Source organism: Nocardiopsis oceani, from assembly GCF_054777395.1.
In genome coordinates this window covers 57,672-106,360 of record NZ_BAAHAR010000032.1, presented here as the reverse complement: position 1 = coordinate 106,360, position 48,689 = coordinate 57,672, and the positions used below count along the sequence as shown (strand labels likewise).

Below are 48,689 nucleotides of genomic sequence, written 5' to 3'. Positions count from 1 at the left end.
CGATGCCACGCCACGAAGGTTACCTACGAGCAGGTTCTTAGTGACCCTTTCACCCCACCGCGAACGGCATACCGCCAGGTCAGCGCGCTACCGATACGAAAATCTCCCACCCTTGGGTGAACTCAGGTCTGACCTGTATCGAGGAGATCGACTACGGGCTCCACCCCCAAGCGCTGGAACTGCTCGTGGAACGCATACGCGAGGCGAGTGAACGCACCCAGTTCCTCATAGCGACCCATTCGCCGGCACTGGCTGACAGACTCAGGACAGACGAGCTCTTCGTCTGCGAACGGGACCATGACGGGGCTTCGCGGATCCCGGCGATAGACCGGGAACAGCTGGAGGCCATCGTTGAGCGGAGTGAGGATCTCCCCTTGGGTGAATTGTGGTTCTCCGGGGTTCTGGGCGGTGGTCTGTGAGCGGTCGGCACCGGCGTAAGGGCCGTGGCAGCCCCGTCGTGGTCATCGCCGGTGAGGACCGCAACGACCGGGAGAGCCTGAAGATCCTGCTGGAGAAGGAACAGCCGAATCTGCGCGGAAGAATCGTGCAAATCGGCGACACCGTTCGCCTTCACAAGGCAACGGGCGCGAACCTCGCCAAGCGGGTGCCTGCGATCCTGAACAAGGCAGAGGGTGTCGCCGAGAAGCAGGGGCAGGGGACCCAGATCGCCTGTCTCTACGTGCACGAGGACTTCGACACTGTCGACGCGCGAACCCTGCTCGCCGAACCCGCCGCGCTCGCAGTGCCCGCCTACTCGCCGACTTGGTGCTCATAGGCCTGCCGCACCAGGCCCATGATGTGGTTCAGGTCCGAGCCCGTGTCCAGTTCGACCTGGACGTTGCCGTTGCCCCACTTACCCCTACCGGTCACGTCCGTCGCGAGTCCGCGCGCATCGTGCAGCATCTCGAAGGGCATATTCAGGGTGAGCTTCAGACGCTCTGTCTGCGGGACCACGTCGACGAAGTTGGTTTCGGCCTTGTAGGCGACGTAGTTCTTCAGGAATGTCTCGGTGACGGCCTCGTCCAGGGCCATGACCTCGCCCCTCAACTTGTCGAAGAGCTCCCGGGGGCCGGGACGGAACAGGTTCGGGTGGTCCTCGATCGAGTACCCCGACTCGGGGGCAGGCTGCGCCGTGGCAGTGACGTCCTCGGGCGGGGTGGGGCGTGGCCAGATCTGCACGGCCTGCGCGGCCAGTCTTTCGGCGCGTTCCACGATGGCCTGCTCGTCCCAGGTCTCCAGGGAACCCAGCCCCCTGTTCAAGCGGAGCGGGCTCTCCCTGAAGCCCCCTTCCATGTCCTGCTTGAGCTGGAACGGGAGGTCGGCGTACTCGGAGTTGTAACCCGTCAGGGTCAGGTTTCCGAGAGTGTGCAGGTAGCGCGCGTGCACGGAGTCCCATTCCGCACCGAGGTCGTTGCGCCACTGCTGGGAGAGGTTCTCGTTCTGCGGCAGGATGTGCTCGATCGTGTAGTCCTCGATCGACACGTGCTCCTTGCGGCCGAAATTCTCAAGCCGCCGAAGGAGGTACGAACGCCGCTTGAAGCTGTACATGTCGCCCGTGGTCAGTTTTTCCGTGAAGTCCTTGTCGGTGGGGAAGGCCCGGTAACTCTTCATCCCCAGCAGGTGCGTCTGGACGCTCTGGACGTACCGTCCCTTGTCGATCGACCTCGTGAAGGTGCTGAACGTCCTGTTCAGGGAGTTGGTCGGGACACGGCACACGGCGCGGCGGAAGATGTAGGACGTGACCATCTCGACGATCGAGACCAGTTCGTCCCTGCTGAGAACCATGCTCTGGTAGTCGGTGTACAGCTCCAGCAGCAGCGGATAGACGACGTCCGCCTTGATCTCCCGCAGGTCCCGGAACGCTTCGGCGAGCTCCTTGTCCGCCTCATGTCCCAAGGCGACGGCGCAGTACCTCGACGAGTAGGAGCGGAGCTCCTGGACCAGGGAATCGACAGTTCCCCCGCCGGCTGTGTGGATCTTCGCGTATTCCTTGAAAGCCCCGTAGACGTCCCCGAGACGCGGGATCTCCCCGGTCACGACCGTCAGGTAGTGGCGTACGAAGCTGTCGAACTGTTCCTCGTAGGCGGCCTGGCCGAAATCCGTCTCCATCGGTCGCCAGTAGCCGTTGTACAGGCTCTCTTGGTGGCTCGGCTTCAGCCCCATCAGCACGAAATTGCGGATGAGGTCGGCCTGCGACAGCTGGAGCCCCGTGGAGTTCATTGACTCGAAAATCAGTTGCGGGTTGTCGTACGTGCGGTCCAGCCGGATGTCCACAACGACCAGTTTGCTCAGGCCCCGGCACACGGCTGCGAGATCCGTGCCCGGTTTGGTGAGGTGGTCCAGGAAACGCTCGTAGTTCTGCTGCACCCTCTCCGAGGGGGCCGAAGGCAGAGCGTTGCCGTGGACGATCGCCTTCAGAGTGTCCCGGTCCTTCTCGGAGAGCAGGAGCCTGAAGTAGTCCTCACCTTCCTCATCAACGTTTACCAAGTAACGGTTGCGCAGCTTATTCGGAGAGAACCCACTCCACGGCTCACGCTCGCCGTCCGGGAAAGCGTCCAGGGCGCGGGCCAGCGCCGCAATCAGCAGGGTCAGGGTTGTGATGCGCTGCTGTCCGTCGATGACCAGATCGGGCTCCTGCGTGGTCAGGTTCGAAAGGCCCTTCTCCACGTGAACGATCGATCCGGTGAAGTGCGACTGCAACTCGTCGTCGCTCCCCGCACGCTCGATGTCGGACATCAGCTGATCGCATTCGGCCACCGACCAGGAGTACGCGCGCTGGTAGATCGGGATCACGAACTGGTGGCTCTTGTAGAGCAGACCGAGCAGCGGTGTCTCAGAAGCCTTCACAGTGTCAGAGCACCCTTCTTGTTCGTCCGGGGAGGAGTTCTCTGCGGGGGTCCCGACCCAGATTAGTGCTGGCGTCTGACGGCGTAGCCCTTTCCCGGGTAGGGCAGATAGGCGGTGGGGCTACCCGGAGGCAGAGGAAACCGAACGGATCGGCCCCCCGGGAGGACGGGGAGAGGAGTAATGTCCTGGCGAAGTACCACTCCCGCAGCCTGCCTCTGCTCTCCGATCGGCTCGAATGCACGTGACCGCCCCGCCTCCCACCGGGCTGCTCAAGGGCGCTTCATCATTCGGGAGATCTACCGCGGTCACAGGACCACTCCCGAGCGTTTCCGGTCAGCCGTGGGGCAGCCGCCTCATCGAACGGCCTGAACCTCGGTCGACTCCGTGATCCACAGTGGTTCACCGTCCCCGCAGACGACGCGCGGGCCGTCGGCGGGCTCCAGGCTGGTACGTTTCACCACGAGCAGCTGGGAACCGACCTCGGCGACCGGGCTCCCGGCTGAGCGCACGAAGCGGTGGGTCCTGACCTGGTTGTGGATGGTGCGGGCATCGTCGGACCAGCGGATGCGGGAGAACCCCTCCTCCATGAAACCCGCGTAGGAAGCCTGGCCGTGGTCCTGCGGTTCGCCCGGGTCCCCGTCGGCGACGCGGGTGAGAGCCGTGCGGAGCAGTTCATAGGTGACCGGCATGGCGTCCGTGCAGTAGTTCGCCCAGCTGATGTCGTCGGCCAGCGGTATGCCGTCCTTCTGGGCGAGGATGTTGCCCGTGTCGAAGTCCTCGTCCATCCGGTGGACGGTGATACCCCCGGTGCGGTCTCCGTTGCGAATGGCCCAGAGCAGCGGCGCCGGGCCCCGGTACTCCGGCAGCATGGACACGTGGACGTTGATCACGCCGTGCCCGGGGATGTCCAGCACGGACCGGGGAAGCTTCCACGCGAAACCGAAGACGATCAGGAGGTCGGGGCGGTAGCTTTCCAGAGCGAGCGCCAGACCCTCGACACTTCCGGGGAGCAGCAGGTCCATCCCCGGCGGAACAGCGCCGAGGATCGCCGCGGTCATCTCACCCGCATCGCCGAGATCGGGTCCACCGGAGCGCAGAGAACGCCCATAGAAATAGGCGACCGGATGGTGTCCGGAATCCGCGCAGGCCGCGTGGATGGTAGAGAACTCGTCGGGTCCGGACGAGATGATGCAAATGCGGAGAGGGACTGACATCTCGCTGTTTCTTTTTGAACGGGGGTGCTGGCTGTGGGATGCCGGGTTACTTCAGGTTGTATTCGTGGTGCGGAAAAGCAATATTCCATGCTGACTCGAACGCTTCTACGCACACCTTCACCACGTCCGAGTCGGTGCTGATCTCATTTCCGACCCAGCCGCCGTCCCCGGTGAAATGGTTGAAAAGTACCTTTGTGCTGTCGATGATCCAGCAGTCATTGCCAGGCAGGGCCAGGCCGGAGGCGCGCGTGCGTGGCAGCCAGCGAATGTCCTCCCCGGCCGCGATGTTCTGGGGTGTGCCTTCGTGCTCGAAACGGATGTACTCGGTCACCGGCTCGGAGACGATCCGCACTCGGCGCAGGCGCACGTTCCGCTCCGCGGTGGCCCGCATCAGATCGAGCCAGCCAGCCTTGCTCCGCGCGTCATCCTCAGGCCCCCAGTCGCCGACGCGCCACCTCTCGACGTCCTCCTGTTCCTCCGCTACCGCGTAGTGGTCGCGCATCTCCAGGTGGTAGGCGGATTCCCGACACCCGTGGAACAACCGTGCCCAACCCGCCGCGTCAAGTGACTCCACTCGAGCCCTCCTTCGGCAGGTAGTCGAACAGGCTGGCCGGAACGCGGACGACCGTTTCTCCGCCGGGGATTTTCATCTGTTCCACATCGCTCGGGTCGCTGACGACGTATCCCTGGACGATGAAATCTCCGCTTTCCTCATCCTGGTACAGCCTGGGCGAACCACCCTGGCCGGTGGATCCGCCGACGAACTTGATTCTCATGCGTACCTCGCGTCTCGCAGCGTCGTGAACCGTGGTTAAGCGCCGATCGGGTACAGGGAGAATAACAGGCGGAGTGGTTGCGGAGAAGGAGTCTCATGGCCCTTGTCCGGGATGGGAATAATGGGTCTTATGGTGACCGCATCCGAAGGGTTGCCCGATTCGGGCTTCGAGTTCGGGGTAGGTCTGCCAGGCGGCTGCGGCGGAGACGGACGGGAGCTGATGTGAACCAAGGGCCGAGACCGCACAACCATGGTGCGGATTCTGATTCGAAAGTCCGAAACACGCTTTCAGGATCGACCGGTAGTGGGGTGATCCAAGCGCGTGACATCGGGGGTGACGTGCATTTTCACACCCCCGCATTGGTTTCCGCGCTTCGTCCGGCTCAACTCCCCGGCGATCTGCGAGGGTTCGTCAACCGCACCGATGAAGTACGGAGCCTGGATTCCCTGCTGGATGATGTCTCCGCACCAGCCCAGAGCAGTGGAGCCCTACGGGTGGCTCTGGTCGTGGGCACTGCCGGAGTAGGGAAGACGAGTCTGGCCGTTCGCTGGGCGCATCGGATCAAGAACCACTTTCCCGACGGACAGTTATACGTCAACCTGCGCGGATACGATCCGGGGCCGCAGACGGAGACCACGGACGTACTCGGCCGTTTCCTGCGGGCCCTGGACGTACCGTTGGACCATATCCCCACCGGGGAGGAAGCACGTGCGGAACTGTTCCGCACTGTGACGGCAGACCGGCACGTGCTCATCGTCCTGGACAACGCCGCCGGGGCCGGGGACGTCAGGCCGCTCCTCCCCGGCTCTCCGAATTGCCTGGTCGCGATCACAAGCCGTACACGCATGTCTGGTCTGGTCATACGGGAAGGGGCACACCGGGTGAGTGTGGAGACGCTGTCACAAGCAGAATCGGTGCGGCTGCTGCGCACCGTCATCGCCGGACACCGCACAGGAGATGCCGACAGCGACCTCGCCGAACTGGCCCTCCTCTGCGCCCGGCTGCCACTGGCGCTACGCATCGTGGCCGAGCGGGCCGCCGCACGACCGCACATGCCGCTAGGCGACCTGATCGCCGAGCTGCGCGACGAGTCCGGTATCTGGGACGCGCTGTCGGCGTCCGGAGAGGCCGGGCCAGAGGAAGCCGACGCGGTCCGCACGGTCTTCGCGTGGTCCTACCGGGCACTCACGCCACCCGTAGCCCGCATGTTCCACCTGCTGGGGTTGCATCCGGGCTCCGAATTCTCCGTCGAAGCCGCAGCAGCCCTGGCCGCCGTCACCCCGGACCGTGCCCGGCGGTACCTGGACGTCCTGACCGGTGCGCACCTGCTGGAAGAGTGCGGTCACGACCGCTACCAGTTCCACGACCTGCTGCGGGCCTACGCCACTGACCAAGCCCGGGAAGCGGAATCGGAGGACGAACAACAGGGAGCGCTGAGGCGCGTCCTGGGGTGGTACCTGCACTCGGCCGACGCGGCCGCCCGGGCCGGATCAGCCGCGTACACCATGCCCCTGGCCCTCGAACCACTGGACGAAAGCGCGGCGGAGTTCGACGAGGCCAAGGCGGCGATCCGCTGGTACGAGGCCGAACGAGACAACCTCATCACCTCCGTACGGATCGCCGGTGGCCACGGCATGAACCGGATCGCCTGGCAGATCCCCGCGACACTGACCATGCTCATCGCCGACCGGGAACCGGCCGACACGTGGCTGCCCGCCCAACAACTGGCCCTGTCCTGCGCCCGTGCCGCGGGCGACCGGTACGGAGAGGCGGTCACCCTCGACAACCTCGGGATCGCCTACCGGCACCTGTTCCGTCTGGACGAGGCCGACGCGTGCTTCGGCGCCGCGTCGGCGGCCTTCCGGGAACTCGGCAACACCTTCGGGCAAGCGCGGGCCGCCAACGGACGGGGAGTCGTCCGCATGTTCGCGCACCGGTTCGAGGACGCCGAGTCCTGCTTCGAGCAGGCGCTGGAACAGGCGGTCGAACTCGATGATCCGCTCTACGCGGGGGCCTTCACCCGCAACCTCGGCTGGGCACTCCTGGAGCACGGAGCGTCTGAACGGCGCGACCGGGCCGAGGAACTGCTGAACCGGGCGGCCGCCACCCTGGCGCAAACGAACGAGCCCCTGGAACAGGCCGAAGCGCTGACCCTCCTGGCGGCGGTACACCGACAGGCGGGACGTCACGCGTCGGCTCAGGAAACGGCGGAGCGCGCCCTGTCCATCGCGGAGACGGCAGACGGAAAACTGTTCGAAGGACTCGCCCTGCTGGAACTGGGGCGGATTCTCCTGGCGCGTGAACAGGAGACCGAAGCGCTCGGCTACCTCCACCAGGCCGCCGCCCTCTTCCCGCGAGTGGGCCGTCTCGACCTTCAGGCCGCCGCCTGGGACGCCACCGGTGAAACCCACCTGGCACGCGGGCGGGCAGAGGACGCCATAGCGTTCCACCGGCAGGCGATCGCGGCCTTCCGCGGCAAGGGAGACCGGTGGTCCGAAGCCGGCGCGCTGGCCCGCCTCGCTACAGCACTCACGGTGCAGGGAACCCTCGGCGAAGCACGCGACCGTCGCCGCGAGGCGTTGCGTCTGCTCGAGTCCTTCCCCGGGGCGGCGGCGCAGGCACGGCGGGCCGAAATCGAGGCCCAGGCAGAAGCCTCCGACGCGTGAGCGGACGGTCAGGCAAGCAAGGTGACCCCGGCTCGCAGGGATTTGTGGGTCTACCCCGGCGCCCGCCCCTCGGCACAGACCACCGGCACCCGGAGCCCGGCCATGGCCTGACCGAATCCAGAAACCCGTACGCGATGCGGGCCGCTCCCTGAGACCCCTGCTTGCGGGGACAGCCGTTGCTCCGACCTGTCTGGAATCCTCAGTCCTGTCCGGAAACTTCGGGGATCCATCGTGACCGGTCCCAGGAATCCGCACACGGCCTGAGTGCTGCTCCCTGGAGCTAGCGCCGTAGGGAACGGGTTTTCCGCGGAATCGGCCCCTCCTGAGAAGCCGGGAGCGGAATAATGTCCGCGTGCCCCACGTCCTGACCCCGCGTCACACCGTCCCCCGGACGACGCTGAGTCCTGCACACCGACCCGACGAGAGGACCGCCCCGCAGTGAGCGTCTACCAGCACTACGACTTCCGCGCACTGGACCGGCCGCTGGACGAGAAACAGTGCGCGCAACTGCGGGCCCTGTCCAGCCGGGCGCGCATCACCGCGACCTCGTTCACCAACGAGTACCACTGGGGTAACTTCCGAGGCGACCCGGTCAAGCTCATGCGCACCCACTTCGACGTGTTCGCCCACTTCGCCGAGCCGGGCACCAGGCAGTTCATGATCGCCGCGCCGAGCACGCTCCTGCGCCCCCGCGACATCGAGCCCTATCTGCTCACCTACGACGCCCACTACACCACCGGCGCGGGCCGGACCGTCATCTCCCTGTTCTCCGATCACGAGGAGACCGAATTCCTCGACTTTCCGGCGGGCCTGGCGGGCATCGCCCCGGTACGGGCCGAACTGCTCGCGGGCGACCGGCGGCTGCTGTACCTGGCCTGGCTGCTGTCGGTGCAGGCCGACGACGAGCTCGACGACGAAGAGATCGAACCCCCGGTCCCCGCGGGACTCGGCGACCTGAGCGCCCCTCTGCACGCGGTGGCGGATTTCCTGCGCATCGACCACGATCTCCTCGAGGTAGCCGCTCAGGAGTCACCGCACCTGCCGACCGGGACCGGGCAGGGCAAGGAAATGGCGCGGTGGATCGAGGAACTGCCGGACAAGGAGAAGAACCACCTGCTGCGGCTGGTGGCCGAGGACAAGCCCGCCCGGGCGCGGGCCCGGATGCTCCAGGCCTTCCAGGAAAGCGGCCGCGGCACCTTGGTGGTTGCCGAGGGATCCAGGACCGTGCGGGACTTGTGGACGGCCGCCGGGGAGCGCCGCGCCCGGAGGGAACAGGAGGCAGCTGCGCGGGAAGCCGAGCGGGAACGCCAGTGCAGAGAGGAGGCCGCCGCCGCCCGTGAAGCCCGCTTGGACGACCTGGCCGGGCGGCGCGAGCAGGCGTGGCAGGAGGCCGAGGACCGCATCGCCACCAAGCTCCCCGAGGGCTACGACCGAGCCGTGGCCCTTCTGGCCGACCTGTCCGCCCTGGCCGAACGCGAGGGGGAGCAGCCCGCCTTCGCGCGGCCGCTGCGGGAGTTGCGTGAACGGCACCGGCGCAAGAGCACGCTCCAGCGCCGGATGGACGAGGCCGGTTTGGAACGCTGACCCGCGCCTGCTGGCGTCATCTGCCCACCGGATCGGCCGGTGCCGGGCTGAGTGCCCGGGTCGGCCTGAGTGGATGCCGCGTTCGGGTCGGATGCGCGGAAAAGCGTGAACGGACTTCCTTCCTGTCAAAGTTTAGGGGGTCATCCTTTGATAGATCGTGGTTCGATCAGCGAGTACCGCTCTGGACGAACTCTGCCGGGCGGACATCCTCCAGACCAAGTCCATCGAACGCGGCGCGACCGCTTACCTGGCCCGTGAAGTACTGGACCTCATCACGGTAGCGGAGCGCACGCTCGCGAGTACGAAGTTCGACACCCGGGTCGCCGCACCGAACCGTGCGGCCCCGGCGCGCCCACAAGGATGACCGTCGCAACGCTGACCGTGTGACCCGCCCGGTGTCGGGACCGGAGCCGTCCTGGGCCGAATCCGCACGGGCGCGTGGACGAGGCCGGTTTGGAACACTGACGTGTGACGGCGGCCCGGTGTGTCCTCCGCACCCGTTGCCGACGCGGGAAGCGGTAGTTTGCCGTGATGAGCGATCATCGTGATGTCGGCCCCGGCCCAGTCCCCGGGGCCGGGTTCGGGCCGTTCGGTGTGGCCCTCCAGTCCTCCCGGCGCCGACCGCGCCGACAGGAGACCGCCACCTACCGGGTGCGGGTGGAGATCTCCGGAACCAAGCCACCGGTGTGGCGCAGGCTGGACCTGGACTCGGACCTGTTCCTCGACGAAGTGCACGAAATCCTCCAGGCGGCATTCGGCTGGGAGGACTACCACCTGCACGGGTTCGCCAGCGGCCCGTCGTACTACAACCCTGAGTCCGAGCACTACCCGTCGCGGTTCGAGGTGGAGCAGGGTAAGCGCGGTGTCCCCGAGAAACAGGTGCGGCTGGACGAGGTGCTGGCCCAGAAGGGGGACCGGCTCGTCTACCTGTACGACTTCGGCGACGACTGGGAGCACCTGCTCACCCTCAAAGCCGTCCTCCCCAGGGACGGGGACGGGCCGCGGGCGCTGTGCACCGCCGGGCGCAGGCCCGCGCCGCCCGAGGGCTGCGGCGGCGTACCCGGGTACGAGCTCCTCTGCGCCGCCACCGACCCGGAGCACCCGCAGCAGGCCGAGGCGCTGGCCGAGCACCGGTATTTCTTCGGGCAGGCCCCGGACGGGGCTCCACTGCCGTTCGATATCGACGAGGTCAACGCGGCCCTGGCAGCGGTGGCCGGGACGCCCCAGGACGACCTGCCCCCACCGGTAGCGGAGCTGTTGGGGACGGTGCGCGACCCCCGGCTGCGGGGCCGGTTGCTGACCTTGGCATCCGAGGCGACCGCCCCCGGGAGCGGGGAACCGGACACGGTCACGGTCCGCGCGGCGGTGGGTTCCTACCTGTGGCTGCTGGACCACGTCGGCGACGACGGGGTGAAGCTGACCGGGGCCGGATACCTGCCCCCGGCCAGTGTGGAGGAGGCAGCCGGGGTGATGGACCCGGCAGGGAGGTGGATCGGCAAGTCCAACCGGGAGATCCAGACCTACCCGGTGCTGAGCCTGCGCGAGTCAGCGCAGCGTACGGGACTGCTGCGCAAGCACAAGGGGAATCTCCTGCTCACCAAGGCGGGCAAGGAGGTGCGCGGCGACCCCCGGGCGTTGTGGGACCACTTGGCCGCGCGCATGCCGCTTGAGCCGAAGCAGAACGGCGAGAAACTGGGGTGTCTGCTGGCGTTGCTTGCGGTGGCGGCCGGGAGCCGGGACGTACCCGCTGAGGTCGCCGCGCTGATGACCGGCCTGGGGTGGCGGGTCGGGGACGGTGAACCGATGGACGAGTGGGCGGCCCGGGACGCCATGCAGGAGGTGTGGGTCGTGCTGGACGCCCTGGGCGGCTGGCCGAACGCCCGGTTCGGACGGAAGCCCACGCCGACCGCTCAGGGTACGGCCTTCGCCCGCGCGGCCCTGTGGGGCCCGGCCTGACCGCTGATCCGCGCCGTGGAAGACGTCCGCGGTAGACGTCCCCGCCGTCAACAACACGGCACTCCCGTCAGCGGTGCTCATCACCGGAGCCTGATCCGCCCGCGCCGCCGACCTAGCGGTGGTCGCGGCACCCTGCCCTTGGGGAGGTTGCGGCCACCGCGTCGTTTTCCAAGCAGGAACAGGCAGGCGCGGGGCGAAGAACGAGCATTGACAAACATTCTTGTCAAGGTGATTATTTCAACATGAGAGATGTCGGTGTGATTGACGATGCGGCGGTAGCGCAGGTGGCGGTCGACCCGGTTCGCGGTCGGTTGTTGGCGGCGCTGCGCGAACCGATGTCGGCCGCCTCCTTGGCCCAGCTGTCGGGGATGTCGCGGCAGAAGGTGAACTACCACCTGCGGACCTTGGAGTCGCATGGGCTTGTGCGACTGGCGGGCACGAGGAAGTGGGGCGGCCTGACCGAACGTGAGTTGGTAGCGACGGCGTCCTCGTTCGTCATCTCCCCGAACGCGCTGGGGCCGGTGGCCGCCGATCCCGAACGCAGCAGGGACCACCGGTCGGCGAGTTATCTGGTCGCCCTGGCGGCCAGGGCAGTGCGCGAGGTCGGTGATCTTCTGCGCAAAGCCGGTCAGGCCGGTCAGCATCTGGCCACGTTGTCGGTCGACACCGTCATCCGTTTCAGGTCCGCCCAGGAGCGTGCAGCGTTCACCAGTGAGCTGACCGAGGAGATCAACCGCCTGGTGGCGAAGTACCACGACGCATCAGCACCAGAAGGGCGCGCACACCGTCTGGTGCTGATGGCTCATCCACTCCCCGTCCCCGAGAGCGAAGCCACGGGAGCGGCCGGAGAGCAGGAAGGCACACGGGAAAGGACCTCGTGATGGTCGAGAGGGACGAGAACGGTCGGCGGCACATCGGCACGGAGATCGAGGTGCAGGGGACACCAGAGGAAGTATGGCGGGCGATCGCCACCAGTGACGGCATTTCCTCCTGGTTCTACCGCAGCCGGGTCGACGGGCAGGTCGGCGGCGCCGCAGAGTGCGATTTCGGTCCGGGAATGGAAGCCCGCGAAAGGATCACCGAGTGGAATCCGCCGAGGAGATACACGTCCGAGCCCGAAGCCGAAGCCAGCGCTGACGAGGAGGCGGTGGCCGGTGCCTCCGGCAGTACCGCCCCGCCGAGGGACATGGCGACAGAGTGGATAGTCGAATCGCGCGGAGGCGGGGCCTGCGTCGTGCGGGTCGTGCACAGCTGGTTCGCCGACTCCGATGACTGGGATGGGCAATTCGAGGGCCACGTCTACGGATGGGCCGCATCCTTCTTCCCCATGCTGCGCCTGTACCTCAACTCCTTCAACGGCCAGCCGTGTGCTCCGTTCCAGTTCACCCTGATCAGCCCGCACTCCGGTCCTCGAAGCATGGGAACGATCAAGGACGCTCTGGGCATCGACACGACCTCCGGTCGATTCGCATCCCGGGGTTCTGCCCCGACCCTGTCCGGACAGGTGGAGAACCTGGAGGTCACCGACCCGGAAGTGCTGGCCCAGCGTGAGCGCTCCCCGCACGTGGCAGCGGCCCTGGAAGCGATGGGGGCAGAGGACGCCGACCTACTGCTGCGGGTGGAGCATCCCGCGCCGGGGCTCGCCTACATCTCCAGCACGCCGATGGGTGAACAAGCCATGGTGTCCATCCGCATCCACCTCTTCGGCGACGGAAACACCCGTATCGCTGCCCGAGCTGAGCGGGAATGGGACGACTGGCTCACCGAGCAGTTCCCCTCACCCGCCTCTTCATCCGAGCCGTCAGCGGTCGGTTCGTGAATCCATCGGAAAAGAGGAATACAACCATGAAGAGCACGGACATTTCAACAATGGAGTTCGGGCCCGTCTATCCGCTCTACATCGCCAAGGCAGAACGTAAAGGGCGAACCAGGGCTGAGGTCGATCAGATCATCCGCTGGCTGACCGGTTACAGTGACGAGGACATCGCGGCCCAGGTCGAAAAGCAGGTCGACTTCGCCACGTTCTTTGCCGAAGCACCAGAACTGAATCCGGCACGATCGCTGATCACGGGTGTCGTGTGCGGCGTCCGCGTCCAGGACATCGAGGATGCGACGACGCGAGAGGTTCGCTACCTGGACAAACTGATCGATGAGTTGGCCAAGGGCAAGAAGATGGAGAAAATCCTACGGGCAGGGAGCGGATGACATCCGCGCACCCCGCCATGTTGCGTCAGCGTCACGCAGAAACAAAGCCCATCCCGCGCCCCCAGGGTGACAGGCAGGGGCCTGGGGCGCGCTCGGACACCGGAGCAGAGCATGGCACGCGTTATCGGAATCGGTGGATTCTTCTTTCGAGCACGGGACCCGGACCGGCTGACCGCTTGGTATGCCCACTACCTCGACGTGGTCCCGCCGCCGGCCTCCTATGAAGCACCGGCTTGGACCCAGGCCGCTGGACCGACCGTGTTCGCTCCGTTCGGAGATGACGGCCCGAACGACCACCTCGGACCGTCCGGCTGGGGACTGAACCTGCGTGTGGACGACCTCGACGGTGTAGTCCGGCGACTCCGCGACGCCGGGATCGACGTCACCGTCGCCCCCGAAACCTATCCCAACGGACGATTCGCCTCGCTGCACGACCCGGAGCAGAACCCCGTCCAACTCTGGCAGGTTGCCGAACCACGGTGACCAGCCGTGGCCGGACGATCGTCAGGTCTCTTGACGGGCGCATCGGTGCTCGTAGCACCCGGCAACGCAAAAGCCCCTGACCTTGCGATGTTCTCGCCGGTCAGGGGCTTTCGCCTCTGGGGTGAGTGACGGGACTTGAACCCGCGACATCTTGGATCACAACCAAGTGCTCTGCCAACTGAGCTACACCCACCACGTTCGCCTGGCCTCTCGGCCCTGCGTACGTATGTCATCCTAGCGGACTTCGAGGAGTGCTTCGATCAGTTTCCAGGGGCGGACTTCTTGAGGGCCGCGTCCCTCACGGCCATGCCGTTGCCGTCGGCCACGATGTCAGCGGCGATGGCGCGGGCCGTGCCGGAGCTGTAGCCGGGCTCGGGGGCGAAGGCGGCTGCGCGGAAATACCGCAGCTCACGGATGCTTTCCGTGATGTCGGCGAGGGCGCGGTGGCCGCCCTCCTTCTCCGGGCTCGCGTAGTAGACGCGCGGCTGCCAGCGGCGCAGGAGCTCCTTGATGGAGGAAACGTCCACCATCCGGTAGTGCAGGAACTCGTCGATGCGACTCATGTCACGTGCCAGGAAGGTGCGGTCCGTGGCGATGGAGTTGCCGCAGAGGGGCGCCTTGCGCGGTTCCTTCACGTACTGCTGGATGTGCTCGAGAACGCGGTCCTCGGCCTCCTCCAGGGTCACACCCTTGTCCAGCTCGTCCAGGAGCCCCGACGTGGTGTGCATGTCCCGGACGAAGTCGCCCATGCGGTCCAGAGCGTCCTGCGGAGGCTTGATCACGACATCCACACCCTCGTCGAGGATGTTCAGGTCTCCGTCGGTGATCAGACAGGCAACTTCGACCAGTGCGTCGTTCTCGAAGTCGAGGCCCGTCATCTCGCAGTCGATCCACACCAAAGAGTCATTCATACCGGTCAGCTTAGGCGTTGTGGGACTTGTCGGAGACGACGAGAGGGGCGGCGGGTCACGAAGACCCACCGCCCCTCGTCCACGTCGGGGACCGTCGCGGCTGAGGCCTGTGCCCCTAGTCCCAGACGAACGGGTCGGACACGCCCGGGGGCTCACCGACGTCGAAGATCACGTACAGCCAGTCCCACACGTCCCAGAACTGGAGGTAGAGCAGAACCCCGAGGATGACCAGCAGGATCAGGAAGAACACGAGGCAGCCACAACCGCCGCGCTTCTTCTTCTGCGGCTGCTGGGGCGGCTGCTGACCGTACGGGCTGCCCTGGCCACCCGGGGGAGGACCGCCGGGAGGGCCTCCGTGCGGGCCACCCTGGGGGCCCCAACCGGGACCGCCGGGAGGGCCGCCGTGCGGACCACCGGGAGGCGGGGCTCCCGGGGGACCTCCGTGCGGGCCACCCGGGGGAGGACCTCCAGGGGGGCCTCCGTGCGGGCCGCCAGGGGGCGGACCACCGGGAGGACCTCCGTGGGGGGCGCCGGGGGGACCGCCGGGAGGTCCTCCCATCGGCGGTTGTCCGGGGCGCGGGCCGGGGCCGCCGGGCGGCGGACCGTACTGCTGTTGCGGGGCACCGTGGGGCGGCCCCTGGGGAGGCATCGGGGGACGCCCGCCCATCTGCGGCGGCGGGAAGCCGCCGGGCGGCGGGCCGTACTGGTGCTGGGGCGGCTGACCGGGCTGACCGGGCTGTTGGCCGGGCGGCGGGTACCCCTGCTGCTGGTAGCCGGCCGGGGGCTGGTTCGGCCCCGACGGCGGCCGCTGCGGACCGGACGGAGGATGCTGGCCGGCCGGAGGCTGCTGGCCGGGGAAGCCGCCCTGCTGCGGGCCGCCGGGAGGGCCAGCCGGGGGAGCACCCTGCGGGCCCTCGTGACCGTAGCCCTGCTGCGGCCCCGACGGGGGCTGGTTCTGGCCGGGCTGCGGTTGGCCCGGGTTCTGCGGGGTCCAACCGGCGGGCGGGGCGCCGGCCGACTGCGGGTTGTCGGCGTGCGGGCGCTCCCCGGGAGCTCCGGGGGTTCCGGGCGCGGCGGCCGGCGGAGCGGGGGCGTTCTTCTGCGCCTCCTCGACGCGTTTGCGCTCTTCCTCGGCCCGCTGCTCGGCCTCGGCCTCCCTGCGGGACTGCTCCTCCTCGCGCTTCTTCGCGGCCTCTTCCTCGGCCTGGCGGCGCTGTTCCTTGCGCTCCTCGGAGAGGTCGGCCCAGCCTTCCTTCAGGCTGCCGAGGAACTTGTTGAACTTGCCGCCCTTCTTGCTCTCGTCGTCATCCGCGCCACCCGAGAACACAGGGTCGTTGGGGTCGAAGATCGCGGTACCGCCGGGGGCTTGGTCGGCGCCGGAAGCCTGGTCGTCACCGGGGTTGAACACCGCGGTGCGGGGAGCGTCGCCGATCGCGTCGGGCTCGAAGACGGCGGTACCGGGGGTGTCACCGATGGCGTTGGGATCGAAGACGGCCGTGCGGGGGGCGTCGCCGATGTTGTCGCCGCTGAGGTCGGCAGTGGGCAGCTCGTCGTCGCCCTGGTCGGCTCCGGGGGCGGAGTCGCCCGAACCGGGCAGGTCGGCGTCGCCCACCCGCATGGTCGCGCCGACGTCGGCGAGGTCCGCGGTCGGTTCCTCGTCCTCGGAGTCCGGACCCTGACCAGCGCCCGGTCCCTGAGCCTGCTGGCCCTGTCCCGGGCCCTGCTGGCCCTGTCCCTGGCCCCAGGAGGGGCTGATGCGCATGGTGCTGGGCTCGTCGTCGACGGGCGCGGCCGGTGCCTCCGGGGCGGCAGGGGGCGCAGCGGGTGCCTGCTGGCCCGCGGACGGGCTGATGCGCATGGTGCTGGGCTCGTCGTCGCCCGCGGCAGGGGTGGGGGAGGGGGGCGAAACTTGCTGCGGGGAGTCGTCCTGGCCCCAGGAGGGGCTGATGCGCACGGTGCTGGGCTCGTCGTCGGCGGGGGCCGCCGGGGGTTCGGGCGCGGGGTCGGGGCTCGACGCCTGCTGTGCCCAGGACGGGTCGATGCGCATGGTGCTGGGCTCGTCGTCCACCGGCGCCGGGGCGGGCCCCGAGCCGCCCAGTCGGACCGTGCCCTCCTCATCGTCGTCGGAGGGGGTTCCGCCCCTGTCCTGGCCGCCCAGATAGGTGGTGGCGGGCTCCTCTTCGGAGCCCTCGGCGGCGCCCTGGAGTTCGCTCAGTGAACGGGTATGCCGCGTCCACTCGTCACCGTTCCACCATCTGAGCGTCTGCGCGTCGCCCTGCGGGTCCGCGTACCAACCCGGCTCGATAGATCCACCCATGGCGGACAGACTAAGGGGTTTGGGAGCTGTACTTAACCAGTGGTATCCGATTCTCCACGATGGTGCGGAATTGGTAGGTTCATCCCTCCCAATACGTGCTCAAGTAATGACGGACGGTTGCGGCTTGGGCTGCTCCGAGACGGCCCGAGGCAGGGCGTCCATCGGTACCGTCGCCCGCCTCCCTGCGGACAGGACGTGCTCGGGATCCACCCGGCCAGGAGCGGTCGAGAGCGACCCCGGAACCTGGTCGTGCCCGAAGTGCCCGCCGCGGGACCACGCCCGGGCGGCCTCCTCCGCTCCCAGCGGCCGGTCGCCCCGCAGGCCGGGCCGCCCGCCGGGCCACCTCCTCGGCACACCCCAGGACTCCAGCCACTCCAGGACCGGTTTCAGCCCGGTCAGCGGACCGTCGGTGAACGGTTCCGCCTCCGTCGCGACCACGGCCACCACGAGGCACACCCGACCCTCGTCGCCGTGGTCCAGGTACTGCCCGCCCATCGACGTGTTGCCCAGAGCGATCCCGCTCCTGCGCGTGGCGGCCAGGATCTGCGCCACCTCACCGGTCAGCGGGTTCCACACCAGGTGCGCGGTCCTGCCCTCGTGGACCAGCCGACGCGCCTCCTTGTCGGCCGACCACTTGTGCGGATCCGCTCCGGTCACCGTCCAGACAGCGCGCGGGGCGCCCACCCCGGCGGCGGTTCTGGTGCCTCCTCCGTCGACCCTCTCGGCTCCGGGCATCCACGCCTTCGCCATGGCACTCCCCAATCCGGTCGCACCGGTTAGCAAGCCTGCGGATCCGGGGCGGAAAGCACGGCATGGGCCCGGATCCCGGTCCTTCCCGTGGTACGCCACCCCGGGAGAGAAGTCCATAGCCCGTGGGCCGGTGGATAGGTTCATGTCACCTTCTGTTCCACTCGAACCAGCGGGGCCGGCCGTGCGGCCGTTCCCGGGCAAGGGTGCCCGGCCCGGGTCGCCGTTCCCACGGGCCCCGCCGATCCCCCGCCCCTGGTGCCGACACGACCGGGCCGCGGCGTACGGCCACGGCCCGGTCGGCCCGCGTGGGCCCGGGGCAGTCCCCCGGGCCCGCGCTACCTCTGCATCTCTGCGCTGGTTCCCTTCTCCCTCAGCTACTCGTCGTCGTCCTCCGCGATGCGCAGGGAGAAGGCCTGCAGGAAGATGTCACCGATCTCGCTCGGGTCCTCGGTCATGTACGCGGCGCCGCCGGTGGCCGCCGCGATCTCCTGGAGCGGCTCCAGGTGCTGAACCTCCGGGCCGAAGGCGATCGTGATGATGGGGATGGGCCGGGACGGGTTGGCGAGCGAGTCGAGCTCGTCCATCAGCTCGTCCAGCTCCATGCCGCCCGGGTTGTCGTTGTCCCCGTCGGTGAGCATCAGGACCACGTTGGTCCGGTCCGGCTGGTAGTTGCGGGACATCTCCTCATAGGCGGCCAGGTACGTCTCGTACAGCGCCGTGTCGCCCGTCGGCAGCGGTTCCATGTCCGAGAGCGCCGCACCGATGGCGTCGCGGTGCTCGTTGCCCGCCTCGTCGGTGGCCTGCAACTCCCGCATCGGGACGACCTCTTGGTGGTGCATGTCGTCGTTGACGTTGGTCGAGAACTCCCACAGGCCCAGCTCGGAGGTGTCGGAGAACATCTCCAGACCCTCAGCGGAGGCTGCCCCGGCCACCTCCATGCGGGTCAGCCCGGTGCCGGGCACCTCGGCCAGCATCGACCCGGAGATGTCCATGATCGTCAGCACCCGGGAGTCCATCTTCAGTTGGTTCCAGGAACGGGTCAGGTCGGCGATCGAGCTCTCCGAGGGCGCGGGGAGCTCTGCCGGCTCACCGCCCTGGAAACCGGCCTCCTCGGCCAGCACGTTGTCGTTGAGCTCGCCCTCGGGGCCGCGGAAGCCCTCGTCGAGAAAGCGGTCGGCGGCCTCGGCGGAACGCACCTCGCTGCGGAACACCTCGGCCGCGCGGGTGACCTCGGTGTCCTCGCTGCGCACGATGTACGGGTAGTCGAGGAAGTAGGTGCCGTCGTCCAGGTAGCTGGGCTGGGCGGCCGCCTCGGAGTGTTCCGTGTTGTAGCGCCACACGGCCTGTTCGGACATCACCATCACGGGAGGCGACTCGGCGCTGCCGCCGCTCAGCGCCAGGAACGCCGCGTCCTCGTCGGCGGAGGCTCCCTGGTGCAGGGTCTGTAGCGCGGCGGTCATGTGCGCGTTGAAGGTGTCGGCGTCGGACGTCGACTCCTCCAAGGCACCGTGGAGCAGGTAGAGGGTTCCGAGGCCGCTCGAACTGCGGGCCGGGTCCACCACGCGGACCGTGCGGTCCGACTCCTCACCGGGCGCGCCCGTGGGGACCACGTCCATCCAGGTGGTCTCACCGTCGTCAGCCTCTGCGTGTTCGGCGAGCTCGGCGAGCACCAGGGGGCTGCGGGCCAGCGACGTACCGGTCTCGGTGATGACGGCCTCACCGGCCTGGTTCTGGACCAGGCGCGGCCACACGGAGGAGTCCGGGATCCACACGTCGGACTCGGTGTCGCCCATGGTGGCGCCCGAACCGGTGATGCCGTAGGCGACGTTGGCGGAGTCGACCTGGCGCACGTCGGCGCGCACGCAGCTGCCGTCGACCTCGTGCTCCTCGGCGTTGAAATCGCTGGCGACGTCGGTCAGCACGGGACCCATTTCGGGGCTGACCGCGATGTCCAGTTCGATGTCGGAGCCACCGCAGCCGTCGGTCTGACCGAACATGTACACGCCCGCAACGGCGAGTCCGACCACGATCACCATCGCGGCGGCCAGGGCAGCTATAGCTCCGCCGCGACCGCGGCGGCGTCTGCTCCGGCCGGAGGGTTCTTCTGCGTATTTTCCGCGGTGACGTCCCACAGCATTCCTCACGGGGTGGCGTACGGACGAAGTGTCGTACAGGGGGATGAGTTGGTACAGGGGTGTGCGGTACGGGCCGTGCCGTACGTACCGGTTCGACTCCGATGTGAGCCGACCGCGCGCGTGTTACTGGTGGGAACGGTACTCAACACCCCAAGCTTCGTGAATGGGACCCGGGCCGGAGGGGTGCGGGCAGTACTCGGGAGGGTGCGGCCGGCTCCGTCGCGGAGTACCGGTCACCTTGGGATATTCGGCCAGTCCCGGGTGGGGGAGGGCCGCGGAACCGGTCGGTCCGAAATGCCATTCCGATACCGAATCGAGACCGTTCGGATCCAAACAGTGTTCGATTTTTACTTGAGAAGGGCTGCCGGTCCAGCCCGGCGGCGGCGCCCCCACACAGACATCAGTGACCCGGCACGCACATCAGCGGTTCCGCAGAAGCACCAGCACCCCCCCGCAGACATCAGTTGTCGCAGTTGGGCACGCACAGGCGGCGCGAGATCGAACTGAGGAAGAAGTCCCCGATCTCCTCCGGGTCCTCCGCCACGAAGGACGAACCGCTGGTGGCCGCCGCGATCTGGTTCAGCTCGGTCTCGTCCGCCTCGTTGCCGAACCCGATGATGAACATGGTGACCGGGCGTTCGGGATCGAACCGGTCCTGCAGGGCCGCGACCAGCTCCTCGTGGGAGATGTCGCTGGACCCCTCGTCCTGGCCCGCGGTCAGCAGGATGACGCTGTTGATCTTGTCCTCGTCGAACTCGTCCTGGACCTCGTCGTAGGCGGCCAGGATGTTGTCGTACAGCCGGGACTCGCCGCCCGCGACCTCCAGTTCCTCGGCCACCTCGACCAGCGACTGGCGGCGGGTGACCTCGCTGTCGTCCGCGGCGCCCAGCGGGTGCATGGCCGCTGCGGGGTCGCGGCCGTCCTCCCCGTGCTCCTCCGACATCAGCCACAGGCCCATGTCGGTCTCGTCCGGGAACATCGACAGGCCCAGCAGGGCGGCCTCCCGGGCGACCTCGATCCGCTCCGGGCCGCCGTTGAGGTCCAGCGACATGTTGGCCGAGGTGTCGGCCAGCACCAGGGTGCGGCTGGCCATCGACAGCCGGTTCCAGTCAGTGACCGAGGCCAGCAGGGCGTCGCCGGTGAGGTCGTCGTGGGTCTCGGGGGGATCGGCGATGATCCCGGCCTGGGCGGCCAGCGCCGACGACGCCTCCCCGTCGGGGTCGCGGAAGCCCAGTTCGCGCAGGCGTTCCCGGTAGGCGTCTGCGTTGACCACCTCGTACAGGTCGGCCGCGGCCGACTGGAGCGCGGAATCCTCGGCGGTGGTCACGTACGGGTAGTCGAGGTCGACCGTGCCCTCCTCGACGTAGTGCGCCTGGAGTTCGGGCGCCGCCTCGGCCCGGTTGCCGTTGTAGTCCACCACGGCCTGCTCCGGGACGGCGATGACCGGGTCCGCCTGGCCCTCCGCGGCGGCCGAACCGGTGAAGACGTTGGTCAGGTCGATCTCGCCGAACGCGCTGTCCATCTGCACGTCGCGGACGAAGTCGGTCATGGCGGTGTCCGCGTCGTCGCCGGTACCCAGGTGGTCCCGGATCGCGTGCATCACCGTCATGCCGTCGGCCCCGCGGTTGGGGTCGACCATCACCACGGGGCGGTCGGGGTCGCGTTCGTCGGGAAGGAGCATGGGCCACTCGGCCCCGTCCTGGTCGGGCATCCCCTCCGTGTCCGGCGGCGCGGCGAGCACGACCGGGGAGCTCGCGAGGGAGGGCGGGTCGGTCTCGATTTCGTGCGCGCCGCCGTCGGAGACCCGGGCCAGCTCCACCCAGGCGGAGGACTCGGGCACCCACACGTGCGGGGCGATGGTGGAGTCGCCGGGCTGGCCGCCGGTCAGAGCGGTCATGATCCGGTGCGGCGCGATCTCGTCGACCTGGGCGTACACGCACTCCCCGCCGTAACTGGGGCGGTCCTCGTTGAACTCGGTCGCGGCCTCGCGCATCACGGGCGCGACGCTCTGCGTGGTCGACACGCGCAGATAGCGGGTGTCGCCGCAACCGAGGGCGTTCAGACCGACCGGGACGGCGATCGCGGTCACGGCGATGAGAGCCACGACGATCGCGGTGATCCCCAGCGGCGACCGCACCACCTTGCGGGTGCTGGTGACGGCTGGGGAGGGAAGACGGTGGCGTCCAGTGGACACGGATACTCCGGGGGTGTGACTGTCTCCGGCGCCCGGGTGCGGGGCCTCCCGGGACCGGTGTTCAAGGGCGGCCGCGGGGTGCGGCGCCCTGCCCCCGCGGCGGGAAGTCGGTGAACCATCACGCGACGGAGGGCATCACACAAGGAGAATGTGATCGACCAGCCGTGCGACGCGAACGATTCCTCAACAGGACCTTACTCGTTGGTAATGGGCGAGTGGAAGGGGAGGGGTGCTCTGGCTCACAGGGTGATACACGGGGTGGCCCACGGGTGATATGCCGGGGGTCCGGTGATCGCTTTGTTACGGTGCACGTCGAGTACCACCATTCGCCCCCCGCTACCATTGGCCCCCGGTATTCGCTTGACCGTTACTTGGCGTCCGCTTGACGGAAGCCCCCCGACTCACGGGCCCCGCGCCGTGGCCGCGCCCGTGACCAACCGAGCCCCGAGGGTTTTTGGTATGTCCCATTCGCACAGTGACCGACGGAGCCGAAGCAGTCTCGGCACCGTGCTGCTCGCCGGCGCCTGCTGCGCCGGCGCGGTGGCCTATGCCTCCTTGGTCGGTCCGTCGATGCTGCCGGCGCCGGACGTGGAGACCACCACCGCCGTTACCCCCGAGGTGATCGGAAGCGCCGCCGAAGAGACCGAGGAGGTCGACGAGCGCGGCCCGATCGGTTTTCTGCGCATCCATGTGAGCGACCGGGACCGTGCCTGGGTGCAGACCCTGAACTGCAGCGGCGACCTGTCCGAAGACCCCGACGCCTGCGCCCTGATGGCCGAGGCGGCGGAGGAGTTCGCCGGGGACCCGACCAACACCGACCCCGAAGAGGCGGATCAGGACGCTGAGCAGGGGGAGGCCGAAGCGGCCGACGAGACCGCCGGAACCGACGGGGCCGGAGAGACCGACGGGGCAAACGGATCCGACAGCGCGGACGGGACCGACGAGTCCGAGCACCTGTTCACCGAGGTGCGCGAGGGCACGGTCTGCACGGACAAGGTGTACGGCCCCCAGGAGGCCGCGATCGAGGGCAGCTGGGAAGGCGAGGAAGTCGACACCACGCTCTCCCGCCAGGGCTCCTGCGAAGAGGCCCGCTGGCAGCGCCTGAGCGCCCTCACCGAACAGCTCAGCTGACCGTTCCCTCTCCGCGACGCTCTTGCCCCTGTCTCCACTCTCGACCGTCGAGGGTGGAGCTGGGGGCAAGGTCATCGGTGGTAGGGCGGGATAATCGGGCGCATGGATGCCATCAGGGTCAGTGACCCCGCAGACCCGCGCCTCGCCGACTACACCCGGCTCCGCGACGTCAACCTGCGCCGCCACTTGGAAGCCGAGCACGGCCTGTTCATGGCCGAAGGCGACAAGGTGATCCGCAGGGCCGCCACCGCCGGGTTCGTCCCGCGCAGCTTCCTGCTCACCGAACGGCGAGCAGAGGCCCTGGACGACGTGGTCGCCGCCACCGAAGCACCCCTGTACGTGGTCAGCGAAGAGACCGCGCAGCAGCTCGTCGGGTTCGACCTGCACCGGGGCGCGCTCGCCGCCTACCACCGCAAACCGCTGCCAGCACCCGACGAGATCCTGGCCAAAGCCCGCAGCATCGTCGTGCTGGAGGACCTGGTCGACCACACCAACGTCGGCGCGATCTTCCGCAGCGCAGCCGGGCTGGGCGTGGACGCCGTCGTCCTGGCGCCGCGCTGCGCCGACCCGCTCTACCGCAGGTCGGTGAAGGTGTCGATGGGGGCGGTCTTCACCCTCCCCTACACCCGCCTAGACGACTGGTACGGCGGCCTGGACAGCCTGCGCGACGCGGGGTTCGACCTCATGGCACTCACCCCCGGCGAGGGTTCGCTGCCGCTGCGCGAGGCCATGGACCGCCTCGCCCCCGACGCCAAGGTGGGTCTGCTGCTCGGCACAGAGGGCGACGGCCTGTCCGCCCGCTGGCTGGAGCGGGCCACCTCCCGCGTGCACATCCCGATGGCCGACCGCGACGTCGACTCCCTCAACGTGACCGCCGCCGCAGCCGTCGCCTGCTACGAGCTCTCCAGGTTCGGTGCCGGTCCGGGTGCCGACCCCCGGAGGGGCACGGACTGAACCCGCACGTCACCCCGTGTGCACGGGTGTGCCGACCGGCCTGAACCGGCACGCCGCCCGGGCCGACCTGCGGGTCACCCGGGCCGCGCCGAGACCGTAGTGTGGCGCATGACACGGACAGAGTAGAAGGAGGACGCACGACATGGGCGGCCGAACACTGGTGCAGTGGGAGCAGAACAGGGACAACGCGCCCGATTCACTCCACGTCGAGCTCTACGCCGGGGGGCGGGCGCCGAGCGAGGGACTGGAGGACGTCACCTTCTACCAAGTGCCCTACGCGCCCTCCACCCAGAGCGTGGACGAGCGGTTGGACATCATCGGTCAGATGCCCGCGCTCCAAGTGCTCCAGCTGGTCTCGGCCGGGTACGAACAGGTCCTCGGCCTCCTCCCGGACCACGTCACCCTGTGCAACGGCCGCGGGCTGCACGACGCCAGCACCGCCGAACACGCACTCGCGCTCATGCTCGCCGCGCAGCGCGACCTGCCCCGGTGGGCGATCGACCAGCGCGACCACCGCTGGGGTTCGGTACCGCAGCGCTCACTGGCCGACTCCCGGGTGATGATCATCGGGTACGGGAGCATCGGCGCGGCCATCGAGCGGCGCCTTCTGCCCTTCGAGACCGAGGTGGTCCGCGTGGCCAGCCGCGCCCGCCCGGAGGAGGACGTGCACGGCGTCAACGAACTGCACGTCCTGCTGCCCGACGTGGACATCGTCGTCCTGGTCACCCCGCTCACCGAGGACACCCGGGGCCTGTTCGGCGCGCACGAGCTCGCGCTGCTGCGTGACGACGCCCTCGTGGTGAACATCGGCCGCGGCGCGGTCCTGGACACCCGGGCACTGCTCGCCCAGAACGGCCGCGTCCGCGCCGCCCTGGACGTCACCGACCCCGAACCGCTGCCCGTCGACCACCCGCTGTGGGAGGCGCCCGGCGTCTACCTCACCCCGCACGTGGCGGGCGGTTCGGCGGCCTTCTACCCGCGCGCCCGAGCCTTCATGGACACCCAGCTCTCCCGCTGGGCCGCCGGGGAGCCGCTGGCCAACGTGGTCCGTCCCGGGAACGCCGGAACCTAGCCCCCTGGGCACCGAAACGGCTCTGACCCCCGGTGATCTTGCTACCAGTAGCAATTTCGGCGCCGATTTCGCCTCTGGTAGCAAGATCACGGTTGTTCAGGGGCTGGTGGGACGTCCGTTTGTCACCTCCGCGGGACACACTGGTGGTATGCGGATCGCGGTGGTCGCCGACGGTGACGGCGGGGGGTGGCTCAGGGAACTCGACGGAGGTTCCCCCGCCGCCCCTGCCCGCGGCGCGGATGGCCCCGTCCGCGGCGTGGACGACCTCGCCGCGTCGGTACGCGAGGTCGAGCGCTCCCGGGGGGAACCCGTCCGCTGGGTCTGGGCGGCCACCGAAGACATCTACCCCGACCTCGTCCGGGCCGGGGTCCGGGTGGCGCGGTGCCACGACACCGCACTGACCGAGGCGCTCCTGCTCGGGTACGGGGCCCGGCACTCCGAACCCCACTCCCTCGGCGCCGCCTGGGCCAGGCTCCACCACCTACCGGTCCCCGCCGACCCCGTGCGGCCCCTCGGCGAGGGCACCGCGGCGCAGCCCGCCCTGTTCGAGGCCGACCGCTCCACCCTGCCGCCCGGCACGGACCGGCTCGCCGCCCTGGTGGAGGTCCACGCCGACCAGCGCAAACGCATCGCCGAGCTGCCCGAGCCGGGCCGGATGGCGCTCCTCGCGGCGGTGGAGTCGGCCGGGGCCCTGGCCGCGGTGGAGATGAGCCACGACGGGTTGCCCTGGCGACCGGACATCCACGACCGGGTCCTCACCGACATCCTCGGTGCGCGGCCGCGCGCGGGGGAACGGCCCCCGGTCCTGGCCGACCTGGCGGCGAGGATCGGAGAGGTGGTCGGCCACGAGGTCAACCCGGATTCGCCCGCCCAGGTCCTCAAGGCGATGGCGTGGGTCGGCCACCCGGTGGAGTCCACGCGCTCCTGGGTGCTGGAGGCCGTTGACCATCCGCTGGTGCCGCTCCTGTTGCGCTACAAGGAACTCGCCCGGCTCCACTCCGCCAACGGCTGGTCCTGGCTGGAGACCTGGGTGCGGGAACTGCCCGGGGAGAGCGGCCAGGGGCCGAGGCTGGGCCGGTTCCAGCCCGATTATGTGGTGGGCGGCGTGGTCTCGGGCCGGTGGGCGACCCGTGGCGGCGGCGCCCTCCAGATCCCCAAGTCAGTCCGCAGCGCAGTACGGGCCGACCCCGGCTGGATCCTGGTGCGCGCCGACGCCGGACAGCTCGAACCCCGCGTGCTCGCCGCCGTGTCGGGAGACAACGCCCTCGCCGCGGCCGCCGCGGAAGAGGACCTGTACGCCCGGCTGGCCGTGCACGTGGGTGACGATCGCGAGCGCGCCAAGATCGGCCTGCTCGCCGCTATGTACGGCCAGACCTCCGGCGACGCCGCACCCCTGCTCGCCACCATGCGCCGCCTCTACCCCCGCGCGCTGGAACATGTGGACGCCGCGGCCCGAGCGGGCGAGGGCGGCGGCATCGTCCGTTCCTGGCTGGGGCGCACCTCGCCCGCCCCGGGAAGCTGGGCGGACACCGCCGACACTCCGGACGGTGACCGAAGGCGCCGCGCGCACGGCCGGTTCACCCGCAACTTCGTCGTGCAGGGCACCGCGGCGGAATGGGCGCTCGTCCTCCTCGCGGCCCTCCGCCAGGAACTGCCCGCGGTGCCCGAGGGCGGCGGCATCGTCTTCTTCGTGCACGACGAAGTGGTCCTTCACGTCCCCGAAGAGCTCGCCGACGAGGTCGTCCGCGCGATCGCGCGCGCCGAAAGACGGACCCGGGAGATCCTTTTCGGAGACACCCCGGTGCGCTTTCCCCTTTCGGTTTCCGTCACTGACTGTTACGCCGAACTCTGAAGCCGGGCGCGGCCGCCACAACACCGCGATAGACGGGCAAGTGGCCGAAAGGTGGACGTCCGGTATCGGACGGCGTGGGCTTCTTGCAAACTCGCCCAGGTGCGCCCATTCTTGGACCGGAACATGTTCTAACGAAGGTCGTGTCGCCGCCGTGGTTACCCCGACCGCCGCGGTCACAGAAAGGGTGATTGTCCCCCGTGCGGAACCGTCTCACCACTTGTGCGGGTACAACGGCCGCCTTCGCGGTCGCCTTCACGGCCTTCGGGGCAGCCCCCGCCCTGGCTGACCCGGTCGTCGAGGACCGCCCACCCCTGTCCGAACAGCACTCCCCGGAGGGGGCCGCCCCGAGCGGATCCGAGCCCCGGGCCCAGGCGAACGGCATCGCACCCGGTGCGCCGGCCGAGAACGGCGCCGACGGTGACGACGTCGCCACCCCCGCCGTCGCCGACGCGGACCAACTCAACGAGGACACCTACGTCGCCCCCTTCAAGGAGGCGCGGTCGGTCGAGTACTTCGCCGTGGCGGACGAGGAGCTGCCGCGCGAGATCGTCGACGCGGTGCGCGAGATCGCCGGGGTCGAGAACGTCCTGACCGTGGACGCCGCCCGGGTCGAGGTCGACGGAGAGTCCACGTCCCTGCTCGGCGTCAACCCGTCGAGCTTCCGCAACCACGCCCCCGAGCCCTCCGCCGAGTCCGACGACATCTGGCAGGGTGTGGCCGAGGGCCAGATCGCCCTGTCCCAGGACGTCGGCACCGAACGCGAACTGGACGTCGGCGAGGAAGTCACCGTCGCGGGCGGCGACGGCGAAGTGCCCCTGGAGGTGTGGACCCACGCCACCTCCGGCATCGCCGGGATCGACGCCCTCGTGTCCCGCGACCTCGCCCGCGACCTCGGCATGCCCGAGGGCAACGGGCTCGTCGTCTCCGCACCCGACGCCGACCTGTGGGACCTGCACGACGAGCTCGAGGAGATTCTGGGCGAGGACACCTCGCTCCAGCTCGTCACCGACGCCCCCGAACCGCAGACCAGCGGCGACGCCGTGGACTCCACGGTGATCGAGCAGGTCATCGCCAACGCCGAGACCCAGCTGGGCGTGCCCTACGTCTGGGGCGGCACCACCCCCAACGTCGGCTTCGACTGCTCGGGGCTGCTCCAGTGGGCCTTCAGCGAGGCCGGGGTGTCCATTCCGCGCGTCACACACGACCAGTGGAACGCGGGCGAGCGCATCGACTACGACGACCTCCAGCGCGGCGACCTGCTGTTCTGGCGCTCGGATCCGACCGCCCCCGACTACATCTCGCACGTGGCCATCTACCTGGGCGAGGGAGAGATGCTGGAGGCGCCGCGGACCGGACTGGACGTGCGCGTCACCTCGGTGCGGACCGACAACTACGCGGGTGCGGTGCGCGTCAGCACCTGACCGAGCGGCAGCGCTTGAGCAGGCCTCAGCGCCTGACCGAGCGGCTGCGCTTGGTCCCTCAGCAACGAGGATGGGCCGTGGCGTCACCGGGGAGGTGACGACACGGCCCATCTTTCTCCTTGTCCGAAAAACCGCCGGGAGGGGAAGGCAGGCCTCGGTTAGGAGGGGGAACAGGGTCACCGCTGAGGGAGGGGGAGACAGCGGTGGCTGACCCTGTATCAGTGGTATGGAGTTGTGACAGGGTGTATCCGACCCCAAGCGGGGGTGCCCCGTCGCACAGGTCTACATAAGCAGCGACCGGACGATTTGGCAAGAGGCCCGGTCAAGTCATGCGGGACACCCCAAGGCGCCCTGGCCACGGTGCCCGAACCTCCGGGGCCTATGTGCGCTTGTGCGCTGCTCTCCCCGCTCGCGTCGCCTCGTTCGCGTCGCCCCGTGCGGGTCAGCGTCCTGCGGCGTACCCCTGGGCTCCGCGCGCGTCCGCGGCGGCACGCAGCTCGCCGCTCTCCGGATCGCGGGCCACCGCGGCCAGGCGGCCGAGCGACCACTCCGGGGAGATCCTGACGCGGTGGCCGCGCCGCTCCAGCTCCCGGATGACCTCCTCGCCCACGCTCGCCTCCACGACCAGGTCGCCGGGGATGGTCTCCCGAGGGTGGAAGGAGCTGGGGAAGGCGTTGGTGTGGAACATCGGGGAGTCCAGGGCCGCCTGCAGGTCGTCGACCCCGTTGAGGATCCGCAGCAGCGCCGTCGTCGTCCACTGGTCCTGCTGGTCGCCGCCGGGGGTGCCGATCGCCAGGACCGCCTGGCCGTCCTCCCGGGTCACGAGGGTGGGGGAGAGGGTGGTCCGGGGGCGCCGGCGCGGGGCGAGGGCGTTCGGGGAAGCGGGGTCGAGCCAGAACATCTGGGCGCGGGTGCCCAGCGGGAAGCCGAGTTCGGGGATGACGGGCGAGCTGCTGAGCCAGCCGCCGCTGGGGGTGGCCGACACCATGTTGCCGTCGGCGTCCACCACGTCCACGTGGCAGGTGTCGCCGCGCCGGTCCGCGGGATTGCCGCCGGAGGCGCCTGAGGCACCTGAGGGGTTCTGGACGGTGGGTTCTCCGGTGGTCCGGTCGCCGGGGACGTCGCCGGGCACGTACAGCGGCGGCGTGAAGGGGGCGAGACCGCTGGGGGAGCCGGGGCGCTGGTCGAGGGAGGCCCGGGCGTCGTCGACCAGTCGGGCCCGGTCGGCGGCGTAGCCGGAGCTGAGGAGCTCCTTGAGCGGGACGGCGGTGAAGTCGGGGTCGCCGTACCAGGCCTCGCGGTCGGCGAAGGCGAGTTTGCCGGCTTCGGTGAGCCGGTGCACGAAGTCAGCGCTCACCCGGTCGTTGGCTCCGGAGCGCAGATCGCCGCCGAGGCCGAGCGCCTCGGCCATCCGCAGCTTCTGGAGCATGACGGGGCCCTGCCCCCAGGGGCCGGTCTTGTGGACGGTGTGGGCGCCGTAGGTGACGCTGGCGGGGGTCTCGTAGGTGGCGCTCCAGTCAGCCATGTCCTGGGCGGTGAGGAGGGCCTGCTGCGGTTCGCCCTGGCCGCTGGGGACGGGGGAGGCGAGGAAGGCCCCGACCGCCTCGGCGACGAAGCCCTGGGACCAGGATCGGCGGGCCGCCTCGATCTGGGCCTCGCGGTCGCCGCCCGCGGCCTCGGCCTCGGAGACGATGCGGCGGTAGGTGGCGGCGAGGGCGGGGTTGCGCAGCCGCGATCCGGCGGCGGGCGCGGTGCCGTGCGGAAGGTAGAGGGCGGCCGAACCGGTCCAATGCTGTGAGAAGACCGGGCTGAGTGAGTCGATGGCGGCGGCGATCCGGTCCAGGACGGGGTAGCCGCGCTCGGCGAGGCCGATGGCGTGGTCGAGGACCTCGCGGACGGTCATGGTGCCGTGGTCGCGCAGCAGCAGCATCCAGGCGTCGAAAGAGCCGGGGACGGTCGCGGCGAGGACCCCGCTGCCGGGGATGCGGTCCATGCCGTCGAAGGCGCCGATGGTGGCGGAGGCGGGGGAGACCCCCTGACCGCAGAGCACCCGCGGGTCCTGGGCGCCGTCCCGTCCCTTGGCCTGGAAGACGATGGGGACCTCACCGCCGGGGCCGTTGAGGTGGGGTTCGACGACCTGGAGGGTGAAGCCCGCGGCGACGGCCGCGTCGAAGGCGTTGCCGCCGCGCTCCAGCAGGGACATGCCGGTCGCGCTGGCCAGCCAGTGGGTGGAGGCGACCATTCCGAAGTCGCCGCGGAGCTGGGGTCGTGTGGTGAAGCCGGGGAAGCCGGGGTAACCGGGCATGGGCTCTGGTCCTCCTGCGGGTGGGGGCTGGCGGGGTCGCCACCGGTCCGGGGTGTATCGCCGAGGTGTGGGGGTCGTGTACCGAGTGTCCTGACGAGGCATGGGAGGGTGCCACGCCAGGGTCTGCACGGGTGACATGCCAAGGCGCGGACAGGTGTCGGAGGCCGCTGCCGGTAGGCACCGGCCGGACGAGGGTGACGGTACAGCATGGGTTGGACCGGGGAGGTAGGCGATAGGGGTTTCAGGACCTTGGTCGCCGATTCGGTACCCGAGACGGTACGGGTCCGGCCGGGCCTGAGTACCCGGGGCGGTGCGCGGCGGCGGAGTTGTCCACAGAAGAGAACCCGGGGCTGGTGCGTGTGCACCAACCCCGGGTTGACTGGTTGTACCGGGGGCCCTCAGGACTCGCCCGCCCCGTGCTGCCCGGAACCCGCTTCCCCGGATCCGGCCCCAGTTCCGGCACCGGACCCTGTTTCACCAGCCCCGGCGCCGGCACCTCCGGCCCCAACACGGGTCTTGGCCTCGGTCACAGCCGAAGCCAAGACCCGTGCGGGGCGCGTGCCTCAGGGCCTGACCCCGGCAACCAACCGCAAGGAGTAACCGGAAGACCGTCTACTGGGTCTCGGCCGGGAGGCTCCACGGCAGGGATTCCCACAGCTCTTCCCACTCTTCGGCGTCCACCGGGTCCTCGATCTCGACGGTGCCGTCCTCGGGCAGGTCGGCCGCGTCGATCGCCTGCTGGGCCTCGTCCATCGAGTTGGAGACGGTCTCGTTGGCTTCCTGGACCAGATCACCGATCAGGTGGGAGACCTCGGCGAGTACGTCCTCGACCTCGCTGCGCTCCAGCCCGAAACTCCGGGCGCAGTCGTTGGTGGCGGCGACCTTGTCGTTCTCGTTGCCGTAGTACCAGACGGTGGCCAGAAGGCGGTCGCGGTCGGCGTCGCCCAGGCCGTCCTGGGCCAGCGCCCTCTCGACGAACTTCGTGCTGGTCGGCGTCATCTGCTCGTGGTTCAGGTCGGTCTGACCGGAGCCGAAGTCGACGAAGTGCTCGGTCAGGCAGGTCTTGACCTCGCGGGAGGAGAGACCGTCGGGCAGGTCGGCCTCGACCGGCGGCTCGACCTCCTCGGGGGCGTCCTCAGCCGGGGTCTCCTCCTCCGGGGCGTCCTCAACGGGAGCCTCGTCGGTCGGGGTCTCCTCCTCCGGAGCGTCCTCGGCCGGAGCGTCGTCACCGGGGGCCTCTTCGTCGACGCCCTCGCTGTCGACGACGTCCTCGTCCACCACGTCCTCGTCCGGAGCCTCGTCGGTGGCCTCCTCATCGACGGGAGCCTCGTCCACGGGCGTTTCCTCGACCAGGTCGGCGGGGTCCTCTACGGTGCCCTCGTCAGCCCCCTCATCAACGCCTTCGTCCTCGGTGCCGTCCTCGACCGCGTCGGCGTCATCCTCTTCGGTGGCCGGGTCGTCCGTCTCTTCGGCGTCCTCGGAGCCCTCGGTGTCTTCGGAGCCCTCAGCCTCGTCGCCCTCGGCTTCCTCCTCGCCCTCTGGGCCGTCAGCCTCCGCGTCCTCTGAGTCCTCCGCGCCTTCGGAGTCCGCTTCGGCCTCGTCGGCCCCGTCGGTGCCCTCGGCGTCCCCGGCCCCGTCTGTCTCCTCGGCTTCGGCTTCTTCGGCTTCAGGGGCCTCGTCAGCCGCGACCTCCGCGGAGACGGACTCGGCCATCTTCAGCAGCTCGCCGTCCTCCCACCGATCTGGTTGGAGGTGGGTGGCTATCGCTACGCCCGGTCTCTCCAGCCAGAAGAGATCGCCGGTCTCCGCGGACAGGTAGGCCCCGTCCTCGAAGGCCTCGTTCCCGTCCAGCTCCTCCAGCGATCCGTCCGCCAGGTGGCTGTAGCGCCCCGCGCGCAGATCGTCGAGGTCCTGGAGGCTGTCCGAGCGCAGCACTGCGATGCGCCCGTAGAGCTGGTCGGGACCCTGCACCCACGAAATCTGGGACTGGCTGTTGCCCTGACGATCCGTCGTGGACGAGGCGTTGACGCCGTAGTGCTCCAGGCCGGGCGGCAGGTAGGTCAGCTCGTAGCCGTCGAGGCTGTAAGTGCTCACACCCTGCCTGACCACCGGCCAGTCGAACGCCTCTGTGTCCTTGTCGTCCGCGGCCGCGGGCCCGGCGAGACCGGTCAGTCCCGACGTGGAGATCGCGGCCGCGCTGAAGAGCGCGACCCACCTCGTGTGGTGCTTGCGCATGAGAGTTCCTTCCCATCGACTACTCATAGTGATTATTCCAGGGCACTCCGTAATTATCGAGAGGACTAGCAGTCAAATATCGGACATGAAGTAATCAAATACTTACATAGGGTGAGATTTGACTGGGTTGACTTACGCGGCCGCGGGTCGCGAGCGGGTGGAGTCCCTGCGCAGGGTCACAGGTGTGTCACCAGTCGTATTCACCCTGAGGTGGCAGTCGACCAGACCACGCGTACTTGGGAGGCACTGTGTATTACCGCATCGGATTCGTCGTCGGAGTCGTAACACTCTCGTTCACCGTCGTCCCGAGCCCCGCGCTCGCGTCGCCGGGCTCGCCGGCAGCGGCGCCCGGGCAGGCAGCAGCCCCGGCCCAACAGCCGTTGTCCCAGCAGTCGTCGCAGCAGCCGTCATCCCAGCAGCAACCATCCGAGCGGCCTCTGATCGCCGTCGCCCACCGAGGGGCCTCCGGCTACGCCCCGGAGAACACCCTCGCCGCCATCGATGAGGCCCACCGGCTCGGCGCGGAGACCGTGGAAGTGGATGTCCAGCTCACCGGGGACGAAGAGCTCGTCCTGATGCACGACACCACCCTCGACCGCACCACCGACGTCGCCGAGGTCTTCCCCGACCGGGAGTCCTACGACGTCGGCGACTTCACCCTGGCGGAGATCCGCCAGCTCGACGCCGGTTCCTTCTTCGGTGACGAGTACGCCGATGAGCCCGTCCCGCTCCTCGGGGAGGCCCTGGACCGCCTCGAGGCACACGACCAGAACCTGCTCCTGGAGGTCAAGGAGCCGGAGCTCTACCCGGGCATCGAACACCAGATCGCCGTCGAGGTCGCCCGCCGCCCGCACTGGCTGGTTCCCAACCCGCCAGACGAACCCCGCAGACTCGTCGTCCAGAGCTTCGACTGGGAATCCACGGAGGTCTCCAAGGGTCTGCTGCCCTCAGTGCCGCACGCACTGCTCGGCCGTGTCCCCGAGGAGCAGATCGCCGATTTCGACTGGGCACACATGATCAACCCGAACCACACCACCATCGACGCCGACTACGTCAGCGAGGTCCACGGCGCGGGGCTGGAGATCATGCCGTACACGATCAACGACCCCGCGGTGATGCGGGACGTCCTCGACATGGGGGTGGACGGCTTCATCACCGACTTCCCCGACGTCGGCCAGGAGGCCATTGAGGAGTTCCTCGGCGACGCGGATCCGGCGCTCGCCCGGGACCAGTCCGCTCAGGAGCAAGCGGCCCAGGATTAAGCAGCCGGGCCCCGACGGGGTGAATTCGCGTAGGCCCAATGGGATGATCAGTCCCGAATCGACCCGAATCCCGCCCGCTGGCGGGCGGGCCACCCACACGGGGTCCGCCCGCCACCGGGTCCGGCCAGGAAGCGGAGACACACGTGAGTGACCGGCTGCCCATTCCCAGGGAACACGTCGACTGGCGCACGAAGGGCCTGTGGTGGCCTGGGGAGCCCGTCACCCTCGACGAGTTCGCCGCCCGCAAGGACCACCTGTTCACCGGCCCGTTCACCTGGCCCCTGATGGTCCTGCGGGCCTCGGCCCTGGACCGCAACATCGCCGCCCTGGCCGGCTTCACCGAACGGCACCGGTTGCTGTTCGCCCCGCACGGCAAGACAGCCATGTCGCCGGTGCTCACACAGCGCCAGCTCGACGCGGGCGCCTGGGGGATCACGGCGGCCACCGCCAACCAGGTTCTGGACTTCCGCCGGTTCGGGGTGGGTCGGATCCTGCTCGCCAACGAGCTCCTCGACCCGAAGGTCCTGCGCTGGGTGGCGGCCGAGCAGAACGCCGACCCCGACTTCGAGTTCCTGTTCTACGTGGACTCCCCGGAGGGCGTGGCCGTCGCCGCCGAGGCCGCACAGGAAGCCCGAGCCCAGTCCGTCAGGGCGGCCGAAGCGGGGGAGAGCGGTCCGGGGCGCCCGCTGCGGGTGATGGTGGAACGCGGCACCCCTGGTGGCCGTACCGGCTGCCGGACGCGGGAGCGGCTCCTCGCGGTGGCGCGCGAAGTCGTGCGGGCGCCCGGACTGGAACTGGCGGGGGTCGCCGGGTACGAGGGCTCGCTGAGCGACGGGGAAGGGGTCCGGGGCTTCCTGGACGACCTCCTCGGCGACGCCGCCGCGCTCAAGGCCGAATTCACCGCTGAGCAGGGCTTGGCGCGCCCCGTGCTGTCCGTGGGCGGCAGCGCCTGGTTCGACCTCGTCGCGGAAGTGCTGGGCGGCCGTGAGGACGTACTGCCGATCCTGCGCAGTGGGGCCTACGTCGCCCACGACGACGGCCTGTACAAGCGGACGACGCCGTTCAACCGGATGCCGACCGACCGGATGGCGGCGGGCGAGGAACGGCAGGACAGCGGTGCGCCCGGGAACCAGGACGGGCTGGTCGGCGCACTGGAGCTGTGGGCGCAGGTGACCTCCACCCCGGAGGAGGGGCTGGCGATCGCCGGGATGGGCCGCCGCGAGGCCAACTACGACCAGGGGTTCCCGATCCCCCGGACGGTGCGCCGGGGCGACGGGGACACGGTCCCGGCGACGGGGGTCGAGGTCACCAACCTCAACGACCACCACGCCTACCTGCGTGTCCCGGAGGGGTTGGGTGTACGCCCCGGCGACCTGCTCTCCTTCGGGATCTCGCACCCGTGCACGGCCTTCGACCGCTGGCAGGTCATCCCGGTCGTGGACGACGGGGACCGCGTGGTCGAGGCGATCGCGACCTACTTCTAGCGGTCAGTACCCCCAACCCCCTACGCCCGGGCGGGTGTGCCAGGGGCGGGGGCCGTCCAGGGGCCGGTACTCCACGCCCGCGGCGCCGAGGCGGTCGAGGTGCGTGCGCAGTCGGGGTTCGAACTCCCCGAAGTCGCGGTCCCCTGCCGTCCACGCCTTCTCGGCGAAGGCGGACAGCCGGGGGAAGGCCATGTAGTCCAGCTTCCGCTGGGTGTCGATGTGCTCGCTCCACAGGTTGACCTGGGCGCCCAGGACGTGTTGCCGCTCCTCCTCGGTGAGGTCGGCGGGGACCGGCTCGCCCTCGTAGACGTCCTCCACGCGGAGCAGGGAGCCCACCGGGACGGGTTCGTCCGGGCTCTCGGACTGCTTGTAGTCCAGGTAGGAGGTGGCGGTGGGGCTCATGACCACGTCGTGGCCGGCCCGGGCGGCGGCGATACCGCCCTCCTCCCCGCGCCAGGACATGACGGTGGCCCCAGCGGCCAGACCCCCCTCGAGGATTTCATCCCAGCCGACGAGGCGGCGGCCGCGCTTGGTGAGGTGGTCGTCCAGTTGGCGGATGAACCAGCTCTGGAGCCCGTCCTCGTCGGCCAGCCCTTCGTCCTTGATGCGCTGCTGGGCGGAGGCACTGTTCTTCCACTGGGTCTTGGGGCACTCGTCGCCGCCGACGTGGATGTAGGTGCTGGGGAACAGCTCCATGAGCTCGTCGAGGACGTTCTTGTAGAACTCCAGGACGTTGTCGGTGACCGCGAGGACCTCGTCGAAGATGCCCCACTGGGTACCGACCGGGATCCGGCCGCACTCGCCGAGTTCGGGGTAGGCGTGGATGGCCGCCTGGGAGTGGCCGGGTACGTCGATCTCGGGGACGACGGCGACATGGCGCGCGTCGGCGTAGGCGACGATCTCGCGGATGTCGTCCTGCGTGAGGAACCCGCCGTGCGGGCGGTTGTCGAACACCGGCGGCTTGGTGACGCCGAGCTGGCTCTCGGTGCGCCAGGAGGCATCCTCGGTGAGTTTGGGGTAGCGCCGGATCTCGACCCGCCAGCCCTGGTCGTCGGTCAGGTGCAGGTGCAGCACGTTGAGCTTGTGCAGCGCCAGCAGGTCGATGAACCGCAGGATCTCGCGCTTGGGCTGGAAGTGCCGGGCGATGTCGAGCATGGCGCCGCGCCAGCGGAACCGCGGGGCGTCGGTGACGCGGACGGTGGGAAGCCGCCATGCGGCGCCGCCCAGGGGTGCGTCGCGGTAGGCGTCGGGGGGTAGCAGCTGGCGCAGGGTCTGGGCGCCGTAGAACACGCCGGCCGGGTCATTGCCGACGATGATGGCGCCCTCGCCGTCGACGATCAGGCGGTAGCCCTCGCGCCCCAGGCCTGCGCTGGGGTCGACGCTCAGCCGGATCTGGGCGTCCTCCTCGTCGCCGGTGGCGAGCGGGAAACCGGTGGCCGTGCCGAGTTCGCGCTGAAGCCAGACGCGTGTGCCCTGAGCGGCGCGGTCGGAGGAGACACGGGTGGCGGGGGTGAGGGTGAGGCCGTCCGATCCGTCGGCTTCCACCTCTTGGGGGCGGGGGACCAACGAGGGCTGGGAGGTGTCAGGCACGGGTCACTGCTCCTATCCGGTCTAGACCAATGTTGGACATACTGTCACGCTCGGACGAAGAGGGACAGGCCGGTCGTCTATCGGTCTTTTCGGGCCTCCGGTTCGGGGATGCCCGATATCCGGTGGTGATCCGTGGGGTGCTTGGGCCTCCATGGAAAGTGGGAGGTCCCGCGTGAGAGGGCGGGGTCGAAATGGGGCCGGGTTGCAGTCACCGGTTGCCTAAAAAGTCCGTTTTAGCCACTTTCCGTATTCTTTGCGTGGCGATCAGTGATCTTGGGCGTCTTCGGGAAATACCAGGGGTTGTGTGGTTCGAAGGGATCAGCGGACAAGCCGGCCTCAGCCGGATCACCCGGGGCGGAAACGCCACTGAGGGCCTCACGGATCGGTTGGTCAGCGCCGAACGTGAGGCGGGGTTCCATGAGCGTGACATGTCGTCGTTCGAACGCGAACGCATCGACTTGGAGCACCGGGTGAACCGGATGGAAGCCGAGCTCGAGTCCCTGCGCAGAAGAAGACTGGAAGCCTACTCACGCTGGTGGAACGCCCGTGATGACCGGGATCGGGCCCGCCACGTCTGTCGCAAGCTCCGCCGCAAGATCGACCGAGTACGCCGACGACGGAACGACATATGACCGGAGCTGCTCTCAAGCACCGGACCCGGAGGAACGTGGTCCGCCCCGCAGGGGCGGGCCACGTTCTTGTTCCGGGCCAGGGCTGTGCCCTCCATGGGGCCTGGATCGCCCTTCCGGGGGCTTGGGTTGCTACCTGGGCCCCTGGATGCGGGAGGTGACAGGGCTCAGCTCCTCCTCCACGCTGCGGGCGGCGTCGCGCAGCGCCGCCAGGGTCACCTGGACTGCGGGGCGCCGCAGGGTGGCTGGGCGCAGGACCGCGTAGACGTGCCGTTCCGGCGAGGCGGGCAGCTGCCGGTACACCAGGCCCGCGGGGGCGCCCACCATGGCCAGCGCGGGAACCGCCGCGATCCCGATCCCCCTGGACACCAGGCTCAGGATCGTCCCCAGCCCCTCGAACTCCCACGCCGCCGCGGGCAGCCCGCCCACCTCCGCGAAGAGTCTCTCGATGCCGTAGCGCGAACGCTCGCCCTCCGGTGCCACGATCCAGGACTCGCCCAGGAGCTGTTCCAAGGCCAGCGGGGCCTCCGGGTCTGCCAGCCGGTGGTCCTCGGGAACGGCCAGGACCATCGGGTCCCGCAGCAGGTGCACGTGGCGAAGGGTGCTCTCCGGCCCCCGTCCCGGGTGCTGGCCGCTCCAGTCGTCGACCAGCGCGATGTCGACCTCACGTGAGCGCACCTTCTGCGTTCCGGTCGCCAGCAGCGTCTGTCGCAGCACCAGTTGCATGCCCTCGTGGCGCCGCAGGGGAGGGGCCAGCAGCGGCGCGAACGCCACGGCGGCAGTTGGGAAGGCTGTGACGGTCACCACACCGAGCGCGATGTCGGACTGCTCCGCGAGCACCGACTCCGTTGCCTCGACCAGGGCCAGGATCTCCTCGGCCTGATTGACCAGGAGTTGGCCGGCGTCGGTCAGTTCGGCGCCTCTCGGGGACCGGTCGAGGAGCGCGACCCCCGTCTCCTGTTCGAGTCTGGCGAGTTGTTGGGACACCGCGGAAGGCGTGTAACCCAGGGCGTTCGCGGTGGCGGCGATGGTGCCGCGGGCGCTGAACTCGCGGAGGAGTTGGAGGCGGTGTAGATCGAGCATAAGGACATCTTATGCTCACCATCGAAAAGACTCGCTTGTACTGATGATGCATCGCGGGCAGTGTTGTAGGTGAAAGGCCGCCATCTGGACAGAGGACCAGATCAGAAGGCGTCCAAGCGCCGTACGACAAGCCGGAGATGAGTCATCCATGACCGTCACTGTGTCCGCCACTCTCGCCGTCAACGAAGCCCTCAACGACAAGCGCCGCCAGGGGGTGCGCGTGCTGCCGCTCGGTTTCGGTGAGGCAGGTCTGCCGGTGCACCCGGTCATGCGGGACCAGCTCTCCGCCGGCAACGGCGCCAACGCCTACGGCCCCGTCGCCGGTTCCAAGCCTCTCCGCGAGGAGGTCGCCGGCTACTGGGGACGCCGCGGTCTACCCACCGACCCCGAGATGGTCATCGCCGGCCCCGGCAGCAAGCCCCTCCTTTACAGCCTTCTTCTCGAGATCGGCGGCGACACCGCCATCGCGGCACCCAGCTGGGTCAGCTACGCCGCACAGAGCCGTCTGGTGGGCCAGCGGCCCATCATGGTGCCCACCGCCACCGGCCAGGGCGGCGTACCCCAGCCGGACCTGCTGCACGCCGCCGTCAGCGATGCCCGGGAACAGGGCCGCACCGTCAACGCCGTGGTCGTCACCGTCCCGGACAACCCGACCGGTACCGTCGCGGACGCCGAGACCGTCCGCCGGCTGGCCGAGGTCGCCCGCGAACTCGACCTGGTCATCATCTCCGACGAGATCTACCGCGACCTCGTCCACGTCGACGCCGCGGGGCAGGACCGAGCCGTAGTCCACAGCCCCGCCGAGTACGCGCCCGAGCGCACCGTCATCTCCACCGGCCTGAGCAAGAACCTGGCCCTGGGCGGCTGGCGGCTCGGGGTCCTGCGCCTCCCGGATTCCGAGATCGGCCACCGTCTGCGCGGCGGTCTGCTCGGCGTGGCCAGCGAGATCTGGTCCAGCCCGGCAGCCCCCGTCCAGGAGGCCGCGGCGCACGCCTTCGCCGAGCCGCTCGAGCTGGTCGACCACATCGACCGCAGCCGTCGCCTGCACGGCACCGTGGCCCGTGCCGTAGCAGACGTCTTCACCCGGGCCGGAGCCACGGTCGCCGACCCGCGTGCGGCCTTCTACCTCTACCCGGACTTCGAGCCGGTGCGCGAGCGGTTGGCCGCGCGGCACGGAGTGACCACCGGACCCGAGCTGACCGGCCTCCTCCTGGAGCGCTTCGGTATGGGCGTCCTGCCCGCGGTCGAGTTCGGCGAGAGCTCCCACGCCCTGCGCATGCGCGTGGCCACCAGCCTCCTCTACGGGGAGGGCGAGGACCGCCGCTACGCGGCGCTGTCCGCCCGGGACCCCTTGGCCCTTCCTTGGATCCGCGCCCACCTGGACCGGCTCACCGAGGTACTCGGAGCCCTGTTGGCCGAGGCGCCCAGCAAGGTCGTCTCCGGCCCCAAGGCGGTCGTGCAGCCGGTGCGCTGACACCGGTGGCCGGACCGGCCCCACAATCGTGCCCGCCCCGCAAAGGGGGCGAGGCGGGCACAGTCAACGGGACCCTCCCTATCTCTCCCAGGGAGGGTCCCGTTATGCGTGTGCCGTGCCCGCTCCAGGGCCCGCGCCGGCCCCAGCGCCCGTGCCCGCTCCAGGGCCCGCGCCGGCCCCGGAGCTCGCTCCGGTGCGCGTGTCCGCCCCGGAGTTCGCGTTCGAGGCCAGCTCGCGGCTGGGCGTGATGACCGCCCGGTAGTGATCCACCAGCTCGGCGTTGACCGACGCCCACGTCCGGTGTGCCACCGAAGGCCGGGCCCCGGCCGTCATCCGTGCCCGCACCTCGCGGTTGTGCGCCAACCGCCCCACAGCCACCCGCAGCTCCCGGACCGAGTCCGGCGCGTACAGGAGCCCGTTGCGCTCCGGAGCCACCAGGTCCACGGGCCCGCCCGCGGCGGGCGCCACCACCGGCACCCCTGAGGCCAGAGCCTCCTGGACCGTCTGGCAGAAGGTCTCGTCCGCACCCGTGTGCACGAACACGTCCAGGGCCGCGTACAGCCGCGACAGGTCCGCGCCGGTGCGCTGTCCGGTGAAGACGGCGCCCGGCAGGAGCCGCCGCAGCCGGGCGCGTTCGGGTCCGTCCCCGACCACCACCAGCCGCAGACCCGGGATCCTGGCCAGGTGCGCCAGCAGATCCACCCGCTTCTCCCGGGACAACCGGCCCACGTATCCCACGAGGGCTTCCCCGTTCGGGGCCAGCCGACGGCGCAGCTCTTCGGAGCGGTGCTCGGGGGAGAAGCGTGCCGTGTCCACCCCGCGCCGCCAGAGGTCGATCCGGGGGAAGCCCCGGTCCGACAGGGCGGCCAAGGTGGCGGAGGAGGGGGCCAGGGTGCGGTCCACCGCGGCGTGGGTCCGGCGCAGCAGAGTCCAGAGGGCCTCGGAGCCGGGCATGCGGTAGCGCTCGGCGAACCCGGGGAGGTCGGTCTGGAACACCGCCAGGGTCGGCAGGGCCCACCTGCGGGCGACGTCCACCGCCGCCGCGCCGAACAGTGCCGGGGAGGCCAGGTGGAGGACGTCGGGGGCGAAGGCGCGCAGGGCCGCCGTCATCGCCCGGCGGTAGGGCAGGCCGACCGGGAAGTCCCGGTAGACGGGCAGGGGGAGGGCGGGCATCCGCAGGACGGGGAAGCCCGCGTACGAGGTGGGACCGCGGCCGGGGGCCAGCAGCACGGCTTCGTGGCCCTCGGCCGCGAGGTGCTCGGCGACCCGGCACACGGAGTTGGTGACCCCGTTGACCTGTGGAAGGAAGGACTCGGTCACGATCGCCACGCGCAGGGGCGTTCGCCGGTCGTGGGACGGGGATGCGGGGGACATACGGGGAGCTCCCAACGCCGTGGTCTTGCCTTCTACGACGCTAGGCGTGCCGGGTGAACACGGACCGTGGCGTACGGGAACCGCGGCCGAAGCCGGAACGTGGGAGTGTCGAGTAGGTGGTGACGGTGTCTGTACGGTCAACTGACCACCGTGTGACCCACTGGTGGCTACCATCGCCAAAAATAGTTCTATGATTACGCTAAGGAGTCATGCGGTGACGCTCGTGGAATGGGCAGAGCTGGTGCGAACCGAGCTCGACCTCGCTGAAACCGACCCCCTCCAGAAGGGGGACGTCGACCGCATACTCGATTTGGCCCGTGATGCCGCTCACTCCGTGGCGCGTCCGGCCGCGCCGCTCACGACCTACCTGCTCGGGGTGGCTGTGGGGCAGGGTGCGGACCCGGAAACAGCGGCTGCGGTGCTCAGCAGGCTCTCGTTGGCACAGGTCGATAACCCGGAGGAGTAGCCCGAAATTGGGTACTCCGAATGGCGCGCGGACACGAAGAAATGCTCATGTGGAGGACACGTGATTCGTTCGTTACGCGTCAGTGCCATTCTTTGCCGATATCGCGCACCGACTACCAGTGCCAACGTGATCTCGATGGCGCTGGTTACCGCGTCACCGCCTAGGTTTCCTCGGCCCCACACACCCACCGAAAGGGAGATCCCCCGTGGACCAACTCCTTGAGATGGCTGAGATCGTCAGCGACATCATCTGGGGACCCTTCGTCCTCATTCCGTTGCTGCTCGGTGTCGGTGTCTACCTCACCGTCCGTCTCCGCGTCCTCCAACTGCTCCGGCTGCCGCACGCCCTGTGGCTGGCCCTGATCCGGCGCAAGGAGGACCCGTCCGTCGAGGGCGATATCTCGCACTACCAGGCGCTGAGTACCGCTCTCGCGGCCACCGTCGGTGTCGGCAACATCGCGGGCGCCGCCCTTGCCATCGGTATCGGTGGTCCGGGCGCGCTGTTCTGGATGTGGGTCATCGGCATCTTCGGAATGGCCACCAAGTACAGCGAAGCCCTCCTGGGGGTGAAGTACCGCCGCACCGACGCCAAGGGCGAACAGAGCGGCGGACCGATGTACTACCTCAAGCACGGGATCAAGGGCGGCCTCGGCACGGTCCTCGGAGTCTCGTTCGCGGTCTTCGGGGCCATCGCCGCCTTCGGTATCGGTAACGGTACCCAGGCCAATACCGTGGCCCAGCAGGTCAACAGTGTCACCGGCATCGAGCCGTGGATCGTCGGCATCGTCCTGATGGTTCTCGCCGGAGCCGTCATCCTCGGCGGAATCAAGAGCATCGGCCGTGTCGCCTCCGGCCTGGTGCCGATCATGATCATCGGCTACGTCGGCATCTGCCTGGTCGTGCTCGCAGCCAACTGGGATGCCCTGCTCCCCGCGTTCCAGCTGGTCTTCGTCAGCGCCTTCACCGGCACTTCCGCGACCGGCGGGTTCGTCGGTGCGGGCGTCATGCTCGCCATCCAGATGGGTTTCGCGCGCGGCATCTTCTCCAACGAGTCGGGACTGGGCACCGGCGGTATCGCCGCCGCCGCCGCGAAGACCAGGCAGCCGGTGCGGCAGGCCATGGTGTCCATGACCCAGACCTTCATCGACACCATCATCGTGGTCAGCATGACGTGTCTGGTCATCATCGTCACCGGTGCTTGGCAGGTGGCAGAACCCGAGGACGGCTCGCTGCTCACCTCCCAGGCTATGACCGAGGGCCTGGGTGCCATCGGCCCCGGCGCCGCTGCCGCCGGCGCCTACATCGTCGCCCTGTCCGTCGCGGTGTTCGCCTTCAGCACCCTGCTCGGCTGGGCGTACTACGGCGAGCGCTGTGTGGAGTTCCTGGGCGGCCGCACGCTCGTGCTGCCTTACCGCCTGGTGTTCATCGCGATCATCTTCGTCGGTTCGGTCGCCAGCCTGGACTCGGTGTGGCTGTTCAGTGACATCGCCAACGGTCTGATGGCCCTGCCCAACCTGATCGGTCTGGTCATCCTGGCCCCGGTCATCGTGGCCGAGACCAAGAAGTTCTTCGGCCATCCGGACTGGCGCAACCCGGACGCCGTCATGGAAGACGTCCGGGGGTAGCCCCTTCTCCGGACGGACGACCAGGGGGACCGGCCATGTCCGGTCCCCCTTTCGATGCTCAGGTGTCGGCTACCACCAGGCTGGCTGTGCCGGCTACCACCAGAGGTGGAAATGGTGCACGGGGCCCTGGCCGCTTCCGGCGTCGACCTCCTCGGCCCGCCGCAGGGCCTCGGTCAGGTAGGCCTTGGCGTCGGCGACCGCGGCCCGGGTGTCCGGGGACTGCGGGATCAGGGCGGCGATCGAGGAGGACAGGGTGCAGCCGGTGCCGTGGGTGTTGTGGGTGTCCACCCGGGGGGCGCGGAACTCCACCGGCTCCGACACCCCGTCGACCAGCAGGTCCACGCTCTCCGCACCCGGCAGGTGACCGCCCTTGAGCAGGACCCGGCGCGGACCCAGTTCGAGCAGGCGCTCGGCCTGGTCGCGCATCTGCTTCAGACTGGAGGCCTCGGACTCGCCAAGCAGGTCGGCGGCCTCGGGCAGGTTCGGGGTGATCAGATCGGCGCGCGGCAGCAGCTCGGTGCGCAGCGCTTCGGTCGCGGAGCTCTCCAGCAGCCGGTCGCCGCTCTTGGCCACCATCACCGGGTCCACGACCACGTTGGGCAGCCGGTAGCGGTCCACTGCGGCCGCGACCGCCTCGGTGACCTCCGAGGTACCCAGCATGCCCACCTTGACCGCGTGCACGGTCGCGTCAGTGAACAGGGTGTCCATCTGGTCGGTGACGAAGGACGCGGGGACACCGTGCACCCCGGTGACCCCGCGTGTGGACTGGGCGGTCAACGCCGTCACCACGCTCATCCCGAAGACCCCGTGGGCGGAGAAGGACTTCAGGTCCGCCTGGATGCCCGCGCCCCCGCTGGGGTCGCTTCCGGCGATCGACACGACATTGAATGCGCTCATGATCTGGCGTTCCTTCGCTAGTGCGAACTAGGGCAGGTTCGACGGGTGTGCTCTCAGCCGGGAGAACTCTCTCCGGCACCCCGCGCCGCCGGGGCCTCGCGACCCCGGCACCGTATGCGTCTGTGGTGGTTCCGACTCTAGTGGACCGTCAAGTTCCCGCGCTCAGCGAGGGCCTCCTGCTGGGCGTGCTTGCGCCGCTCCCAGATGATCATGCCGACGACGACAACGAAGCCGGCCGCCGCGAAGGCGGCCGTGGCCGGGACGTCGGTCATCGGCTGGATGTCGCGCTGGTCGTCCTGCCAGGGCCACAGGGCGCGCAGGGAACCCGCCATGAGCCCGGTCAGCACCACGAGGGTGATGTGGTGGTGGTTCTCCAGTAGGAACTGGAGGAGCTTCACGAACAGGGCCAGTCCCGTGATCATGCCGAGGACGAACACGGTGATGTACGGGATGTCGGCGCTGCGCAGGGCGGCCATGGTGGGCTCGTACAGGCCCAGGGTCAGGAGGATGAAAGAGCCAGACAGGCCCGGCAGGACCAGGGCGCAGATGGCCACGGCGGCGGCGAAGAACACGATCACCGGGTGAGTGGGCAGGTTGGCGCCCGGCAGGCCGGTGAGGAAGAAGGCGAGTGCGGCGAAGGTGAGGGCGACGAGGTAGTGCCAGGGCTGCCAGCGCTTGCCCGCCCCCGTGTAGGGGATGTAGAGGCAGGCCAGGACCAGTCCGAAGAACAGGGCGTAGGCGTACTGGTCGTAGACCTCGACCAGCGGGGCGAGGAAGATCGCGGCCAGGATGAGGGCCACACCCATGCCGATCAGCGCTGGCAGGAGAACCGTCCAGTCGACCAGCCGGAACTGCTCCATGGCGCGTTCCTTGCCGCGGCCGCGCGGCACATCGGTCACGTACCGCTTGATGCCGCTGACCACGTGTCCGGCACCGCCGATCAGCTTGTCGTAGAGGCCGACCATCAGCGCGACCGTGCCTCCGCTGATGCCGGGCAGCGCCTCGGATGTGCCCACGGCCCCGCCGCGCACGAAGTTGAAGATGTAGGAGCCTGCTGACTTGGCCATGTTGTCGGGCGCGGGCCCGGGGAGTCCCGGGAGGGGGCGCCGTCCTCCGTCCTGATGGTGCCACCGGTTCCGTACTGGAGACCGGAGAGTCAAAGGGGTGCTGGTCCGCGCGGACCGTGCGGGCGGCCGCCGAAGGCTGCCGAGCCCGACGTCCGCGCGTAGGTTTGCCACCCGGCCGCGCCACGGGGGAGAAGGGGCGACGAGGCCCAGGGCCGGGCAGCGCCAAGTCTATCGTCGCCGGAGGGGAGGGAAGGCGGAAGAACGCACTGAGACCGCAGGTTTCGGTTGGACGCGTCGCGGAATCACCTGAGACCGAAAGGTCGGGTCGAGAGTGAGCCGGTCAGGTCGGGAGACGGGCCGGATTCAGTTCGGGAGTGAGTCGGACAAGGGATGGGCCGCGCTCCCGGAACCGTCCTTGGCCACCGACGAGGCCCACCGGTAGTCCTGCTTGCCCACCGCGGTGCGCCGCACCCGGTCCACGAAGTGCACGGTCCGGGGCACCTTGAAGCCGGCCAGCCGGACACGGCAGTGCGCCTGCAGCGCGTCCTCATCCGGGTGCGCGTCCTGGGCCAGCGACACCAGGGCCGTCACCCGCTGCCCGAGCCTCTCGTCCGGCGCGGGGACCACGATCACGTCCTCCACCCCGGGGTAGGCCTTGAGCACGGCCTCCACCTCTTCGGGGTAGACCTTCTCCCCGGCGGTGTTGATGACCACGCTGCCCCGGCCCAGCAGAACGATCGATCCGTCCTCCGCCCGGGTGCCGTAGTCCCCCGACAGCGCCCAGCGCCGACCCTCCTCGTCCGTGGGGAAGGTGCGCGCCGTCGTGATCGGGTCGTTGTAGTAGCCCAGGGGGATCCGCCCGGTCCGGGCGATGCGCCCGACCTCGACCGAGCCCGGGGGCAGCGGGCGCAGCGCGTCGTCGAGCACGGAGATGCTGCCGCCCATGGTGAAGCTCTGCCGGTCGGCGGAGACCGCGACGGTCACCTCTTCGTCGGGAACGGTCGCCGAACCGCACACACCGGTCTCCGAACCCCCGTAGGAGTCGGCGAGCGTGATGTCCTCGCGCCACGCACGCCACAGCCCGCGCACCGCGGGGGTCAGGGGGGTGCCTCCCGACCGCACCGAGGTGAGGTCCGGGCACAGCGACGGTTCGGTGAGCAGGTGCCGGGCCAGCGGGCGTGCCATCGCGTCGCCCACCAGCTGGAGGGCGTGCACGCCTTCGCGGTGCGCCAGCTCCAGCACCCGGCCCGGTTGGAAGCTGCGGTCGGTGGACAGCACCACGCGCTTGCCGCACAGCAGCATGCTCAGCGCGTTCCACTGCCCGGCGGCGTGCATCAGCGGTCCGAGCACCAGCATCCGCTGCGGGAAGCAGGCGGTCGCGCGCTCCGCCACCTCGCGGAGGCTGCCGGCGCGGGGAACGCCCGGGGCGCGCCGCTCCACGGCGGCGCGGAAGATGTCGGCCTGGCGCCACAGCACACCCTTGGGATAGCCGGTGGTGCCGCCGGTGTAGAGGAGGTAGTGGTCCTCGCCGCTGGTCTCGGGCAGTGCGACGTCGGAGCCGTCGGCGTCGTGTGCCGCCAGCGCCGCCTCGTAGTCCGTACCCGCCAGGGACGCGTCGCGCTCCGATCCGTCTTCGAGCAGCAGCACGTGCCGCAGCCGGGGCAGGTCCGTGCGGACCCCGGACACCGTCGCGGCCAGGGAGTCCTCGGCGATGAGTGCCACCGAGTGCGAGTCCGAGAGCACGTGTCCCAGCTCGCCCGCGACGTACCGGTAGTTGACGTTGACCGGTACCGCGCCGGCCCGCAGCACACCGACGAAGGACTCGACCCACTCGACGCGGTTGAAGGACAGGATCGCCACGTTCTCACCGGGGCGGATACCGACTCCGACCAGGTGCCGGGCCAGGCGCGTCGCCCGCTCGTCCAAGGCGCGGTAGGTGAGCCGACGGGGCCCGGCGACCAAGGCGGTCCGGTCGGGCACGGCTTCGGCCACCGCCGCCATGAGGCCGGCGAGGGAGAAGGGGGTGTCCGGTGACGCGTGACGGGGCACGTCTGGCCTCCCTGACGATCGAAAGACTGCCGTCCTCGGCGAGAACGCTCGCGGCGGCTGTGGCTGGTTAGGAGCGACCGTACCCGTCAGGAGCGGCCCCGATCGCGACTGGGGCTGTGGACCGCGTCACCTGCGTAATCACCCCGCGTCACCCTCGTGTGGGCGGGGTTGAACAGTGCCCGCTCAGGGCATGTGCGGGCCCTGATGACGCGCGGATTTCGGGCCCCGACATGTGGTGGTGACATCCGCCACCCCTTGTGTGCTCACCGGATCATCTGCTCAACTCCTTGGGGATCTCCGCCGTCGGGGCGCTACCGCGCCTCACGGTGGGTATCTACCGTCTGACATCGGTCAATGGTGATCGGAGCTGCTAGATGACCACCCAGAACCTGGGACAGCAGGACTCCGCCGGAAACCCCGGCGGCCAGGCACTCACCAGCGCGGACCACATCGCACTCGCGGAGTCGAGATCCGCACACAACTACTCACCCCTGCCCGTGGTGATCGCCGAAGGCCGTGGCGCCTGGGTGACCGACGTGGAGGGAAAGCGGTACCTCGACTGCCTCGCCGGGTACTCGGCGATGAACTTCGGCCACCACAACCCCGACCTCCTGGCGACCGCGCACGCCCAGCTCGACCGGGTGACGCTGACCAGCCGGGCCTTCTACAACGACCAGTTCGG

Annotated in this window: 39 protein-coding genes, 1 tRNA gene and 1 riboswitch (1 of these 41 only partly in view); of the genes, 22 read left to right on the top strand and 18 right to left on the bottom strand. The window is 69.4% G+C overall.

Annotated elements, in window-relative coordinates; translation table 11 throughout:
- The first annotated feature begins 116 nt into the window (after window positions 1-116).
- Together ACYVDG_RS20095 and ACYVDG_RS20090 are read left to right on the top strand one after the other, a co-directional pair.
- Complete coding sequence (locus tag ACYVDG_RS20095; protein ID WP_460755312.1) at window positions 117-419, top strand: AAA family ATPase; 303 nt, start codon at window positions 117-119, stop codon at window positions 417-419.
- Window positions 416-775, top strand: a complete 360-nt coding sequence (locus ACYVDG_RS20090; protein WP_460755306.1) for a hypothetical protein — start codon at window positions 416-418, stop codon at window positions 773-775. Before ACYVDG_RS20095 ends, ACYVDG_RS20090 begins: the two co-directional genes overlap by 4 nt.
- On the opposite strand, the gene ACYVDG_RS20085 is transcribed toward ACYVDG_RS20090, so the two are convergent.
- From ACYVDG_RS20085 to ACYVDG_RS20070, 4 genes are all read right to left on the bottom strand, one after another.
- Window positions 751-2,847 (bottom strand): GmrSD restriction endonuclease domain-containing protein, encoded by a 2,097-nt coding sequence (locus ACYVDG_RS20085; RefSeq protein ID WP_460755301.1) that lies wholly within the window; start codon window positions 2,845-2,847, stop codon window positions 751-753. The genes ACYVDG_RS20090 and ACYVDG_RS20085 overlap by 25 nt on opposite strands.
- 353 nt (window positions 2,848-3,200) lie before the next feature.
- Window positions 3,201-4,061 (bottom strand): methionyl-tRNA formyltransferase, encoded by an 861-nt coding sequence (locus ACYVDG_RS20080; RefSeq protein WP_460755297.1) that lies wholly within the window; start codon window positions 4,059-4,061, stop codon window positions 3,201-3,203.
- A 46-nt stretch (window positions 4,062-4,107) separates the two neighbouring features.
- Complete coding sequence (locus ACYVDG_RS20075; protein ID WP_460755293.1) at window positions 4,108-4,635, bottom strand: DUF6879 family protein; 528 nt, start codon at window positions 4,633-4,635, stop codon at window positions 4,108-4,110.
- Window positions 4,622-4,837 (bottom strand): hypothetical protein, encoded by a 216-nt coding sequence (locus ACYVDG_RS20070; protein ID WP_460755289.1) that lies wholly within the window; start codon window positions 4,835-4,837, stop codon window positions 4,622-4,624. Before ACYVDG_RS20070 ends, ACYVDG_RS20075 begins: the two co-directional genes overlap by 14 nt.
- A 494-nt stretch (window positions 4,838-5,331) precedes the next feature.
- Between ACYVDG_RS20070 and ACYVDG_RS20065 the strand changes: the two genes are divergently transcribed.
- The 8 genes from ACYVDG_RS20065 to ACYVDG_RS20030 all read left to right on the top strand — a co-directional run bounded on the left by ACYVDG_RS20065 (window position 5,332) and on the right by ACYVDG_RS20030 (window position 13,731).
- Window positions 5,332-7,503 carry an ATP-binding protein gene (locus tag ACYVDG_RS20065; RefSeq protein ID WP_460755284.1) on the top strand — a complete coding sequence of 724 codons (2,172 nt, stop codon included), beginning with the start codon at window positions 5,332-5,334 and terminating at the stop codon, window positions 7,501-7,503.
- Between the two features lie 438 nt (window positions 7,504-7,941).
- On the top strand, window positions 7,942-9,087 hold the full coding sequence (locus ACYVDG_RS20060; RefSeq protein ID WP_460755279.1) for a hypothetical protein: 1,146 nt from the start codon (window positions 7,942-7,944) through the stop codon (window positions 9,085-9,087).
- A 157-nt stretch (window positions 9,088-9,244) separates the two neighbouring features.
- A complete protein-coding gene (locus tag ACYVDG_RS20055) occupies window positions 9,245-9,451 on the top strand; it encodes a hypothetical protein (RefSeq protein ID WP_460755276.1) in 207 nt (68 codons plus the stop codon).
- Between the two features lie 167 nt (window positions 9,452-9,618).
- A complete protein-coding gene (locus ACYVDG_RS20050; protein ID WP_460755273.1) occupies window positions 9,619-11,043 on the top strand; it encodes a plasmid pRiA4b ORF-3 family protein in 1,425 nt (474 codons plus the stop codon).
- Window positions 11,044-11,285: 242 nt separating this feature from the next.
- Window positions 11,286-11,924, top strand: a complete 639-nt coding sequence (locus tag ACYVDG_RS20045; protein ID WP_460755269.1) for a helix-turn-helix domain-containing protein — start codon at window positions 11,286-11,288, stop codon at window positions 11,922-11,924.
- Window positions 11,924-12,862 (top strand): SRPBCC family protein, encoded by a 939-nt coding sequence (locus tag ACYVDG_RS20040; protein WP_460755266.1) that lies wholly within the window; start codon window positions 11,924-11,926, stop codon window positions 12,860-12,862. Before ACYVDG_RS20045 ends, ACYVDG_RS20040 begins: the two co-directional genes overlap by 1 nt.
- A 26-nt stretch (window positions 12,863-12,888) precedes the next feature.
- On the top strand, window positions 12,889-13,248 hold the full coding sequence (locus ACYVDG_RS20035; protein ID WP_460755263.1) for a DUF2200 domain-containing protein: 360 nt from the start codon (window positions 12,889-12,891) through the stop codon (window positions 13,246-13,248).
- 111 nt (window positions 13,249-13,359) lie between these two features.
- A complete protein-coding gene (locus tag ACYVDG_RS20030; RefSeq protein WP_460755260.1) occupies window positions 13,360-13,731 on the top strand; it encodes a VOC family protein in 372 nt (123 codons plus the stop codon).
- A 117-nt stretch (window positions 13,732-13,848) separates the two neighbouring features.
- Here the strand turns inward: ACYVDG_RS20030 and ACYVDG_RS20025 are convergent.
- The 6 genes from ACYVDG_RS20025 to ACYVDG_RS20000 all read right to left on the bottom strand — a co-directional run bounded on the left by ACYVDG_RS20025 (window position 13,849) and on the right by ACYVDG_RS20000 (window position 22,038).
- A tRNA-His gene (locus ACYVDG_RS20025) sits at window positions 13,849-13,924 on the bottom strand.
- 67 nt (window positions 13,925-13,991) lie between these two features.
- The gene (orn, locus tag ACYVDG_RS20020; RefSeq protein ID WP_460755257.1) at window positions 13,992-14,642 is read right to left on the bottom strand and encodes an oligoribonuclease; all 651 of its coding nucleotides are present in this window, start codon (window positions 14,640-14,642) and stop codon (window positions 13,992-13,994) included.
- A gap of 115 nt (window positions 14,643-14,757) precedes the next feature.
- The gene (locus ACYVDG_RS20015; RefSeq protein ID WP_460755254.1) at window positions 14,758-16,959 is read right to left on the bottom strand and encodes a DUF2510 domain-containing protein; all 2,202 of its coding nucleotides are present in this window, start codon (window positions 16,957-16,959) and stop codon (window positions 14,758-14,760) included.
- 99 nt (window positions 16,960-17,058) lie between these two features.
- Complete coding sequence (locus ACYVDG_RS20010; protein WP_460755251.1) at window positions 17,059-17,709, bottom strand: hypothetical protein; 651 nt, start codon at window positions 17,707-17,709, stop codon at window positions 17,059-17,061.
- Window positions 17,710-18,083: 374 nt separating this feature from the next.
- Window positions 18,084-19,841 (bottom strand): substrate-binding domain-containing protein, encoded by a 1,758-nt coding sequence (locus ACYVDG_RS20005; protein ID WP_460755249.1) that lies wholly within the window; start codon window positions 19,839-19,841, stop codon window positions 18,084-18,086.
- Between the two features lie 463 nt (window positions 19,842-20,304).
- Window positions 20,305-22,038, bottom strand: a complete 1,734-nt coding sequence (locus ACYVDG_RS20000; RefSeq protein WP_460755244.1) for a substrate-binding domain-containing protein — start codon at window positions 22,036-22,038, stop codon at window positions 20,305-20,307.
- A 459-nt stretch (window positions 22,039-22,497) separates the two neighbouring features.
- Between ACYVDG_RS20000 and ACYVDG_RS19995 the strand changes: the two genes are divergently transcribed.
- The 5 genes from ACYVDG_RS19995 (at window position 22,498) to ACYVDG_RS19975 (ending at window position 28,468) form a co-directional block, all read left to right on the top strand.
- Complete coding sequence (locus ACYVDG_RS19995) at window positions 22,498-23,169, top strand: hypothetical protein (protein WP_460755241.1); 672 nt, start codon at window positions 22,498-22,500, stop codon at window positions 23,167-23,169.
- Window positions 23,170-23,271: 102 nt separating this feature from the next.
- Window positions 23,272-24,123, top strand: a complete 852-nt coding sequence (locus ACYVDG_RS19990) for a TrmH family RNA methyltransferase (protein ID WP_460755237.1) — start codon at window positions 23,272-23,274, stop codon at window positions 24,121-24,123.
- A gap of 142 nt (window positions 24,124-24,265) precedes the next feature.
- A complete protein-coding gene (locus ACYVDG_RS19985) occupies window positions 24,266-25,195 on the top strand; it encodes a 2-hydroxyacid dehydrogenase (RefSeq protein WP_460755233.1) in 930 nt (309 codons plus the stop codon).
- Window positions 25,196-25,343: 148 nt separating this feature from the next.
- Window positions 25,344-27,047 (top strand): bifunctional 3'-5' exonuclease/DNA polymerase, encoded by a 1,704-nt coding sequence (locus ACYVDG_RS19980; protein WP_460755227.1) that lies wholly within the window; start codon window positions 25,344-25,346, stop codon window positions 27,045-27,047.
- A gap of 197 nt (window positions 27,048-27,244) precedes the next feature.
- Window positions 27,245-28,468 carry a C40 family peptidase gene (locus tag ACYVDG_RS19975; protein ID WP_460755225.1) on the top strand — a complete coding sequence of 408 codons (1,224 nt, stop codon included), beginning with the start codon at window positions 27,245-27,247 and terminating at the stop codon, window positions 28,466-28,468.
- A 442-nt stretch (window positions 28,469-28,910) separates the two neighbouring features.
- Here the strand turns inward: ACYVDG_RS19975 and ACYVDG_RS19970 are convergent, their stop codons facing one another.
- Both ACYVDG_RS19970 and ACYVDG_RS19965 read right to left on the bottom strand, forming a co-directional pair.
- Window positions 28,911-30,773 carry a gamma-glutamyltransferase family protein gene (locus ACYVDG_RS19970; RefSeq protein WP_460755220.1) on the bottom strand — a complete coding sequence of 621 codons (1,863 nt, stop codon included), beginning with the start codon at window positions 30,771-30,773 and terminating at the stop codon, window positions 28,911-28,913.
- Between the two features lie 612 nt (window positions 30,774-31,385).
- Window positions 31,386-33,008 (bottom strand): hypothetical protein, encoded by a 1,623-nt coding sequence (locus ACYVDG_RS19965; protein WP_460755216.1) that lies wholly within the window; start codon window positions 33,006-33,008, stop codon window positions 31,386-31,388.
- A gap of 236 nt (window positions 33,009-33,244) precedes the next feature.
- Here ACYVDG_RS19965 and ACYVDG_RS19960 point away from each other — a divergent pair, with 236 nt between their 5' ends.
- A complete protein-coding gene (locus ACYVDG_RS19960; RefSeq protein WP_460755213.1) occupies window positions 33,245-34,270 on the top strand; it encodes a glycerophosphodiester phosphodiesterase in 1,026 nt (341 codons plus the stop codon).
- A 143-nt stretch (window positions 34,271-34,413) separates the two neighbouring features.
- Complete coding sequence (locus ACYVDG_RS19955) at window positions 34,414-35,754, top strand: alanine racemase (protein ID WP_460755209.1); 1,341 nt, start codon at window positions 34,414-34,416, stop codon at window positions 35,752-35,754.
- Window positions 35,755-35,757: 3 nt separating this feature from the next.
- On the opposite strand, the gene ACYVDG_RS19950 is transcribed toward ACYVDG_RS19955, so the two are convergent.
- On the bottom strand, window positions 35,758-37,344 hold the full coding sequence (locus ACYVDG_RS19950; RefSeq protein WP_460755206.1) for a beta-N-acetylhexosaminidase: 1,587 nt from the start codon (window positions 37,342-37,344) through the stop codon (window positions 35,758-35,760).
- Window positions 37,345-37,646: 302 nt separating this feature from the next.
- Here ACYVDG_RS19950 and ACYVDG_RS19945 point away from each other — a divergent pair, with 302 nt between their 5' ends.
- Complete coding sequence (locus tag ACYVDG_RS19945) at window positions 37,647-37,976, top strand: hypothetical protein (protein WP_460755203.1); 330 nt, start codon at window positions 37,647-37,649, stop codon at window positions 37,974-37,976.
- Between the two features lie 129 nt (window positions 37,977-38,105).
- Here the strand turns inward: ACYVDG_RS19945 and ACYVDG_RS19940 are convergent, their stop codons facing one another.
- Entirely contained in the window at window positions 38,106-39,056 is a 951-nt protein-coding gene (locus ACYVDG_RS19940) for a LysR family transcriptional regulator (protein WP_460755200.1), read from the bottom strand.
- A gap of 148 nt (window positions 39,057-39,204) precedes the next feature.
- On the opposite strand from ACYVDG_RS19940, the gene ACYVDG_RS19935 reads away from it, so the two are divergent.
- Window positions 39,205-40,530, top strand: a complete 1,326-nt coding sequence (locus ACYVDG_RS19935) for a pyridoxal phosphate-dependent aminotransferase (protein ID WP_460755196.1) — start codon at window positions 39,205-39,207, stop codon at window positions 40,528-40,530.
- Between the two features lie 102 nt (window positions 40,531-40,632).
- Here ACYVDG_RS19935 and ACYVDG_RS19930 read toward each other — a convergent pair whose 3' ends face one another.
- Window positions 40,633-41,904, bottom strand: a complete 1,272-nt coding sequence (locus ACYVDG_RS19930; RefSeq protein WP_460755192.1) for a glycosyltransferase family 4 protein — start codon at window positions 41,902-41,904, stop codon at window positions 40,633-40,635.
- 214 nt (window positions 41,905-42,118) lie between these two features.
- On the opposite strand from ACYVDG_RS19930, the gene ACYVDG_RS19925 reads away from it, so the two are divergent.
- Window positions 42,119-42,370, top strand: coding sequence for a DUF6457 domain-containing protein (locus tag ACYVDG_RS19925; RefSeq protein WP_460755189.1), 252 nt, complete (start codon window positions 42,119-42,121; stop codon window positions 42,368-42,370).
- 205 nt (window positions 42,371-42,575) lie between these two features.
- Window positions 42,576-43,994: an alanine/glycine:cation symporter family protein gene (locus ACYVDG_RS19920; RefSeq protein WP_460755186.1), complete on the top strand. Its 1,419-nt coding sequence runs from the start codon at window positions 42,576-42,578 to the stop codon at window positions 43,992-43,994.
- Window positions 43,995-44,087: 93 nt separating this feature from the next.
- Here ACYVDG_RS19920 and thiD read toward each other — a convergent pair whose 3' ends face one another.
- The 3 genes from thiD to ACYVDG_RS19905 form a co-directional block, all read right to left on the bottom strand.
- Window positions 44,088-44,891, bottom strand: a complete 804-nt coding sequence (gene thiD / locus ACYVDG_RS19915; RefSeq protein ID WP_460755183.1) for a bifunctional hydroxymethylpyrimidine kinase/phosphomethylpyrimidine kinase — start codon at window positions 44,889-44,891, stop codon at window positions 44,088-44,090.
- A riboswitch (TPP riboswitch) is annotated at window positions 44,884-44,984 on the bottom strand. It overlaps the preceding gene by 8 nt.
- Before the next feature lie 44 nt (window positions 44,985-45,028).
- A complete protein-coding gene (locus ACYVDG_RS19910) occupies window positions 45,029-45,958 on the bottom strand; it encodes a DUF368 domain-containing protein (RefSeq protein ID WP_460755180.1) in 930 nt (309 codons plus the stop codon).
- 363 nt (window positions 45,959-46,321) lie between these two features.
- The gene (locus tag ACYVDG_RS19905; RefSeq protein ID WP_460755176.1) at window positions 46,322-48,007 is read right to left on the bottom strand and encodes an acyl-CoA synthetase; all 1,686 of its coding nucleotides are present in this window, start codon (window positions 48,005-48,007) and stop codon (window positions 46,322-46,324) included.
- 374 nt (window positions 48,008-48,381) lie between these two features.
- Here ACYVDG_RS19905 and rocD point away from each other — a divergent pair, with 374 nt between their 5' ends.
- Window positions 48,382-48,689: the 5' portion of an ornithine--oxo-acid transaminase gene (rocD, locus tag ACYVDG_RS19900; RefSeq protein ID WP_460755170.1), read on the top strand. Its footprint extends 967 nt past the window's final position; 308 of the gene's 1,275 nt are visible here — the first part of the coding sequence; its start codon is at window positions 48,382-48,384; its stop codon lies beyond the right edge, outside the window.

What these genes read in the sequence shown, in the direction of transcription:
- orn (WP_460755257.1), bottom strand. Translation starts at nt 14,642, where the DNA reads ATGAATGACTCTTTGGTGTGGATCGACTGCGAGATGACGGGCCTCGAC.
- ACYVDG_RS19935 (WP_460755196.1), top strand. Translation starts at nt 39,205, where the DNA reads ATGACCGTCACTGTGTCCGCCACTCTCGCCGTCAACGAAGCCCTCAAC.
- ACYVDG_RS19910 (WP_460755180.1), bottom strand. Translation starts at nt 45,958, where the DNA reads ATGGCCAAGTCAGCAGGCTCCTACATCTTCAACTTCGTGCGCGGCGGG.
- ACYVDG_RS20080 (WP_460755297.1), bottom strand. Translation starts at nt 4,061, where the DNA reads ATGTCAGTCCCTCTCCGCATTTGCATCATCTCGTCCGGACCCGACGAG.
- ACYVDG_RS19980 (WP_460755227.1), top strand. Translation starts at nt 25,344, where the DNA reads ATGCGGATCGCGGTGGTCGCCGACGGTGACGGCGGGGGGTGGCTCAGG.
- ACYVDG_RS20030 (WP_460755260.1), top strand. Translation starts at nt 13,360, where the DNA reads ATGGCACGCGTTATCGGAATCGGTGGATTCTTCTTTCGAGCACGGGAC.
- ACYVDG_RS19995 (WP_460755241.1), top strand. Translation starts at nt 22,498, where the DNA reads ATGTCCCATTCGCACAGTGACCGACGGAGCCGAAGCAGTCTCGGCACC.
- ACYVDG_RS20070 (WP_460755289.1), bottom strand. Translation starts at nt 4,837, where the DNA reads ATGAGAATCAAGTTCGTCGGCGGATCCACCGGCCAGGGTGGTTCGCCC.
- ACYVDG_RS19930 (WP_460755192.1), bottom strand. Translation starts at nt 41,904, where the DNA reads ATGTCCCCCGCATCCCCGTCCCACGACCGGCGAACGCCCCTGCGCGTG.
- ACYVDG_RS20035 (WP_460755263.1), top strand. Translation starts at nt 12,889, where the DNA reads ATGAAGAGCACGGACATTTCAACAATGGAGTTCGGGCCCGTCTATCCG.
- ACYVDG_RS19940 (WP_460755200.1), bottom strand. Translation starts at nt 39,056, where the DNA reads ATGCTCGATCTACACCGCCTCCAACTCCTCCGCGAGTTCAGCGCCCGC.
- ACYVDG_RS19970 (WP_460755220.1), bottom strand. Translation starts at nt 30,773, where the DNA reads ATGCCCGGTTACCCCGGCTTCCCCGGCTTCACCACACGACCCCAGCTC.
- ACYVDG_RS19990 (WP_460755237.1), top strand. Translation starts at nt 23,272, where the DNA reads ATGGATGCCATCAGGGTCAGTGACCCCGCAGACCCGCGCCTCGCCGAC.
- ACYVDG_RS20010 (WP_460755251.1), bottom strand. Translation starts at nt 17,709, where the DNA reads ATGGCGAAGGCGTGGATGCCCGGAGCCGAGAGGGTCGACGGAGGAGGC.
- ACYVDG_RS20040 (WP_460755266.1), top strand. Translation starts at nt 11,924, where the DNA reads ATGGTCGAGAGGGACGAGAACGGTCGGCGGCACATCGGCACGGAGATC.
- ACYVDG_RS20050 (WP_460755273.1), top strand. Translation starts at nt 9,619, where the DNA reads ATGAGCGATCATCGTGATGTCGGCCCCGGCCCAGTCCCCGGGGCCGGG.
- ACYVDG_RS19985 (WP_460755233.1), top strand. Translation starts at nt 24,266, where the DNA reads ATGGGCGGCCGAACACTGGTGCAGTGGGAGCAGAACAGGGACAACGCG.
- ACYVDG_RS19965 (WP_460755216.1), bottom strand. Translation starts at nt 33,008, where the DNA reads ATGCGCAAGCACCACACGAGGTGGGTCGCGCTCTTCAGCGCGGCCGCG.
- thiD (WP_460755183.1), bottom strand. Translation starts at nt 44,891, where the DNA reads ATGAGCGCATTCAATGTCGTGTCGATCGCCGGAAGCGACCCCAGCGGG.
- ACYVDG_RS20015 (WP_460755254.1), bottom strand. Translation starts at nt 16,959, where the DNA reads ATGGGTGGATCTATCGAGCCGGGTTGGTACGCGGACCCGCAGGGCGAC.
- ACYVDG_RS20045 (WP_460755269.1), top strand. Translation starts at nt 11,286, where the DNA reads ATGAGAGATGTCGGTGTGATTGACGATGCGGCGGTAGCGCAGGTGGCG.